The sequence below is a fragment of the Streptomyces sp. NPDC127119 genome, assembly GCF_042677425.1.
Taxonomy (GTDB): Bacteria; Actinomycetota; Actinomycetes; order Streptomycetales; family Streptomycetaceae; genus Streptomyces.
Map to the genome: position 1 here is coordinate 1 of NZ_JBHXTO010000023.1, position 57,671 is coordinate 57,671.

Below are 57,671 nucleotides of genomic sequence, written 5' to 3' on the forward strand. Positions count from 1 at the left end.
CAACACACACCAACAAACCACACAACACCACCCGCCGCGGCCGGTTTATACACTTCAAAAAACGCCCCGCGGCGTATCCGGCTTAGAGTCGCCCGGGGTCATGTTTCACGTGAAACATGACCCCGGGCGATCGCGCTCGCGCGTTCTCAGCTCTGCTCCGCCCACCACTCCTTGAGAGCGGACACCGCGGCGTCGTACTCCATCGGCCCGTTCTCCAGACGCAGTTCCAGCAGGAACTTGTAGGCCTGACCGATGGCCGGGCCCGGTCCGATGTCCAGAACCTTCATGATCTGGTTGCCGTCGAGGTCGGGACGGATCGCGTCCAGCTCCTCCTGGTCCTGGAGCTGGGCGACGCGCTCCTCCAGACCGTCGTAGGCACGGGAGAGGGCGGCGGCCTTGCGCTTGTTCCGTGTCGTGCAGTCCGAGCGGGTCAGCTTGTGGAGCCGGCCGAGGAGCGGTCCCGCGTCGCGGACATAGCGGCGGACAGCCGAGTCGGTCCACTCCCCGGTGCCATAGCCGTGGAAGCGCAGGTGCAGCTCGACCAAGCGCGAGACATCCTTCACCAGCTCGTTGGAGTACTTGAGCGCGGTCATCCGCTTCTTGGTCATCTTCGCCCCCACCACCTCGTGGTGGTGGAAGGAGACCCGCCCGTCCTCCTCGAAGCGGCGCGTCCGCGGCTTGCCGATGTCATGCAGCAGCGCGGCCAGGCGCAGGGTGAGGTCCGGACCGTTCTCCTCCAGCGCCATCGCCTGCTCCAGGACGATCAGCGAGTGGTCGTAGACGTCCTTGTGCCGGTGGTGCTCGTCCCGCTCCAGACGCAACGCGGGCAGCTCGGGCAGCACACGGTCGGCGAGCCCCGTGTCGACGAGCAGCGTCAGTCCCTTGCGCGGGTGCGCGGAGAGGATCAGCTTGTTCAGTTCCTCACGCACGCGCTCGGCCGAGACGATCTTGATGCGGTCGGCCATGGCCTTCATCGCCGCGACGACCTCCGGCGCCACCTCGAAGTCGAGCTGCGCCCCGAAGCGCGCCGCCCGCATCATCCGCAGCGGGTCGTCGGAGAAGGACGACTCGGGAGTCCCCGGAGTCCGCAGGACACGGGCTGCGAGATCGTCGAGTCCGCCGTGCGGATCGATGAACTTCTTCTCGGGAAGCGCCACGGCCATCGCGTTCACCGTGAAGTCACGGCGGACCAGGTCATCCTCGATGGAGTCTCCGTAGGACACCTCGGGCTTGCGCGAGGACCGGTCGTACGCCTCGGAGCGGTAGGTCGTCACCTCGATCTCGAAGCTCTGCACGACATCACCCACGCGTGCGTCCTTCTGCGCCCCCACCGTGCCGAAGGCGATGCCCACCTCCCACAGCGAGTCGGCCCAGGGACGCATGATCTTCAGTACGTCCTCGGGGCGGGCATCGGTCGTGAAGTCCAGGTCGTTGCCGAGCCTGCCGAGCAGGGCGTCCCGGACCGAGCCGCCGACGAGGGCGAGAGAGAACCCGGCCTCCTGGAAACGGCGGGCCAGTTCATCGGCGACGGGGGACACCCGCAGCAGCTCGCTCACCGCGCGGCTCTGCACCTGGCTCAGTGCACTGAGACTGTCTTCGTTGGCGTTCGACACAACAGAAAAGGTTACGTGGCCCCGATGCCCGAGGGCGCCTTCATTAAAAGTGCACAGGTCCCTCCCCTTGTTCAGGGTGGGGACACCACCCTAGATAGGGCCACATAGAGGGACAGCCGGGTCTCTTCTTCCGATCTTGTGGAGCGGACCGCGGCACTTACCCTCGGCGCGCATCGTTACCATGCGTGGACGCACATTCCGACGACCACTGACGACGACGAGGGACGGGCGAGCGCGTGGCCGAGGCGGCAGACTTCCAGGGGACCATTCCCTCACCTGCCCGCCGGTGGCTTCGGCGCACGGGAGCACTGCTCGCCGGGGCGCCTCTGCTGGCCGGCGTCCTACAGCTGCCCATTTCTCCGTCCTCCTATGCCGCTGAACCCAGCGCCGCCGCCGAAGCCACCGGCTCCCGTACGGTCGGCGTCTCGCTGGACGCGCTCAGCCCCGCCGTCCCTTCCGACGGTGACACGCTCACCGTCTCCGGCAGGGTCGTCAACAACGGCAAGCAGGCGGTCACCGCGGCGCACGTCGGACTGCGGGTGGGCCCGACGCTGAACGGCCGCTCGGCCATCGACGACGCCGCCAAGAGCAACCCCTACGCGGGCTCGGAGGTCGGCGGCAAGTACGTGGCCGAGTTCGCGAGGCTCGCCCCGGGCGTCCCGCAGACGTTCAGCATCTCCGTGCCCGTCGACAAGCTGGACCTCGGCTCGGACGGCGTCTACCAGCTCGGTGTCACGCTCACCGGCCGGACCACCGCCGCGGCGTACGACCAGATCCTCGGTATCGAGCGGACCTTCCTCCCGTGGCAGCCGGAGGCCGCGGACACGAAGGCCAGGACCACCTACCTCTGGCCGCTGATCTCGACCTCCCACATGACGGCCGAGACGGGTTCGAACGAACAGCAGACGCCCGTCTTCGCGGACGACGACGCCCTGGCCGCCGAGCTCTCCCCCGGTGGCCGTCTGGAACAGCTCCTCAGCCTCGGCAAGGACCTCGACATCACCTGGGTCATCGACCCGGACCTGCTCGCCTCCGTCGACGCCATGACCCGCAGCTACCGGGTCCAGGTGAACGGCTCCAGCACGACGACCACGGCCGGTACGCATCAGGCGGTGGCCAAGCAGTGGCTCAGCAAGCTGGAGAAGGAGGTCGAGGGCGAGGAGGTCGTCGCCCTCCCCTTCGCGGACCCGGACCTGGCGTCCCTGGCTCACCACGGCACGAAGGTGACCGGATCCCTGAGCCATCTCAAGGACGCCACCACCGCGGCCGCGATCACCGTGGAGTCGGTCCTCCATGTGACCCCCAGCACGGAGTACGCCTGGCCCGTGAACGGAGCGATCGACCCGTCGATCGTCAAGGTCGCGACCTCCGCCGGCGCCGACACGGTGCTCGCCCGCAGCGACAGCCTCCAGGAGACCGGGGCCCTCCCGTACACGCCCTCGGCGGCCCGGCCGATCGGCGGCGGCACCACAGCGGTCGTCGCGGACGCCCGACTGTCGACGGCCTTCCAGGGCGACATGACGGTGGCCGGCAACTCCACGCTCGCCGTGCAGCGGTTCCTCGCGCAGAGCCTGATGCTCACCCGCCAGGCGCCGGACAAGCAGCGCAGCGTCGTGGTCGCCCCGCAGCGCATGCCGACCGCCAGCCAGGCCCAGACGATGGCGCAGGCACTGACCGCGCTCCAGGCCGGGAACTGGTCGGAGTCCGCCGAGCTGTCCGCTGCCACCAAGGCCAAGCCGGACGCGGGTGCCACCACCCGGGTGCCGTCGGCGTCCGACTACCCCCGCTCGCTGACCAAGCAGGAACTGCCCGAAGAGGCCTTCGCGCGGATCGAGGAGACACAGAGGAAGCTCAACAGCTTCCAGGTGATCCTCTCCGACAAGTCCCGGGTGGTCACCCCCTTCGGGCGGGCCATGGACCGGTCGATGTCCACCTCCTGGCGCGGCCGTGCGGACGAGGCGACGGCGTACCGCGAGGGTGTGCTGAACTACCTCATCGGCCTCACCGAGGGCGTCGGGCTGATCGACAAGTCCGAGGCCAAGCTCTCGGGACGCAGCGCCACGATCCCGGTCACCGTGCAGAACAACCTCGTCCAGGGTGTCGACCACCTGGTACTGCGGCTCACCTCCACGCAGCCGAGCCGCCTCAGCATCGACGACGGCGACTTCCAGGAGCAGCCGGTCGCGGTCGCGGGCGGGCACAGCCAGTCGGTGAAGTTCACCACCAACGCCCACGCGAACGGCCGGGCCGGGGTGATCGCCCAGCTGTACACCGAGGACGGCCAGGCGTACGGACCCGCGGTGACCTTCGATGTGAAGGTCACCGAGATCACGGCCACGGTGATGCTGGTCATCGCCGGTGGCGTCCTGCTGCTCGTGCTCGCCGGGTTCCGGATGTACACGCAGCGCAAGCGGGAAGCCGCCCGCCAGGCCGCACTGGAAGCGGACGCCGTCCCCACGGACGGCTCGGCGGAGCACGCCGCCGCCAGTGATGCGGAGAGCACCGACGCGGAGCAGGCCGCCGCGGGGAGCGCTGACGAGACGGAGGGTGGCCGCGACCGGGCGTCCACGACCAAGTCGAGCGCACCCGGCCCGGAGCACCCGAGTGACCCTTCACCGGACACCGCACCGGAAATCACCGACCCGTCCGGCACGGGTGAGAGAGTGGACCGTTGAGCGATGTCGTGGCCGGTGGGCCCGGGGACGATGAGGTGGGGTAACCATGAACGCGCCGTACGACGGTGACCGCGGTCAGGGCGCGGGAGGCTCCGGCCACCCCGACGGCCCGCCGCAGGGCCCGCCGGAACCTGGCGAGGTGCCTCCGCAGCCCGCGGCCGAGGTGTACTTCCAGGACGCCTATGCCCAGGACCCCTACCGGGCCCAGGACCTGTCCGCCCAGGACCCGGTCACCGAGGCTCTCTACGACCGCGCCGCGCATCCTCCGCCGCCGCCCGGCACGTACCCGCCCCAGCCTCCGCTCTACGCCCAGCCGCCCCAGTCCCCGTACGCCCCCGACCCCCGCGTGTGGGCACAGACCCCGGCGCCCGAGCCGGAGGGTCCCACCCAGTACCTGCCCTACGGGGACGATCCCCGGACGACGCAGTTCGTGGGCGTGGACGACCTGGTGACCCAGGCCGGCGAGGAACGCCACGAGCCGGACGCGTTCGCCCATCTCTTCCGGGACCAGCAGCAGGGCGGCGTCCAACCTCCCGCCGGGCCGCCCAGCGTGCCCCCGCCGGCGAGGGAACCGGCTGCGGCCACCATGGCGCCTCCCGCGCCCCCGGCCGCCCCCGCGAAGAAGTCCGGGGGCCGTGCGTCGGGGCTGCTGAAGTCGAGCGCCGTGATGGCGGCCGGGACCATGGTGTCCCGTCTCACCGGCTTCATCCGCTCCGCGCTGATCGTCGCGGCGCTGGGCGTCGGCCTTCTCGGTGACACCTTCCAGGTCGCCTACCAGCTCCCGACGATGATCTACATCCTCACCGTCGGCGGCGGCCTCAACTCCGTCTTCGTACCGCAGCTGGTGCGTGCCATGAAGGACGACGAGGACGGTGGTGAGGCCTACGCCAACCGCCTGCTGACCCTCGTCATCGTGGTTCTCGGCCTGCTCACCGCACTCGCGGTGCTCGCCGCACCCCTGCTGGTCCGCGCGCTGTCGACACGGGTCGCGGGCGATCCGGCGGCCAACGGCGTCGCCGTCACGTTCGCCCGCTACTTCCTGCCCACGATCTTCTTCATGGGTGTCCACGTGGTGATGGGTCAGATCCTCAACGCGCGCGGGAAGTTCGGCGCGATGATGTGGACCCCGGTCCTGAACAACGTCGTCATCATCGTGACGCTCGGCATGTTCATCTGGGTGTACGGCACCGCGAGCAGCTCCGGCATGGAGGCCTCGACCATCCCGCCGGAGGGCGAGCGGCTCCTCGGCATCGGCGTCCTGCTCGGCCTCGTCGTCCAGGCCCTCGCGATGATCCCCTACCTCCGTGAGACCGGTTTCCGGCTGCGGCTGCGCTTCGACTGGAAGGGCCACGGGCTCGGCAAGGCGGCGATGCTCGCCAAGTGGACCGTGCTCTTCGTCCTCGCCAACCAGGCGGGCGCGATCGTCGTGACCCAGCTGTCCACCGCGGCGGGCAAGGACTCGCCGGTCGACGGCACCGGCTTCGCCGCCTACGCCAACGCCCAACTCATCTGGGGTCTCCCGCAGGCCATCATCACGGTCTCCCTGATGGCCGCCCTGTTGCCGCGTCTCGCGCGCTCGGCCCACGAGGGCGACACCGGGGCCGTACGCGACGACATCTCCCAGGGGCTGCGCACGACGGCCGTGGCGATCGTGCCGATCTCCTTCGGCTTCGTCGCGCTCGGCATTCCGATGTGCACGCTGATGTTCGGCGCCTCCGGGACCAGCGAGGCCACCAACATGGGCTTCATGCTGATGGCCTTCGGCATCGGCCTGATCCCCTACTCCGTCCAGTACGTGGTGCTGCGAGCCTTCTACGCGTACGAGGACACCCGCACCCCCTTCTACAACACGGTCATCGTGGCCGTCGTCAACGCCAGTGCCTCCGCGCTCTGTTTCCTTCTGCTTCCCTCGCGGTGGGCGGTCGCGGGCATGGCCGCCTCGTACGGGATCGCCTACGCGATCGGCGTCGGGGTCGCGTGGCGGCGGCTGAGCAAGCGACTGGGCGGCGACCTGGACGGCGGACGCGTCCTGCGCACCTACGCGCGGCTCGCGATCGCCGCGGTACCGGCCGCGCTGCTCAGCGGCGCGGCCTGCTACGGAATCAGCAAGTCACTGGGACAGGAGGCCGGAGGCTCGCTCGTCGCCCTGGTCGTCGGTGGTGTCGTACTGCTGGGAGTCTTCTTCGTCGCGGCGCGACGGATGCGCATCGAGGAACTGAACGGAATGGTGGGCATGGTCCGCGGGCGCCTTGGGCGCTGAGAGCGGGGTATGCGCACAACCATCGTCCGCGACCGCGTGTCGTGCAGAGGGACGGACTGTGGGCACAATTGGCTTTGGCGTCGGACAACGCGCAACGAATGGGGAGGCAGGAGCGACGGTGGCGGAACGGAGCACGGCTGCCGTCGACGTGGCGGACAACAGCGGCGATGAGCCGCTGACCGCGAAGGCGGACCAGTCCACGGCCGACGGGGTGGCCCAGAACCGGGAGCGGGACACGGACAGCTCGGAGAGCACAGAGGCACAGGGGAGCGGGGGGAACGAGAGCCCCGGCAGGACTGCACCGCCCGAGTTGCACAGCGGTCACAAACTCGCCAGACGTTATCGCCTGGAGGAGTGCGTCACCCGTGTGGACGGTTTCAGCAGTTGGCGTGCGGTGGACGAGAAACTCCGCCGTGCCGTCGGTGTGCACCTGCTGCCCGCCGACCATCCACGAGCGCGTTCCGTCCTCGCGGCGGCCCGTTCGTCGGCCCTGCTGGGCGATCCCCGGTTCGTCCAGGTCCTGGACGCGGTCGAGGAGAACGACCTCGTCTATGTGGTGCACGAATGGCTGCCCGACGCCACGGAGCTGACGACGCTCCTGGCCGCCGGAACGCTTGAGGTGCACGAGGCGTACCAGATGGTCAGTCAGGTGTCCCAGGCGATGGCCGCCGCACATCGCGAGGGGCTGGCGCATCTGAAGCTGACCCCGGGCGCCGTGCTGCGCACCTCGTCCGGTCAGTGGCGCATCCGGGGCCTCGCTGTGAACGCCGCGCTGCGCGGCATCACTTCGGACACCCCGCAGCGCACGGACACGGAGGCGATCGGCGCTCTCCTGTACGCCACGCTCACCCAGCGCTGGCCGTACGAGAACGACGCGTACGGGCTCTCCGGACTGCCCAAGGGCGTCGGCCTCATCGCGCCCGACCAGGTGCGCGCAGGCGTGCACCGCGGTCTCTCCGAGCTCGCGATGCGCGCACTCGCCAACGACGGGGCCACCGCGTCCCGTCAGGAACCTCCGTGCACCACGCCGGAGGAACTGGTGAAGGCGATCGGCGAGATGCCCCGCATCCGTCCGCCCGAGCCGACGTTCACCGCGCCGCCCGACTATCAGCGCACGACGTACCAGCAGGGCAACTACGGCCGCCCCGCGCCTCACCCGGGAGCCACCCAGGCGATGTCGGCGCCGCTTCCCCCGCTGCAGACCCGCACCGGCAAAGCCCTCAAGTGGGCTGTGTCCGCGCTTCTGATCGCCGCGCTGGGACTGGGCAGCTGGCAGCTCGCCGACGCGCTCATGGATCACGGGAAGTCCGACGAGACGGGCGACACCCAGATCACGGACGACAACGACAAGAGCGGCGACGAGACGAAGCCGGCCAAGCCGCTCACGATCCAGAGCGCCGCCGAGTACTACCCGGACGGCAAGGCCCAGCACGCGAACGACGTGGGCCTGACGTACGACAAGGACAGCTCCACGTACTGGAGGACGTACTCCTACCGGGGCGGCCCCACGCTGGCGCCCTTCAAGGAGGGCGTCGGGATCGTCTACGACCTCGGGTCCGAGAAGGACGTGTCGGCGGCCTCGATAGGGCTGTACTACGCGGGCGACCACACGACGGCCACGCTGTACGCGGCCAACTCGTTGTCGTCCTCGCAGAGTCTGGGTTCGATGACGAAGATCGCAGCCGGCAAGACCAGCACGACGGACTTGAAGATCTCGGCCAAGAAGGCTGTGAAGACCCGGTACGTTCTGGTCTGGATCACGGCGGTGCCGAACGCGGCCGGCGACCAGTTCAGTGGCGCCGGGTACAAGCAGGCGATCACCGACGTGAAGTTCACCGGCTGAGGAGCAACCGAGGGGGAGGGGGTTCGATGGCGGACGGCGCCTACAGCGAAGTAAGCGATCAGGACCTCCTCACCCGTCATGTCGAGGGTGATCCCGATGCCTTCGGCGAGCTCGTACGGCGTCACCGCGACCGGCTCTGGGCCGTGGCCCTGCGGACGCTGGGCGACCGTGAGGAAGCCGCTGACGCCGTCCAGGACGCTCTCGTCTCCGCCTACCGGGCCGCCCACACCTTCCGCGGCCAGTCGGCCGTCACCACCTGGCTGCACCGGATCACGGTGAACGCCTGCCTGGACCGGGCCCGCAAGACGGCCTCCAGGAAGACCTCCCCCGTGGACGACACGGAACGCCTGGAGCAGCTCCTGGAGCCGCACGAGTCGGCTTCCGCGCCGGCCGAGCGCAATGATCTACACCGTGAGCTGCTCGCTGCTCTGGGCACCCTGCCCGCCGACCAGCGGGCCGCCCTCGTCCTGGTGGACATGCAGGGCTACCCCGTGGCGGAGGCCGCCAGGCTGCTCGACGTGCCGACCGGCACGGTGAAGAGCCGCTGCGCCCGTGGCAGAGCCAGACTTCTCCCCCTGCTCAAACACCTGCGCACGGACAGCGGGAGCGACAGACCGAGCAAGGAGTCGGGCGAGGGAAGGAACCGTACGCAGGGGACATCCGTCCCACCCGCAGCGGGACCACATGACGGACCAAGCGATTCAGCGGCTGTGAAGGGCGGAGGTGGGCGAGCGTGACATCCACGACCGACACGGCCGGGCACCCGGACGTCACGGAGATCTCCGACCTCACCGAAGGTCTGCTCCCCTCGTCCCGTTCAGCCGATGTACGACGTCACCTGGACGACTGCACGCTCTGCGCCGACGTGTACGACTCGCTGGAAGAGATCCGCGGCATGCTCGGCACGCTGCCGGGCCCCCTGCGGATGCCCGACGACGTCGCCGGACGCATCGACGCCGCCCTCGCCGCCGAAGCCCTGCTGAACGACAGAGCGCCCGGCGCCTCCGGTGCAGGCGCTCTGTCGTCCGTGAGTGAGTCCCGTCCGTCGGCCGACGATGAGCACAGGAGCCAGAGCGGCGACGGCAGCGGTCATGTTTCACGTGAAACATCGACCGTGACGGACCGCCCCGCGGGACATTCACGTGCCGCCACCGGACCGGGTCGCACGAACCGCCCCCGTCGCGGTCGCCGCAGCACCGTCGTCCTGGGCGCCATGTTCACGGCGGCCGCTCTGGGCCTCGGAGGCCTGCTGATCCAGGCGATGGGAGGCGACGGCACGGACAACGACCCGCCGTCGGCATCTCCACAGCAGAGCGACTCCGCGAACACGTTCGCCGGGGAGGAGCTGGAGAACCAGGTAGCGGATCTCCTGGCCAAGGCGGAGGAGGAGAAGGGCGGCGGCCCTCGGAGCTCCCGCCCTCAGGGCACCGCGTCCACCGATGGGCCGCAGGTGCTCAACACACCCTCGGTGCCCAGCTGTGTCTTGCAGGGGATCGGCCGCGATGCGATTCCGATCGCGTCAAAGGAAGGTTCCTACGAGGGCACGGACGCGTATCTCGTGGTGCTGCCCGCCGCCACGGATCTGACACAGGTCACGGCGTACGTCGTCGACTCCGCCTGTATGGACAAGCCGTCGGCCTCCGGTGGCAAGGTCCTGCTGGAGCACACCTACCCGCGCAGCTGAGTCTGCTCGGCTCCACCGCGGACGGCCGTCGGCACACTACGGCCCGGCCCTGGCCTCCCCTGACGGTGACTCGTCTTCGTGTGCCCGGACACAGTGGGAATGCGCGCCCCTTAGGATCCGTTGGGTGGGGTGAGAGTTCCGAGAGAAGCTCCCCCGGTCGTACGTAGCAGTCCCCAGAGACGAGGAATCAAGCCGTGACCGACGTCCGTAACGTGATCATCATCGGCTCCGGCCCCGCCGGCTACACGGCGGCGCTGTATACCGCGCGCGCGTCACTGAAGCCGCTGGTCTTCGAGGGCGCCGTCACCGCGGGTGGTGCCCTCATGAACACGACCGAGGTGGAGAACTTCCCCGGCTTCCAGGACGGGATCATGGGCCCCGAGCTCATGGACAACATGCGGGCACAGGCCGAGCGCTTCGGTGCTGAGCTGATCCCGGACGACATCGTCTCGGTCGACCTCAGCGGTGAGATCAAGACTGTCACGGACACCGCAGGCACCGTCCACCGGGCGAGGGCCGTCATCGTCACCACCGGCTCACAGCACCGCAAGCTGGGGCTGCCGAAGGAGGACGCCCTCTCCGGACGCGGCGTCTCCTGGTGCGCGACCTGTGACGGCTTCTTCTTCAAGGACCAGGACATCGCCGTGATCGGCGGCGGCGACACTGCCATGGAGGAGGCCACCTTCCTCTCCCGGTTCGCCAAGTCCGTGACCATCGTCCACCGGCGCGAGACGCTGCGCGCTTCCAAGGCGATGCAGGAGCGCGCCTTCGCCGACCCGAAGATCAAGTTCGTCTGGGACAGCGAAGTGGCCGAGATCCAGGGCGATCAGAAGCTCGCCGGCCTGAAGCTGCGCAACCTGAAGACCGGCGAGACGTCAGAGCTGCCTGTCACCGGCCTGTTCATCGCGATCGGCCATGACCCGCGCACGGAGCTCTTCAAGGGCCAGCTCGACCTGGACGAGGAGGGCTACCTCGAGGTCGAGGCGCCCTCGACCCGCACGAACCTGACGGGTGTCTTCGGCGCCGGCGACGTCGTCGACCACACCTACCGTCAGGCGATCACCGCGGCCGGCACCGGCTGCTCCGCAGCTCTCGACGCCGAGCGATTCCTCGCCGCCCTCGCGGACGGCGAGCCTGCGGAGCCCGAGAAGACCACTGTCTGACCCCCATCCGCCTCACCGCACCAACCAGTTAAGGAGCCCGCCGTGGCCGGCACCCTGAAGCACGTGACAGACGACTCTTTCGAGCAGGACGTACTGAAGAGCGACAAGCCCGTACTGGTGGACTTCTGGGCCGCTTGGTGCGGTCCCTGCCGCCAGATCGCGCCGTCCCTTGAGGCGATCGCCGCCGAGTACGGCGACAAGATCGAAATCGTCAAGCTCAACATCGACGAGAACCCGGGTACGGCCGCCAAGTACGGCGTCATGTCCATCCCGACCCTGAACGTCTACCAGGACGGCGAGGTCGCCAAGACCATCGTCGGTGCGAAGCCGAAGGCCGCGATCGTGCGGGACCTTGAGGACTTCATCGCCTAGTAGTGCAGCAAGCCGTCGCTCGCGGGCGACGATGTTTCACGTGAAACATGAATGGGCCGACCCCGGCGGGTCGGCCCATTTCACATGTCCAGCACGATCCGCTCTACAGCGGGCGCAGGGCTGGTTCCTTCTGTACGGCTCCCAGCAACCGGTCGAGCGCCAACTCCACGTCTTCCTTCCAGGAGAGCGTCGTCCGCAGCTCCAGACGCAACCGCGGGTACGTCGGGTGCGGCCGGACGGTCTTGAAGCCCACGGCCAGCAGATGGTCGGCGGGAAGGACGCAGGCGGGCTCCTTCCACCGGGCGTCCCCGAAAGCCTCAATGGCTTTGAAGCCTCGCCGCAGCAGATCCTTGGCAACCGTCTGGACCATCACGCGTCCGAGCCCCTGCCCCTGGAACTCCGGCAGGATGAAGGCCGTCATCAACTGGATCGCGTCAGGTGAGACCGGGCTCGTGGGAAATGCCGTGGAACGCGGTACGTAGGCGGGCGGCGCGTACATCACGAAGCCCACCGGTGTGTCGTCCACATAGACGACCCGGCCGCAGGATCCCCACTCCAGCAGAACGGCGGAGATCCACGCCTCCTTCTCCAGATCGGGAGTGCCTGCCTTTACCGCGGCCTGGCCGCTGACTGGGTCCAACTCCCAGAAGACGCACGCGCGACAGCGCTCGGGAAGGTCCTGAAGGTTGTCCAGCGTGAGCGGTACGAGCCGGCGCCCCATGAAGGCAGTTCCTCGCTTCCCTCGCCCGCGGCATCGCGGGCGGCTGTCAGAGCGCTCCGTTCCCGAAGCAGGCTGCCGACGAATCCGCCGACCGCGCCGAGCCCCAGCCCCGCGCTCACCAGTCCTGTGCGGCTCACCGTTCGCATGGCCTCCGCCTCCCCACAGAAGGTACTGCCAGGTGAATGCGCCATACCCGAACGCATCGTATCCACGATGCGATTCCATCGATACCGACAGAAAGCAAAGAGCGGGCCGTGTTCCGGTACACACCGGACACGGCCCGCTCCACTGGCCGGCCGGCTCAGCCGACCGGCCGATCAAGACTCAGGACTCCGGGTCCTCGGAGTCGTCGTCCAGGAGACTCTTCTGCAGAACCGGTCCCTCACCAGGAGCGAGCGAGCCCAGGATCCGCTCAAGGTCCTCCATCGAGGCGAACTCGACGGTGATCTTGCCCTTCTTCTGACCGAGGTCGACCTTCACCCGGGTCTCGAAGCGGTCCGAGAGACGGCCCGCGAGATCGCTCAGCGCGGGAGAGACCAGAGCACCGGCTCGCGGCCCCTTGGAACGCGGAGCCGACTGCGGCCGTGAACCCATGAGGGTGACGATCTCTTCGACGGCCCGCACCGAGAGCCCCTCGGCCACGATCCGATGAGCCAGCCGGTCCTGCTCCTCCGAGTCCGCGACGGAGAGCAGAGCCCGGGCGTGTCCGGCGGAAAGAACACCCGCGGCCACCCGACGCTGGACCGAGGGCGAGAGCTTCAGCAGACGCAGGGTGTTGGAGACCTGAGGGCGTGAGCGCCCGATGCGGTCGGCCAACTGATCGTGCGTGCAGTTGAAGTCCTGGAGCAGCTGGTCGTAGGCGGCAGCCTCTTCCAGCGGGTTCAGCTGAGCCCGGTGCAGGTTCTCCAGAAGGGCGTCCAGGAGAAGCTTCTCGTCGTCCGTGGCACGCACGATCGCCGGGATGGCCTCGAGCCCCGCCTCACGGCAGGCCCTCCAGCGGCGCTCGCCCATGATGAGCTCGTAGCGCGTCGGTCCCGCCTGCCGTACGACGACCGGCTGAAGAAGCCCGACCTCCTTGATGGAGGTGACGAGCTCGGCAAGAGCGTCGTCGTCGAACACCTCGCGGGGCTGACGCGGGTTCGGCGTGATGAAGTCGAGGGGCAGTTCGGCGAAGTACGCACCCACAGGTGCCGCCGGAGCCTCCCCGAACACGCTCGCCGACGGCTCTTCCGGCTCACGCGAAACCTGGGCCGGCGGAAGTGCGGCAACCTTGGCCGCCGCCACCCCGCGCTCAGCGGTGAGCACCGGTACGGCTCCCGGCGATGTGGACGCTCCGCCCATCGCCGGCGGTACTGCCTTGTCCCCTGTCGGGGCAGCAGGGATCAGTGCGCCGAGACCACGGCCCAACCCCCTCCGTCGCTCGCTCACTGGATCCCCTCCACCATGCTCTGTTCATTGTGTGCGCCCAGGTGGGCGTGTTGCGCGTCGTAGGCCACGCCGGCTCCGCGCAAGGCGATCTCGCGCGCCGCCTCAAGATAGGAGAGAGCGCCGCTCGATCCCGGGTCGTAGGTCAGCACCGTCTGCCCATAACTGGGGGCTTCGGAAATACGGACCGAGCGCGGAATGCTCGTACGCAGTACCTCTTCGCCGAAGTGGCTGCGCACCTCGTCGGCGACCTGGGAGGCGAGACGCGTCCTCCCGTCGTACATGGTGAGCAGGATCGTCGACACATGCAGGTTGGGGTTGAGGTGTCCCCGAACCAGGTCGACGTTGCGCAGCAGCTGGCCCAGACCCTCCAGTGCGTAGTACTCGCACTGGATCGGGATGAGGACCTCGGCGCCCGCGACAAGCGCGTTGACCGTCAGCAGTCCCAGGGAGGGCGGGCAGTCGATGAGGATGTAGTCGAGCGGCTGCTCGTACGCCAGGATCGCCCGCTCCAGCCGACTCTCACGTGCCACCAGGGACACCAGCTCGATCTCCGCACCGGCGAGATCGATCGTGGCAGGCGCACAGAAGAGGCCTTCGACATCTGGGACCGGCTGAACAACCTCGGAGAGCGGCCTGCTGTCGATCAGCACGTCGTAGATGGATGGAACTTCGGCGTGATGGTCGATCCCCAGCGCGGTGGACGCATTGCCCTGGGGATCCAGGTCGATCACCAGGACCCGGCCGCCGTGCAGCGCGAGAGAGGCAGCAAGGTTGACCGTGGTCGTGGTCTTTCCGACCCCGCCCTTCTGGTTGGCGACCACCATGACGCGGGTCTGCTCGGGCCGTGGCAGGCCCTCGCCGGCTCGACCTAGAGCCTCCACAGCAAGTTGGGCAGCACGACCAATGGGAGTGTCGTCCATCGGGGGCGGTGTTTCACGTGAAACATCGTCCCCGATCGACTCGGTTCGGGGACCGGGGACCGGATCGGTCATCGGTCCCGCGATGTTGGCGTCGGACCGCAAGGATTCACTCTCCTCGACTTCAGGCTCGCAATGAACAGAGCCTCCCATGCCATCGGGGTCGTGAACCAGCGAGGCCCGTGCTTCTGTGGAGAAATCCACCTCTGTGGACAACTCCGTGCCCTCTTCGGGGGACGCGCTTCGGCCAGGAGAGGCTCTTTTCCCGAAGGATCCCAGGGATCCCAGCGGGTTACGGTCGCGGGGTTCGGCCGCGGCACGACCGCGACCGATGATGCCGTGCAGCAATGAGCGACGTTTCACGTGAAACACGATGCACAGGGCGCGGGGTCGCCATCGCGCGACACTCCGGCATGCATAGGTTCGGCAGCTTGTGTGGAGTACGTCTCGTCGTCAAGACGGATCAGTCACCATGCCTCCGCCCCGACGACGTACACCCACCGTCCGGCATCCCCGCCGGACCGGGGTCAGCGGCGCCTGCGGGTCCTCCCCGTCCGCGCCGCCTTCGCCCGTTTGGCCGCGAACCGAACACCGCCTGGGCTCTCCCCGACCTCCACACGCACCACCGTGGCCAGGGGCTCCACAACGCCCTCGCCGACGTGCAGCACCGAGGTGTCGACGGCGCCGAGCTTGCTCAGGGCGGCTCCGGCGCTCTTGACCTCTTCCTCCGCGGTGTCGCCCTTGAGAAGCAGCATCTCTCCGTACGGACGCAGGAGCGGGACTCCCCAGGCCGCGAGACGGTCCAGAGGAGCCACCGCCCGGGCCGTCACCACGTGGACCGGAGGCAGCTTGCCGAGGACCTCCTCGGCCCGCCCACGGACCACGGTGACGTGGTCGAGCCCGAGCAGCTCGACGACCTCGTTGAGGAAGTTCGTGCGCCGCAGCAGCGGCTCAAGCAGTGTGATCTTGAGGTCCGGGCGGACAAGGGCCAGAGGGATGCCGGGCAGACCGGCCCCGGACCCGACGTCGCACACGGTCACGCCCTCCGGAACCACTTCCGAGAGCACGGCGCAGTTCAACAGATGCCGTTCCCACAGACGAGGCACTTCGCGAGGACCGATCAGACCGCGCTGAACTCCCACGTCGGCCAGCAACTCCGCGAAGCGAACCGCGTCCGCGAAGCGATCACCGAATACCGCCCGAGCCTGCTCGGGCGCAGGGGGGAGCTCCGCTGCCTCCGTCACGGGGAACCGTCCTTCCGTACCGCTTGAGCGCATGACGCGCTGACTACAAGGACTATCAGGAACTATCGACAAGCACCGGGCTGACAAAATTCGGCCCCGCCTGCGAACACAGACGGGGCCGGAAGTACGACGTGCTTGATCAGGCGGGGAGCACGACGACGAACCGCTGGGGCTCCTCGCCCTCGGACTCGCTGCGCAGGCCGGCCGCCTTGACGGCGTCGTGCACCACCTTGCGCTCGAAGGGCGTCATCGGATCCATCTTCACCGGCTCACCGGAGCTCCTGACCTCGGCCGCGGTCTTCGCGCCCAGCTCGGAGAGCTCCTCGCGCTTCTTGGCGCGATAGCCCGCGATGTCCAGCATCAGCCGGCTGCGGTCTCCGGTCTCCCGGTGCACGGCCAGGCGTGTGAGCTCCTGGAGCGCCTCCAGCACCTCGCCGTCACGGCCGACCAGCTTCTGCAGGTCACGGCTGTTGGAATCACTGATGATCGAGACAGCCGCACGGTCGGCCTCGACATCCATGTCGATGTCGCCGTCGAGGTCGGCGATGTCCAGCAGACCCTCAAGGTAGTCGGCCGCGATCTCGCCCTCCTGCTCCAGGCGGGTCAGGGTGTCGCCACCCTCAGGGGCAGCGGAGGTGGTGCCTTCCGTCACGGGATGGACTCCTTCTTGCTTACTTCTTGGACGGGGACTTGGGCCGCTGCGGACCCTTGCGCTGTCCGGACTGGGCCTTGCTCCGGGTGCCACCGGATGCGGGCTTACCGCCGGACGCGGGCTTGCCACCCGCGGGCTTGGGGTCGGGCTTGGCGTCCTGCGGTTCGTCGGACTTGCTGAGGGAGGTCTTCGGCTCGGACTCGCCCGCTGCCTTGGCACCGCCCTGGACCGTGCCCGACTGCCGCTGGGACTTGCTCTGCCGCTTGGGCTGCTGGCGCTTGGGAGCCGCGCCTGCCACCGGGGTGCCGTCCTCGGTCTCGACCAGGGTCGAGGCCTCGCTCTTCACCACGTTGCCGTCGGCCTGGGCCGCCAGTCCGGCCTTGGTCAGGCCGTTGATGAACTTGCGCTCGAACTCGTTGCGGTCACGGCCCTTGGCGACGATGGCCTTGACGATGGCCTTCTCTCCACGCCCGCGGGTCTTGCCGTGCTGCGTGACGTGCTTGTTCAGGCGCTCCAGGTAGGAGGCCTGGGCCTTGGAACCCGGCGTCGGGTTGTTGCGGATGACGTACATCTGCTGGCCCATGGTCCACACGTTGGTGGTCAGCCAGTAGACGAGGACACCGACGGGGAAGTTGATACCGAAGACGGCGAACATGACCGGGAAGACGTACATCAGCATCTTCTGCTGCTGCATGAACGGCGTCTTGACCGTGGTGTCGACGTTCTTCGTCATCAGCTGACGCTGCGTGTAGAACTGCGAGAACGACATCAGGACGATCATGATCGCCGTGACGACGCGCACGTCGGTGATCGAGGAGCCCAGTGCTTCGACCTTGGCGCTGCCGTCCGTGAACTTCGCGGCCAGCGGGGCACCGAAGATGTGCGCCTTCTGCGCGCTCTCCAGCAGCCGGTCGTTGATCACGCCGATGGTGTCGTTCGACGCGATGCCGTTGAGCACGTGGTAGAGGGCGAAGAAGAACGGCGACTGCGCCAGGATGGGAAGGCACGAGGAGAGCGGGTTGGTACCCGTCTCCTTGTACAGCTTCATCATCTCTTCGGACTGGCGCTGCTTGTCGTTCTTGTAGCGCTCCTGGATCTTCTTCATCTCGGGCTGCAGCGTCTGCATCGCCCGGGTGGCCTTGATCTGCTTCACGAAGAGCGGGATCAGGCAGATACGGATCAGGATCACCAGGGACACGATGGACAAGCCCCAGGCCCAGCCCGTGTCGGGGCCGAAGATGGCGCCGTACACCGAGTGGAACTGGACGATGACCCAGGAAACGGGTGTCGTGATGAAGCTGAAAATACTGGCAATCGTGTCCACTAATCAGGCTCCTTGAGCATGGGACGGGGTCTCGGCGGCCGGGCTTGAGGGATGGTTGGACATACCGTGCCCCTCGGTGGCCGGTTCGGCGGCGGAGTTCCCGCCCTTGCGTGCACGCCAGGCGTTGCGCAGCATCTCGTGCCACCGAGGACGCTTGCGCGGCGGGACATGGTCCACACCGCCGAGCGACCACGGATTGCAGCGCAGGATGCGCCAGGCGGTGAGTGCCGTTCCCTTGATCGCACCGTGCCGGTCGATGGCTTGGTACCCGTAGTGGGAACACGACGGGTAGTACTTGCACACCGGCCCGAGCAACGGGCTGATGGTCCACTGGTACATCTTGATGAGAGCCAGCAGCGGGTACTTCATCGCGCGCCCCCTCCCAGCAACCGCTCCAGGGCGGCGTCCAGGTCTCGGGCCAGCTGTGCATGGTCGGCGTCGCCCGCACCGGGCAGCGCTCGTACGACTACCAGGCTACCGGGGGTCAGCCGAGCCACTCGCGTACGCATCAGATGGCGAAGCCGACGCTTCACCTTGTTGCGCACGACGGCTCCGCCCACGGCTTTGCTGACAACGAAACCCGCACGCGTCGGGGGAGTGCTCTCCCCAGGCACGTGCGGGTCTGTTGCACCGCTACGAAGGTGGACGACGAGGAGCGGGCGTCCGGCCCGGCGTCCTCGGCGTACCGCGGTCGCGAAGTCCTCGCGCCGCCTCAGCCGATGCTCGGTAGGCAGCACGTCATGACCTGTTTAGGTAATCAGGCGGACAGGCTGCTGCGACCCTTGCCACGGCGGTTCGCGAGAATCGCGCGGCCGGCACGGGTACGCATCCGCAGGCGGAAGCCGTGGGTCTTGGCGCGACGGCGGTTGTTCGGCTGGAAGGTGCGCTTGCTCACTCGGGGGCTCCAGAAAGAATCGGTGGCGGCGGAGTGCCGTCCTGGCTGTCACCGTGCGCCAACGAGTAGCTCGCATTACGCCCGAGTGCACCGCTTCCCGATCACTCTTCGCGATCTGTGCCCATCGGAGGCAGGCGGCAGCAGCCATCGACAACTCGACCTGGTCACGGTACGCGCGGCTACGCCATCCGGTCAAACCGGCGCCGCACGGGAGACACTGTCCACAGGCTGGGGACAACAACTTGAACCGCATGGGTCGCCCTGACTACCGTGGCCGGACTCCGGTTCGTTCCCTTCTCTCCGCTCCAGCTCATTCGTTCCGGCCGCTGCAGCAGCTTCGTCCACCCCGTTCACCGAGTTCCAACCCAACCCGTCCCAGGAATCACACGTTCGTGGGACCCGTGAGAGAGCGTGCCCTGTGGCTGACGTACCTGCCGATCTTGCCGCAGTGTGGCCACGAGTATTGGAGCAACTTCTCGGGGAGGGCCGCGGGCAGGGTGTCGAGACGAAGGACGAGCACTGGATCAAGCGCTGCCAGCCGCTGGCGCTGGTGGCGGACACCGCACTGCTCGCCGTCCCGAACGAATTTGCGAAGAACGTCCTCGAAGGGCGCCTGGCCCCGATCGTCAGCGAGACGCTGACGCGTGAGTGCGGCCGGCCGATCCGGATCGCGATCACCGTCGACGACTCGATGGGGGACTCCCCCGCACCGCCGACGCCGCCCGTCCAGCAGTCGCAGCAGCGTTACGAGGACCAGGACCGCTCGCCCTCGCAGGGCCGCGACGGCTACCGCGGGTACGGCCGGCACCGCGCGGACGACCGCATGGACGATCATCCGCAGGGCCGCCCCGATCAGCAGCAGCCCTCCCACGAGGACCAGCTCCCGACGGCCCGCCCCGCGTACCCCGACTACCAGCGCCCCGACCCGGGCGCCTGGCCGCGGCCCTCGCAGGACGACTACGGCTGGCAGCAGCAGCGGCTCGGCTTCCCCGATCGCGACCCCTACGCGTCCCCGCCGCGGGACTACCGGCAGCAGCCGGGCCGCTCGCCGTACGACCAGCGCTCCGACTACGACCAGCAGCGGCCCGACTACGACCAGCCCCGCTCCGACTACGACCAGCGTCCCGACCGCCGTGACCGGTCCGAGCCGCCCTCCCCGTCCGGCATGGGCCATGTCCACCGCGGCGGCCCCGTCGGCTCGTCGCTGCCCGCCTCCAGCGGCGCACCGGGCCCGCTGGCCGCGCAGCCGGCGCCCGCGACGGGTCCCGGCGAGCCCACCGCGCGTCTGAATCCGAAGTACCTCTTCGACACCTTCGTCATCGGGGCCTCGAACCGTTTCGCGCACGCGGCCGCGGTCGCCGTGGCAGAGGCTCCGGCCAAGGCGTACAACCCGCTCTTCATCTACGGGGAGTCCGGGCTCGGCAAGACGCACCTGCTGCACGCGATCGGGCACTACGCGCGCAGCCTGTACCCGGGCACGCGGGTGCGGTACGTGAGTTCGGAGGAGTTCACCAACGAGTTCATCAACTCCATCCGCGACGGCAAGGGCGACAGCTTCCGCAAGCGGTACCGCGAGATGGACATCCTGCTCGTCGACGACATCCAGTTCCTGGCGGACAAGGAGTCGACGCAGGAGGAGTTCTTCCACACCTTCAACACGCTCCACAACGCGAACAAGCAGATCGTGCTCTCCAGCGACCGGCCGCCCAAGCAGCTGGTGACGCTGGAGGACCGGCTGAGGAACCGCTTCGAGTGGGGTCTGATCACCGATGTCCAGCCGCCCGAGCTGGAGACCCGGATCGCCATCCTCCGTAAGAAGGCGGTGCAGGAGCAGCTCAACGCCCCGCCGGAGGTGCTGGAGTTCATCGCGTCCCGCATCTCGCGCAACATCCGCGAGCTGGAGGGCGCGCTGATCCGGGTGACGGCGTTCGCGTCGCTCAACCGGCAGCCGGTCGACCTCGGTCTCACCGAGATCGTCCTCAAGGACCTGATCCCCGGCGGTGAGGACTCGTCCCCGGAGATCACCGCGCCGGCCATCATGGCGGCCACCGCCGACTACTTCGGCCTCACGGTGGACGACCTGTGCGGCTCCTCGCGCAGCCGCGTCCTGGTGACGGCCCGCCAGATCGCCATGTACCTCTGCCGCGAGCTGACGGACCTCTCCCTGCCGAAGATCGGCGCCCAGTTCGGCGGCCGCGACCACACGACCGTGATGCACGCCGACCGCAAGATCCGCGCGCTGATGGCCGAGCGCCGCTCGATCTACAACCAGGTCACCGAACTCACGAACCGCATCAAGAACGGCTGACACCCGCCGCGGTACGTCACCGAGGGCGCCCCGGGACTCGTTCCCGAGGGCGCCTTCGCCGTTCCTGCGCCAGCCCGGCAGCGAGGGGCACGCCGTCCTCGGATGCGCTCAGACGCTCCCGTACGCGTCCTGTGGACCGTCTCCCGGAGGCTCCGGACCCCTCTTCGGGCCCCCGGAACCCCTCCCGAACCGCCTCCGGACCCCTCCGGAGCCCCGCCCCGACCGTTTCGCCGTTACCCGACAGCCATCAGCTGTTCGATTACGCGCCTGGTTACGGGCGCCCTCCACAGATTCGGGGACTTTCTTGTGTCCACACCCTGGGGACTGCGAAGTTGTCCAGATCGTGTCCACAGGCACGGCAGCTGAAAGAGAATCAGCCCAGCTCAGTCGCCTGTGGATCCGTGGACAAAAGATCTCCACAGCCTGTGGACAAAGAAATGATCCACAGGCTGTGCGGGAAGTTGTCCACCGGCGACCCACAGGCTAGGGGCAGTTGTCCCCAGTGATCGTCAGCTTCTCCACATCGCTGTCCACTGTTCGGCAACACGACGCGCGTTCTCACCGGGTCGAGTGAAAGGCGTCACACGAAGGTGCCGGGTTGGGCTGTGGGGAACGTGGGTAAAGCTGGGGACGGCGCTGGGGAGAAGTACCCCCTGCCTGTGCACGGAGTGTGCAGAACTTTTCGTCGTCCACAGAAGAGGCGTGTTATCCACCGCCTCCACCCACAGGGTCAGTGGACAAAAAACCTGCTCTGAACTGCGAAAACGGGGTTATCCACGGTATCCACAGCCCCTACTACTACTGACAACTAGAGAGAGCCTGAGAACCGTTTCGAAGCCTGGGCTGTGCACAACTCACGCTCGGAGCCTCGACTGCCGCTCGGAACGACTTGACCCCGAGAGGCACCGACTGTCAGTGCGGTGCGTCAGACTGGTCCCCGGCGACCGGCCCATCGGTGGGCTGAGCAACGCCGAGTCAGACCACGAAGACCGAGCAGGGCGAGAGCGCCGGCAACAGACGGAGGCGGCAACGGTGAAGATCCGGGTGGAACGCGACGTACTCGCGGAGGCAGTGGCCTGGGCGGCACGCAGCCTCCCGGCCCGTCCACCGGCGCCTGTGCTCGCCGGCCTCCTTCTGAAGGCCGAGGAGGGCGCACTGAGCCTCTCCAGCTTCGACTACGAGGTCTCGGCACGCGTCTCCGTGGACGCGGAGATCGACGAGGAAGGCACGGTGCTCGTCTCCGGCCGCCTGCTCGCCGACATCTGCCGCGCCCTCCCCAACCGGCCGGTGGAGATTTCCACAGACGGTGTACGGGCGACCGTGGTCTGCGGCTCCTCACGCTTCACCCTCCACACACTGCCTGTGGAGGAGTACCCGGCGCTGCCGCAGATGCCGGTCGCGACCGGCACCGTCCCCGGTGACGTCTTCGCCTCGGCCGCCGCCCAGGTGGCCATCGCGGCGGGCCGCGACGACACGCTGCCCGTGCTCACCGGTGTGCGCATCGAGATCGAGGGCGACACGGTCACCCTGGCCTCCACCGACCGCTACCGCTTCGCGGTCCGTGAGTTCCTGTGGAAGCCGGAGAACCCCGAGGCGTCCGCGGTCGCCCTGGTGCCCGCCAAGACGCTCCTGGACACCGCCAAGGCGCTCACGAGCGGCGACAGCGTGATCCTGGCGCTGTCCGGCTCCGGAGCCGGTGAGGGCCTGATCGGCTTCGAGGGAGCGGGCCGGCGTACGACCACGCGTCTGCTCGAGGGCGACCTCCCGAAGTACCGCTCGCTGTTCCCGACGGAGTTCAACTCGATCGCCGTCATCGAGACCGCCCCCTTCGTGGAGGCCGTCAAGCGTGTGGCCCTGGTCGCCGAGCGCAACACCCCGGTGCGGCTGAGCTTCGAGCAGGGCGTGCTGATCCTGGAGGCCGGCTCCAGCGACGACGCACAGGCTGTGGAGAGGGTCGACGCCCAGCTGGAGGGCGACGACGTCTCGATCGCCTTCAACCCGACGTTCCTGCTCGACGGACTGAGCGCCATCGACTCCCCGGTCGCGCAGCTCTCCTTCACGACGTCCACCAAGCCGGCGCTCCTCAGCGGCAGGCCCGCGCTGGACGCCGAGGCGGACGAGGCCTACAAGTACCTGATCATGCCGGTGCGGCTCAGCGGCTGACGAAGAGCCGCAGGTGAGGGCATACGTCTGAGCGGCTATGCCCACAGGTGTGCAGGAGAGTCCGGGTTTAGGCTCGGGCGCAGGCACGAAAGTGCCCTCCTGCCACATCGCTAGTGAAGGAACAACCTGATGGAGCTCGGTCTCGTCGGCCTCGGCAAGATGGGCGGCAACATGCGCGAGCGCATTCGCCGCGCAGGCCACACCGTCATCGGATACGACCGCAACGCGGATCTCGCCGATGTCCACAGCCTTGAGGAGCTTGTGGGCAAGCTCAAGGGTCCGCGGGTCGTGTGGGTGATGGTCCCGGCCGGAGCCGCGACGCAGTCCACCGTCGACGAACTGGCCGAGCTGCTCGAGCCGGGTGACGTGGTCGTGGACGGCGGCAACTCGCGCTGGACGGACGACGAGAAGCACTCCGAGGAGCTGGCGGCCAAGGGCATCGGCTTCGTCGACGCCGGCGTCTCAGGGGGCGTGTGGGGCCTGCAGAACGGCTATGCGCTGATGGTCGGCGGCGACGCCGAGCACATCGCCAAGGTCCAGCCGGTCTTCGACGCCCTCAAGCCGGAGGGCGACGCGGGGTTCGTGCACGCGGGCAAGGTCGGCGCCGGGCACTTCTCCAAGATGGTCCACAACGGCATCGAGTACGCCATGATGCAGGCCTACGCCGAGGGCTGGGAGCTCCTCCAGGCCGTCGACTCGGTCACCGACGTTCGCGAGGTCTTCCGGTCCTGGCAGGAGGGCACGGTGATCCGTTCCTGGCTGCTGGACCTGGCGGTCAACGCCCTGGACGAGGACGAGCACCTGGAGCGGCTGCGCGGCTTCGCGCAGGACTCCGGCGAGGGCCGCTGGACCGTCGAGGCGGCCATCGACAACGCGGTACCGCTGCCCGCGATCACCGCGTCGCTGTTCGCCCGCTTCGCGTCCCGGCAGGACGACTCGCCGCAGATGAAGATGATCGCGGCACTGCGCAACCAGTTCGGCGGCCACGCCGTCGAGAAGAAGTAGCCCGGAGGCGGTCCGGAGGATTCCGGCAGCGGTTCGGGAGAAGAAGCAGTCCACGGGTCCGCACCGCGGATCCACAGCTCCGGGGGAGGTCGGCGAACGACCATGCACGTCACGCATCTGTCGCTGGCCGACTTCCGCTCGTACGCCCGGGTCGAGGTTCCGCTCGACCCGGGCGTCACCGCGTTCGTGGGGCCCAACGGCCAGGGCAAGACCAACCTCGTCGAGGCGGTCGGCTATCTCGCCACCCTCGGCAGCCACCGGGTCTCGTCCGACGCGCCACTCGTGCGGATGGGCGCCGAGCGGGCGATCATCAGGGCCAACATCCGCCAGGGCGATCGCCAGCAGCTCGTGGAACTCGAACTGAACCCCGGCAAGGCGAACCGCGCCCGCATCAACAGGTCCTCGCAGGTCAGACCCCGTGACGTGCTCGGCATCGTACGGACCGTGCTGTTCGCGCCCGAGGACCTGGCGCTGGTCAAGGGCGACCCCGGTGAGCGCCGGCGGTTCCTCGACGAGCTGATCACCGCGCGCTCCCCGCGGATGGCGGGCGTGCGCTCGGACTACGACCGGGTCCTGAAGCAGCGCAACACCCTCCTGAAGTCGGCCGCGCTCGCCCGCCGACACGGTGGGCGCACGATGGACCTCTCCACCCTCGACGTGTGGGACCAGCACCTCGCGCGCGTGGGCGCCGAGCTGCTCGCCCAACGGCTCGACCTGATCGCCATGCTCCAGCCGCTCACCGACAAGGCGTACGAGCAGCTGGCGCCCGGCGGCGGTCCGGTGGCCCTGGAGTACAGGCCCTCCTCGCCCGGGATCACCGGGCACGCGCGCGAGGAGCTGTACGAACAGCTGACGGCGGCCCTGGTGGAGAGCCGCAAGCAGGAGATCGAACGGGGGATCACCCTCGTGGGCCCCCACAGGGACGAACTACTGCTCAAACTTGGCCAGCTGCCCGCGAAGGGATACGCGTCACACGGCGAGTCCTGGTCGTACGCGCTGTCGCTGCGCCTCGCCTCGTACGACCTGCTGCGGGCCGAGGGCAACGAACCGGTGCTGGTCCTCGACGACGTGTTCGCCGAGCTGGACACCCGCCGCCGTGAACGCCTCGCCGAACTGGTGGCCCCCGGCGAGCAGGTGCTCGTGACGGCCGCGGTCGGCGACGACGTGCCCGGCGTACTGGCGGGGACGCGGTACGCCGTGTCCGAGGGCGCCGTGGAGCGCGTATGAGCGAGAACACACCCGACCCGAAGAACACCCCGAAGAGCACTCCCGAGCCCTCCGGGGTCGACCTCGCGCGCGTGGCCCTGCGCGCGGCGAAGGAGCAGGCACGCGCGCGCGGGGACGCGGTGCGGGACAAGAAGCAGGCGCGTCGTGGCGGTCTGCGCTCCGGCGCGCACGCCGACGGGCGCGATCCCATGGCCCTCGGTTCCGCCATCAACCGGCTCATCACCGAGCGCGGCTGGGAGACCCCGGCCGCCGTCGGCGGGGTCATGGGCCGCTGGCCGCAGATCGTCGGGGACGACCTGGCCAAGCACTGCGTACCGGAGAAGTACGACGAGGACGAGCGGGTACTGGTCGTGCGGTGCGACTCGACGGCCTGGGCCACCAACCTGCGGCTGCTCGCTCCGCAGCTGGTCGCCCGCCTGAACGAGGACCTCGGGCACGGCACGGTGAGGCTGATCAAGGTGCTGGGCCCCGGGGGTCCCGCCCACCGCTACGGCCCCCTGCGCGCCCCCGGCAGCACGGGTCCCGGCGACACCTACGGGTGAGCCAGACCGGGCGGTATGCCGTCCGTAGCGCGGGGTTGACACCCGGAAGCGCTGAGTGCCGCTCTGCGCCTCTTTGAGCCCGGGTCCGCATATGGGGAGTCGGTGGAGACCGGTTCAGGGCGGCACATGCGGACTCAGGTACCGGCAAACCCCCATCACTGTCGGCGCTACCGGTAGACTGGAAGCTAATCCCGCCCCACTTGTGGGACACACCGAGCAACGCTGACAAAGGCTTACCGACGTAACACGCCGCAGCCGCTCCGGACACCCTCCTCCGAGGGGACCCGGAGCTTGGCTTGTGCTGTGCCAGAAAGGGCGCTTCGTGGCCGATTCCGGCAACCCCAACGAGAACATCCCGTCCACCGACGCGGCCGCGAAAAGCGGGTCTCACTCCTCGAACGGCGAGGTCACGGCCTCGTACGACGCCAGCGCCATCACCGTCCTGGAGGGTCTGGACGCGGTCCGCAAGCGACCCGGTATGTATATCGGCTCGACCGGCGAGCGCGGACTGCACCACCTCGTGTACGAGGTGGTGGACAACTCCGTCGACGAGGCGCTGGCCGGCCACGCGGACACGATCGACGTCACGATCCTTCCCGACGGCGGTGTCCGCGTCGTCGACAACGGCCGAGGCATCCCGGTGGGCATCGTGCCCTCCGAGGGCAAGCCCGCCGTCGAGGTCGTCCTGACCGTGCTGCACGCGGGCGGCAAGTTCGGGGGCGGCGGTTACGCGGTCTCCGGTGGTCTGCACGGCGTGGGCGTCTCCGTCGTGAACGCGCTGTCCACCAAGGTGGCCGTCGAGATCAGGACCGACGGACGCCGCTGGACGCAGGACTACAAGCTGGGCGTCCCGACGGCTCCGCTGGCCGAGCACGAGGCCACGGACGAGACCGGCACCTCGGTCACCTTCTGGGCCGACGGGGACATCTTCGAGACCACGGACTACTCCTTCGAGACGCTCTCGCGGCGCTTCCAGGAGATGGCGTTCCTCAACAAGGGTTTGACCATCAAACTCACTGATGAGCGCGACTCGGCGAAGGCCACGGTGGGCGCCGACGAGGCCGGTGCGGACGAGCCCGTGGAGGTCAAGTCCGTCACGTACCACTACGAGGGCGGCATCGTCGACTTCGTGACGTACCTCAACTCCCGCAAGGGCGAGGTCATCCACCCCACGGTGATCGACATCGAGGCCGAGGACAAGGAGCGCATGCTCTCCCTCGAAGTCGCGATGCAGTGGAACGGCGGCTACAGCGAGGGTGTGTACTCCTTCGCCAACACCATCCACACCCATGAGGGCGGTACGCACGAGGAGGGCTTCCGTGCGGCGCTCACCGGTCTCATCAACCGGTACGCGCGCGACAAGAAGCTGCTGCGCGAGAAGGACGACAACCTCACGGGCGACGACATCCGCGAGGGTCTGACGGCGATCATCTCGATCAAGCTGGGCGAGCCGCAGTTCGAGGGCCAGACCAAGACCAAGCTGGGCAACACCGAGGCGAAGACCTTCGTACAGAAGGTCGTGCACGAGCACATCAGCGACTGGCTGGACCGCAACCCGAACGAGGCCGCGGACATCATCCGCAAGTCCATCCAGGCGGCCACCGCGCGCGTGGCGGCCCGCAAGGCCCGCGACCTCACCCGCCGCAAGGGGCTCCTGGAGACGGCGTCGCTGCCGGGCAAGCTGAGCGACTGCCAGTCGAACGACCCCACCAAGTGCGAGATCTTCATCGTCGAGGGTGACTCCGCCGGCGGTTCGGCCAAGTCCGGCCGGAACCCCCAGTACCAGGCGATCCTCCCGATCCGAGGAAAGATCCTCAACGTCGAGAAGGCGCGGATCGACAAGATCCTGCAGAACCAGGAGATCCAGGCGCTGATCTCGGCCTTCGGCACCGGGGTCCACGAGGACTTCGACATCGCGAAGCTCCGCTATCACAAGATCATCCTGATGGCGGACGCCGACGTCGACGGCCAGCACATCAACACCCTGCTGCTGACCTTCCTGTTCCGCTTCATGCGTCCGCTGGTCGAGGCCGGGCACGTCTTCCTGTCCCGTCCGCCGCTCTACAAGATCAAGTGGGGTCGCGACGACTTCGAGTACGCGTACTCGGACCGTGAGCGCGACGCCCTGATCGAGCTCGGCCGACAGGCCGGCAAGCGCGTCAGGGAGGACTCGATCCAGCGCTTCAAGGGTCTCGGTGAGATGAACGCCGAGGAGCTGCGCATCACGACCATGGACCAGGAGCACCGCGTCCTCGGCCAGGTCACCCTCGACGACGCCGCCCAGGCCGACGACCTCTTCTCGGTCCTGATGGGCGAGGACGTCGAAGCACGCCGCGCGTTCATCCAGCGCAACGCCAAGGACGTCCGCTTCCTCGACATCTGAGTCGGTCTCAGCTGACCGCGTCAGAAAGGATCTGCACCAGCAATGACCGACGAGACACCCATTTCCCCCACCGGTCCGGGCATCCCCGCAGGCATCCCTGTGGAAGAGGGCGGCACCCTGCAGCGTGTCGAGCCCGTCGGGCTCGAAACCGAGATGCAGCGCTCGTACCTCGACTACGCGATGTCCGTCATCGTGTCGCGCGCGCTGCCCGACGTACGGGACGGTCTCAAGCCCGTCCACCGCCGCGTCCTGTACGCCATGTACGACGGCGGTTACCGGCCCGAGAAGGGCTTCTACAAGTGCGCCCGCGTCGTCGGCGACGTCATGGGCAACTACCACCCGCACGGCGACTCCTCGATCTACGACGCGCTGGTCCGTCTCGCGCAGCCGTGGTCGATGCGGATGCCGCTGGTGGACTCGAACGGCAACTTCGGTTCCCCGGGCAACGACCCGGCCGCCGCCATGCGGTACACCGAGTGCAAGATGATGCCGCAGTCCATGGAGATGGTCCGCGACATCGACGAGGACACCGTCGACTTCACGGACAACTACGACGGCCGCTCCCAGGAGCCGACCGTCCTCCCCGCCCGCTTCCCGAACCTGCTGATCAACGGCTCGGCGGGCATCGCGGTCGGCATGGCCACCAACATCCCGCCGCACAACCTGCGCGAGGTCGCCTCCGGCGCCCAGTGGTACCTGGAGAACCCCGAGGCCTCGCACGAGGACCTCCTGGACGCGCTGATCGAGCGCATCAAGGGCCCCGACTTCCCGAGCGGCGCCCTGGTGGTCGGCCGCAAGGGCATCGAGGAGGCCTACCGCACGGGCCGTGGTTCCATCACGATGCGCGCGGTCATCGAGGTCGAGGAGATCCAGAACCGCCAGTGCCTGGTGGTCACCGAGCTCCCCTACCAGGTGAACCCCGACAACCTGGCGCAGAAGATCGCCGACCTGGTCAAGGACGGCAAGGTCGGCGGCATCGCGGACGTCCGGGACGAGACCTCGTCGCGTACGGGCCAGCGCCTGGTCATCGTCCTGAAGCGGGACGCGGTCGCCAAGGTCGTCCTGAACAACCTGTACAAGCACACCGACCTGCAGACGAACTTCGGCGCCAACATGCTGGCGCTGGTGGACGGCGTGCCGCGCACCCTCTCGCTCGACGCGTTCATCCGGCACTGGGTGACGCACCAGATCGAGGTCATCGTCCGGCGTACGCGGTTCCGGCTGCGCAAGGCCGAGGAGCGCGCGCACATCCTGCGCGGCCTCCTGAAGGCCCTGGACGCCATCGACGAGGTCATCGCGCTGATCCGGCGCAGCGACACCGTCGAGATCGCGCGCGAGGGCCTGATGGGCCTCCTGGAGATCGACGAGATCCAGGCCAACGCCATCCTTGAGATGCAGCTGCGCCGGCTGGCGGCCCTGGAGCGCCAGAAGATCGTCGCCGAGCACGACGAGCTGCAGGCGAAGATCCGCGAGTACAACGCGATCCTGGCCTCGCCCGAGCGGCAGCGCGCCATCATCAGCGAGGAACTGACCGCGATCGTCGACAAGTTCGGTGACGACCGCCGCTCCAAGCTGGTGCCCTTCGACGGCGACATGTCCATGGAGGACCTGATCGCCGAGGAGGACATCGTCGTCACCATCACGCGCGGTGGCTACATCAAGCGCACCAAGGCCGAGGACTACCGCTCGCAGAAGCGCGGCGGCAAGGGCGTACGCGGGACGAAGCTCAAGGAAGACGACATCGTCGACCACTTCTTCGTGTCGACGACCCACCACTGGCTGCTGTTCTTCACCAACAAGGGCCGGGTCTACCGCGCGAAGGCGTACGAGCTTCCCGACGCCGGGCGTGAGGCGCGCGGCCAGCACGTCGCGAACCTGCTGGCCTTCCAGCCGGACGAGGCGATCGCCGAGATCCTCGCGATCCGCGACTACGAAGCGGTGCCCTATCTGGTCCTCGCGACCAAGGGCGGGCTGGTGAAGAAGACATCCCTGAAGGATTACGATTCGCCGCGTTCCGGAGGCGTCATCGCGATCAATCTCCGTGAGACGGAGGACGGTTCCGACGACGAACTGATCGGAGCCGAGCTGGTTTCGGCAGAGGATGATCTGCTTCTGATCAGCAAGAAGGCCCAATCGATCAGGTTCACCGCGACGGACGACGCGCTGCGGCCCATGGGCCGTGCCACCTCGGGCGTCAAGGGAATGAGCTTCCGCGAGGGCGACCAGCTCCTCTCGATGAATGTTGTTCGACCCGGTACGTTCGTGTTCACTGCCACAGACGGTGGGTACGCGAAGCGGACCGCTGTCGACGAGTACCGCGTCCAGGGTCGCGGTGGCCTGGGTATCAAGGCCGCCAAGATCGTCGAGGACCGTGGCTCGCTCGTCGGCGCGCTGGTGGTCGAGGAGACGGACGAGATCCTCGCCATCACACTGTCCGGCGGTGTGATTCGCACGCGAGTCAACGAGGTCAGGGAGACGGGCCGTGACACCATGGGCGTTCAACTGATCAACCTGGGCAAGCGCGATGCCGTCGTCGGTATCGCACGTAATGCCGAGGCCGGTCGCGAGGCCGAGGAAGTCGACGGGGTGGTCGACGACTCGGACGAGGTCGAGTCGGCCGTCGGTACGGACGAGGGCGAGCCGTCCTCGGACGAGTAGCGCGAGGAGTGAGTCATCGTGAGCGGAGCCACGGGCGCCGGTTCGACCGATACGGAAACGGACGGCGGCCGTGGCTCCGCCACGGAGGCGACTGACTCCCATGACTCTCATGGATCCCAGGGGGGAACTGTGACGGACACCCGAGGCCCACAGACGCCGCAGTACGCGGCCGGTGCGGCCCCAGGCTCGCCGGTGCCTCCGGGCCCGGCTGCACCTTCCGGTACGGCCGTGCCGCCGGGTTCGCCCCTCCCGGGCGAGCGGCAGCCGCAGCAGGCCGCCCAGCCGTACCACCCGCCTCAGGCGTACGCGGCGCACACGGCGCCCGGGGGCGCCGTCCGCCGGCCGCGCACCGGGGCGCGCACCACGCCCCGTACGCGCAAGGCCCGGCTGCGGGTGGCCAAGGCCGACCCCTGGTCGGTCATGAAGGTCAGCTTCCTGCTCTCCATCGCGCTCGGGATCTGCACGATCGTCGCGGCCGCCGTGCTGTGGATGGTCATGGACGCCATGGGCGTCTTCTCCACCGTGGGCGGCACGATCTCCGAGGCCACCGGCTCGAACGAGTCGAACGGCTTCGATCTGCAGTCGTTCCTGTCGCTGCCGCGCGTCCTGATCTTCACGTCGATCATCGCCGTCATCGACGTCGTCCTGGCCACCGCGCTCGCCACCCTCGGCGCGTTCATCTACAACCTCTCCGCGGGCTTCGTCGGCGGTATCGAGCTCACGCTCGCCGAGGACGAGTAAACGTTGTCACCACGGCTTCACCGCGAGAGCGCATCCCGGCCCGGGGTGCGCTCTCGCGCTGTCGGGGGTGCACCTCTGTGCGGCCGGCGGGTGCGTTTTCGGTCTGTCCGGGCAGGCCGGGGCGGGCCCCGGATACCGATTTTGGGACTGGCCCCGTCGTGCGCTAATCTTCAGAGGTCAGCGCGCGGGACATACACCGCAGAGCGCGGCGGGGCTATAGCTCAGTTGGTTAGAGCGCATCCCTGATAAGGATGAGGCCACAGGTTCAAATCCTGTTAGCCCCACCAGTTCAAAGACCTCCAGGCCATCGTGCCTGGGGGTTTTTGGCATTTGTGGCTCGTATCCAGAGCCTGTTCCCGAAGTCCCGAAGTCCCGAAGTCCCGAAGTGCCGAAGTGCCGAAGTGCCGGTGGCCCGGGGCGGTGGTGCGCCGGTGCTCTCGAATGGGGTCTGTGTGCTCGGCCAACGGCAGCGTTGAGGATCTGAGGGAGCTGGGGCCCTGAGAGTCACAGGAATGCCTGAGGGTGCCTGAGAAGCCCTGAGGGCTGTCGGGAGCGCGCCCGGTCGGGAAACGGTGGGGGTTTCCACGTTCGGCGGCTGACCGGCCGTCAGGGGGCGCGCGGTGCCTCCTCGTCGGGATGCCCAGGGGTGATCGCATCTACGGCATGCGTGTAGTGCCAAGTGCTGCTTTATGTGAATGAGAATGCAACCCATCGATCTGCGAGCTACGTGTCCATGCAGATGCCGCTGGTCAAGGCTTGAGCTTGTGACCAGGTACTTTCAGTCGAATGGGGCGTCCGGCGTGAGTGCGCCGGACCTGGGCGGGGACGTCGCCGTCGAGGGCGAGGACCTGCCCGCGCTGCTGGAGCGCCTTCTTGGTGAGTCGCAGGACAGGACCCGGAAGGACCTGGCCGCGTAAGCCGGTATCTCCTATCCGACGCTCAACGCTCGGAAGAACCGGACGCGTGGGACGTCCCGCATCGATGCGGAGCGGTTGCGTGCGATGGCCGAGGCGTTCCGTCGCTGGAGTGTGCGGACTGCGCCGCGGGAGTTGTTCGGCGCCGTGGGCCGGCCGGTGCCCGGACCCCATGGGGACGAACGCGAGGCGCACCTGCTCAAGCTCAGCCACGCGATCTGACCGCCCGTATGCCGGTGTGTCCGTCTGCCCGGAGTGCGTCCCTCTTTTCTGCGGCCTTCGTAGGGCGCCTTCGAATCGAACCGGTCGGCGAAGTCCGCATCGTCGAGGCGCCGGTCGCCGTCGTCGAAAAGTCGGGTGTCGTCGAAGCGTCGGGCGTCGGCCTGCCAGGTCCTCGGCATCGCTGCGGGCGTAGGCCCTTCATCCCGGCTGGACGGCTCCTGGTACGAGGTCATCCCCGAGTCGCTGAGCCGACGGCGGCCAGGACCGGAGCGGGCGCCGGCGCCGGGAGCTGGACCGAGGCCGGGGCCGGTGCCGAGGCCGGTGCCGGGAACGAGGACTGTGAGGGGAGCGTGACGGCGCTGCTGACGGGTGCGGCATCCATGGCGGGTGCCGGTGCTGCTGCCCGTGCGGTCTGTGCCGCGGGTACGTCGACAGTGCCGGTCGTCATGTGGGTCGTGCCGCAGGGGTGGGCGGGTGCCACGACTGCATCCCTCGTGACAGGTTCCCTCGTGGCGCGTCCCCTCGCGGCGGAGTCCGTCGTATCGACGGCAGTAGGTACTGCGGCGCTCATGGCGGCGGTGACGACCGCTGGTGCCTCGGCGCTGTCCCGTGTGACGGCGACTTCCGCGTCCGTCGCATCCGTCGCGTCCGTCGGCGGGCGGTGTCGGCAGGACGGTGAGGAGCCGTGCGCCTCCGCGTGGATGCGCTGTTTCATCGTGGGTGGCAGGGAACTCGCCCGCGGGCGGCTCCAGATGGGCTCCTCCTGCGCCGTCGCTTCCTGCGGGGTGTTGATGTTGCGCGCTGCCTCCGTCGCGGGTACGGCGGCGACGGCGGTCGTCGTGATCAGTCCGAGTGACGTGCACAGCGCGAGGAAGGCGGTGACGACCGCGGTCCACAGGTTCATGACGTTGTTGCGAGTCATGGTTCCTCTCCTTTCGGGTGGGTGGATTTGCATACTTTCCTCATGATGTGTATGTCGGTTGCGAAGTGACGGACCGACGCCCGTGGCGCGGCGATCTTCTGATGAACACCACTCGGATGGGCTCAATGCTCATTAAATGAGCGGAAGCATGAGGAAAGCGGGGCGAAATAACCCACGGTGAGGATGTGATCACCCTCCGATCCGAGTGGTCGGCCCCGGTCGTACTGCGCTGCCCCGACGGGCAGTTGAGGCCCCGACGCAGGTCACCGATCGGTATCGGCCGGTGTGTATAGTCGGGCGCCAGAAGTCCCCAACGCCTAAGAAAGACGAGGTCTCGCGGTGAAGAAGCTTCTCCTGGTCGCACTGGCCGCCATCGGCGGGCTCCTCGTGTACCGCCAGATCCAGGCGGATCGCGCCGAGCAGGACCTGTGGACGGAGGCGACCGACTCCGTGCCCACGGGTTCGTGAGTGTCGACCACAGTCTCAGTACAAACCCCGGCCGCCTTGCTGCGGCCGGGGTTTTGTGTTGCCCGGGCGCGCACGGCTCGGTGAGTGCAGGATGGTCGAGGCTTCGCGGGCGTTCGGGACAGTGTCGGAACAGCGACGGCGCCGACCCGCGGGAGCCCGTCGAGTGAGGGTCCGGGTTACGGCGAGGGGGCGCGTGATGGGGCGGCGCACGAGAGGGTGGCGCGGCCGTACGGTCCTGGCCGGGGCGGCGCTGCTCTCGGTCGTGGTACCGGCGGGGCGGGCGACGACGGCGACAGCGGCCGACGCTCCCCCTCCCTACCGTTTCGCCGCTGACGCCGAGCGGATCGAGGGCGCGGACCAGCCCACCGACGCCGAGCGCCTGACACCCGGCACGTCCTACCGGAGCACCATCCGCGACAACGGAAAGCTCTACTACGGGCTGCGGCTCGACGAGGCCTCCGACGCCTCCAGTGCGTACGTGTCGGCCACCGCCGTACCGAAGCCGGGCACGAAGGTCATGTACTCGGACGGCATCAAGGTGTCCCTCCAGGACCCCGACGGTCACCGATGCTTCTCCGGGGATGCCGGCATCGCCCGCTTCGGACCCACCGAGAGCCCGCGTCCGCTGACCGCCTGGGCGTCGCGAAGGACCGGCCCCGGCGCGTACACCTGCAAGAACGCCGGTACGTACTCGGTGCTCGTCGAGCGTACGAGCGGGCCCGGCTCCTCGTTGGACGACTGGGAGCTGGAACTCCAGTACGTCTCGGAGCCCGCTCTGGAGAAGGCCGCTTCGACGGCCGCCCCGCAGGTGTGGGACTCCGCGTCCCCCCAGGCACTCGAAGGCCCTGCCCTGGCCCGTGAGGGAGGTGCGGGCTTCAGCGGGGCGCGCTCGCTGGAGCAGGGCGTCTGGAAGGACGGGATCCGGGCCGGGCAGACGCTCTTCTACCGCGTTCCCGTCGACTGGGGGCAGCAGCTGGACGCCACCGCCGAACTGGGCCAGGCGAGCGGCGACGGCTATCTGGGGAACGCGCTCGTCATGTCGCTCCACAATCCCGTACGCGCCCTGGTGGACGACGCCGGCACCGGATACGACGGCTCGCGGAAGCAGACCGCGCTGAAACCGCTGCCCCCGGTCGCCTACGAGAACCGGTTCGCCGTCGACGACCGGGTCGGCGGTATGCGGTTCGCCGGCTGGTACTACCTCGTCGTGCATCTCTCGGCGGGGATGTCGGACAAGTTCGGCGACGGGCCGTTCGGGCTGACGCTGCGCGTAAGGGTGAGGGGTACGGCCGAGGAGGCACCGGCCTACAGCGGTGCCGCCGTGCCGCGTGACGTCTTCGAGGTCTCCGCGCAGGACAGGGACGCCGCGGCGAGTGGCAGCGCGGCGACCGGTGGAGACGGCGGTGGCAGTGGCTCTTCGGGCGAGAACTCCGCGATGAAGGCGGTGGCCGTGGGCGGGATCGGCACCGGGTGCGTCCTTGTGTTGGGGCTCGCGATGTGGACGGTGGTCGCCCGGCGGCGGGCTGGGGCAGGGACCGCTGAGGGTGCCGTGCCCGTTGCCGGCGGCGGAGCCGCACGGACGTACGGACGGTCCCGGGGCCGGTAGCTCAACGGGTCTGCCAGCCAGCCGGGGGCTAGGGGGCTAGGAGCTCCGGGAGGTCCGGGCCCGGTTCAGATCCGTGCCAGGGCCCAGAATCCGACCGCGAAGCAGATCAGCGCGAGCAGGAGCACCGGGACCGTCACCGCCATGGGCGGTCCGGGCCGCCGCCGTGACCGTCTGGCGCGGTGCCGCGCAACCGGCTGCGGCTGAGGCGGAACCTGAACGCCTTGAGCGGTGTATGAAGCAGTAGAGGCTGTGTCACCCGGCTGTGACTGCGGCAGCGGTAGAGGCAGCGGCATGGATTGGGGCAGGGGCAGCGGAAGTGCCGACTGGGGGGATTGCGGCTGTGGTGGTGGCGTAGGCGCAGAAGCTGGGGCGGGAGCCGTTGGGTACGGGGCCTGGGGGGAGGGCACGTGGGTGGGTTCGTACGACTGCGACGTGGAGTAGGCGGAATCCGGGAGTTCGCGCGGTGCGGGGGGAGTAAGGGACTGCTTTTCCCGCAGCGGGGGCGGCAGGTGGAAGCTGCCGGTGTCCGAGGGGGTGGGGGGCTGCGGGGGAAAGGGATCGATGGTCGGCTGGGGCGGTATGCCACCGGTCCACCGCCCGGAAGTGGAAGCGAAAGGGGTGGGGGAGGGACCGGTCGGTGGGGGACCGACCGCTGGAGGGCCGGCCGCAGGGGGACCGCCCGCTGGGGAAGCGCCCGCTGGGGAAGCGGCTCCCGTATCGGCTTCCGGAGAGGCTGTGCCCGGGGCTGGACCCGATGCCGTTCCCGACGCTCTGTCCGTCCGCTGGGCCTGTCCTGGTTCCGCCCCCGGTCCTGGCCCCTGTCCTGGCCCCGGTATCTGTTCGGAGACGGTCGCCCGGGACGTCGTGGCAGCGGTGGCAGCCCTGGCAGTCGTGCTCGTGAGGGGGCCTTCGGGGCCGAACCCGGCCGGAAGCGGGCCGAGTTGGTCGAATATCTCTATCAGCTCGTCGTCGGGGCCGGGCTCCGGGAGGAGCTCCCTGGCCGAGACGAGCGCCTTGCGCGCTCCGTTGGCCGTGCGGAACCGCGCGTGCGGGTCCGGTTCGAGCAGAGACGCCACGACCTGCCACAGAGGCTCGGGAATCCCCTTCGGGGCGCCCGGCGTGCCATGGGTCCCGAAGTGCTCGACCAGCGCCTTGGCGTCGGGTTTGGCCCCTTCCAGGAGGAAGAGAGCGACCAGGCCCACGGCGAAGAGGTCGGCGGGGAAGTCCGGGTCGGCGCCGATCAGCTGCTCGGGGGCGAAGTAACCGGGCGTTCCCACCACGTAGTTGGTCTCGGTGAGCCGCGGCTCACCGAGGCGCATCGAGATGCCGAAGTCGGACAGCCGCAGCCGCGGACGGCTCGTGCCGGTCGACTCCAGCAGGATGTTGGCGGGCTTGATGTCCCGGTGCACGATCCCCTCCGCGTGCACCGCGGCGAGTCCCGCCAGCAGCTGGTCGAGCAGGGTGCAGACGAAGGCCGGAGGCAGCGGGCCGTAGTCCCCGATCAGATGGACCAGGGATCCACCGCCGACGAGATCCATGGTGAACAGGACCTTGTCGTCGTCGGCCGCCCAGCTGGCGGGAGCGAGCACATGGGGGTGGTCGATCCGGACCGCCTGCTCGCGCACGAACCGCAGCAGCGAGTGGGCGTCGCTCTGCTGGAGCACCTTGGCGGCCACATACCGGCGCCGCCGGTGGTCCCAGGCGCGCCAGACGGCACCGACTCCCCCGCGTCCGATCGGGTCGACCAGTTCGTACCGGCCGGCGAAGACCTCACCCATGGTCGTGCGTCGCTCCCCCTTCGGCGGTCGGTACTGCGGCGGCCTCTTCCGAGGTGCCCGGCTGCCTGGCTTCCGCTGCCGGAAACCCCGACAGGGCTCCGGTGGCGGGGTGTTCGGCTGCCGGGCGTCGTACTCAGTTCTGGTGGGACTGGTAGTGGGCGACCGCGTCGGAAGTGCGGCCGGCTCCGTACACCCGGAGGAACTCTGCCAGTTCCGGGTGGGTCGGGGCGAGGGTGTCCGCCGCGTCGATGATGTCCCCGGCCGCGGACACCGAGCGGAGCAGTGACTGGATCTCGCGCACCACGCGCTTCACCGTGGGCGCACCGCCCGAAGTGGTCGTCGACTGCGTGGTGTTGCTGAGCACCGAGCCCCCCTGGGACTTCTTGATCTCGTCCATCCGTTCGGTGGCCTCGGCCGCGCTGACACTGCCGTCCGCGACCTGAACTGCGAGATCCTGCAGCAGCTGTACGCGCTGGACCACCGCGGGATTGCCGATCTTGGCGCGCTGACCGCTCATCAACTGAGACAGCATGGGCGCGGACAGACCGAGCACCCCCGCCAGACGGGCCTGGTTGAGACCCAGGTCATCTATGAGCCTACGGAAGAGCGCCCCCAGCGGCTCCCCGTACCAGTTCCGCTGCAGCTCCCGGGCTCTCGCGGTTGCTTCCTGCTGTGCGGCGTCCATGCGCGTCTCCCCATCGCTTCCCCAAGTACCGTGGTTCGCTGTAGCGAACCACGTCGAGCATCTTACGGAGAGTGGTCGTGCACGGGGACCCCCAATCTTTTTGCGGGATACCCCGGGTGACCCGGTAGTCTGGTCTGCGGTGGCGGCGCGGAGGGAGATCCTTCCGGTGCCTGCCTCCCTTTCGGGGCCTTAGCTCAGTTGGTAGAGCGCTGTCTTTGCATGGCAGATGTCAGGGGTTCGACTCCCCTAGGCTCCACGAGAAGAACCCCCTCGGACCGGCTTTACGCAGGTCGGAGGGGGTTTTCTCATGTGGTGGGGTGGGGGAACCGGTGGAGTTCCGGTCGTCTCGGGGGCCGTGAGGTGCCGGCCGTCGCTCCGTCCGTGGTGCTGCTCGTGGTGCCGGGCGCAGCGCCTGGGAAGAATTTTGATCTCACGCGGTTTCGCGGTGATCCCGCTCCGCGTCGGCCTCTTCAACGGGTCCGGGGTGGAAGGGAATTGGCCGCCCGTCGTGACGTGACGTGGCCTCATCAACCTTCAGGATGCACCTTTCCTGGGGCGCTGAAACTCCATTGGGTCAAGTGCGGTGATGTGCGTCACAGGATTTTCGTTGCGATCTTTGCAGTTGTTTGCGCAAAGAATCAGCCAGGGGGAGGGGTGTGCGATCGCCGTTCAGGGGGGCAGGGTGGCGTGAGGGTGGCATGCAGGAGTCGTGAAGGCATGCGTGAGCTGCTGTGAACGAAGGTGTGTAATCAGAACGCTGCGCTCCGTTAGTCAGATCGGCGCGAATGTTGCACAGTCGATCGGTTGCAAACGTCATCGCGGTTCAAGGACGTAAACAGCGCCCCCGCGAGGCTCTCAGGCAGTCGCCGACTCATCGAACGGTCGTCGCGCACCTCGTCGGACGGAGCCTGTTTCACGTGAAACATGGCTGTAGGGCAGCAGACTTGAAGCCTGCTGACCTACAGCTCTTCATCACGTCCGACCTCGGCGTCGCGCACGGCAGGCGTGCCGGACGCGTCAGCCGCGCTCGGTGCGGTCCGCTGCCTCCGCTTCGGCCTGCTTGGCCTGGACCTCGGGGTCGAGGTCTTCCTGGCCGCTGCCGTCGACCGAGGTCAGTCGCCCGGTCTCCGGGACCTCGGTGGCGGCGGGCGGCTCGACCAGCCAGTCGGGGTTGGCCTGCTTGTCCCACCACTTCCAGGCGGCGAAGGCGCCACCGGCCAGGAGGCCCAGAACGGCCAGCCTCTTGGCGAGACGACCGTTCCTCGCGCGCCGCTCGTGCTTGCGGACCAGCTTCTCGACCTCCTTGGCCGAGACCTGGCCGCGCAGAGCTGCCAGCGCCGCCGTGCTCCGGGACGCCGCCTCCTCGCGCACGGGGCCGGTCGCGGCCCTGGCGTGCTCGATCCGCGGGCGGGAGTAGTCCGCCGCCTGCCGAGCGGCCTTGCGCGTACGGGCGGCGGCCTCGTGCGCGGCCTGGTCGACCTTCGGCGGCACATGTGTACGCGCCTGCTCGATACGTGGTGCGAGATGGGCGGCGTACTGGGTGCGTGCCTGTTCGGCGGCTGTGACGGCGGTGGACGACACCTTGGGCGCGAGCTTCACACGGGCTTCATGCGCGTAGTGGGTGGCTCGGTCCTTTGTCGTGTCGGCGTAGGGCGCCACCACTTCCGCGGCGTGCCGCACGCTGTCCTTCGCCGACTCGGCTGCCGCGCGCACGCTGTCCTTGCGGGTCACGGGATCCTCCTCCTCGGTGGCGTACATGGGGGCTCGGGGGCCGTCCCCCGGAAAGTCACAGTTCGCCTTTCCACCCTTATCCGGATCATGCCTCCCGGAGCGCTTCGGGGCATGTGAGGACAGGCATCCGGGTCATGAATGGTGACTCCGGGTGTACTTGGTGCAATAACCGATCAATATGGTGCAACAGGAGTCTGCGACGACAATGCCACGGATCCCCGGTCCGCGCGCCTGTTTGGTGCGAAGCGGCTGAACCGGTGTGTACGGCGGTGACGGAAGACTCGCGGCGCGGTCCGTGCGAGGATCTGAGCGTCACAAAGGACAACGGAAGGCAGATCGTGGCCGAGCAGCTTTACGCCACCCTGAAGACCAATCACGGCGACATCGAAGTGCGGCTCCTGCCGAACCACGCGCCCAAAACGGTCCGGAACTTCGTGGAACTCGCCCAGGGCGAGCGTGAGTGGACCAACCCGGCCACGGGTGCGAAGTCGACGGACAAGCTCTACGACGGCACGGTCTTCCACCGCGTGATCAGCGGCTTCATGATCCAGGGCGGCGACCCGCTGGGCAACGGCACCGGCGGCCCCGGCTACGAGTTCGAGGACGAGTTCCACCCGGACCTCGCCTTCGACAAGCCGTACCTGCTGGCCATGGCGAACGCCGGCCCGGGCACCAACGGCTCGCAGTTCTTCATCACCGTCTCCCCGACGGCCTGGCTGACCCGCAAGCACACCATCTTCGGTGAGGTCACCGAGGGACCCAGCCAGAAGATCGTGGACGCCATCGTTGCGCTGCCGACGAACCCGCGTACCGACCGCCCTGTCAACGACGTCGTCATCGAGTCGGTCGTCGTGGAGACCCGCTGACCCGACAGCCGTAGACGCCCTTGCCGGTGAGCTCCTCCGGCCCGGTGCCGGAGGGCTCCCGCAGGGAACCAAACGCCCCGCCCGTCCGTAAGGATGAGCGGGGCGATGCGTTGCGTACCCAGTGCGTACAGAAGGACGAGGGGAACCGATGGATCAGGTGCCAGGCAGCCCGCAGGAACCGCAGGGCGCGCCGAGCCTGCCCACCTGCTACCGGCATCCGGACCGGGAGACCGGCATCCGCTGCACCCGGTGCGAGCGCCCGATCTGTCCTGAATGCATGATCAACGCTTCGGTCGGCTTCCAGTGCCCCGAATGCGTACGGGAGGGTTCCGGCACCGGGCACGCGCCCGGGGCCTCCCAGCCCCGCACCCTCGCGGGCGGCACGGTCACCTCGGACCCCCGGCTCCTCACCAAGATCCTCGTCGGGCTCAATCTCGCCGTCTATCTGGTCCAGCTCTCCGTGGGTGACCGCTTCACCGACAGTTTCGACCTGATCGGCCGGGCGTTCGTGCCGGTCCTCGGCGATGTCGAGGGTGTCGCCGAGGGTCAGTGGTACCGGATGGTCACGGCGATGTTCCTGCACGGGAGCTATATCCACATCGCCTTCAACATGCTCAGCCTGTGGTGGATCGGCGGCCCCCTGGAGGCGGCGCTCGGCCGCGCCCGCTATCTCGCCCTGTACGTGTCGTCCGGCCTCGCGGGCAGCGCGCTCACCTATCTGATCGCCGAGCCGAACCAGCCCTCGCTCGGTGCCTCCGGAGCGATCTTCGGTCTCTTCGGCGCGACCGCCATTCTGATGCGGCGGCTCAACTACGACATGCGCCCGGTCATCGCTCTGCTGGTGATCAACCTGATCTTCACCTTCGGGTGGCCCAACATCGCCTGGGAGGCCCACGTCGGCGGCCTCGTCGGCGGTGTCCTCGTCGGTTACGCGATGGTGCACGCACCCCGGGAACGACGCGCGCTCATCCAGTACGGCGCATGCGCCGCGGTGCTGCTCGTGGTTGTGGTCATGACACTCATCAGGACTGGTCAGCTCACCTGAGCGTGCACGTTGTCCACAGACCGTGGCGGATCTTGTGCATGCTGTGCGGGAACAAGTGTGCCCCCTGTCGCTGACCTGGGTTTCCCCAGGCAGGACAGGGGGCGAACATGCTTCCGGATCCCGGTAGGTCAGTCACACCGGCGTCAACACGACGGCAGTCCCGAGAGGGTTATCCACAGATCTTCTGACCTTTTCCCCACTGTGGACATCGCTGTGGATAACTCAGTGGAGAACGTGGGCCAGGGCTTGCGGAAGAGGGCTTGTACAGACTCCGTACAAGCCCTCGGAACCCCGGGTGGGAGTTACTTCCACTGAGTGGAGACGCCGAATCCCGCCGCGATGAAGCCGAAGCCGACCACGATGTTCCAGTTGCCGAGCGAGTCGATCGGCAGCGAGCCGTCCGTCACGTAGAACACGACGATCCAGGCGAGGCCGATGAGGAACATGGCCAGCATGACCGGGGCGACCCAGGCACGGCTGTTCAGCTTGATGTTGGTCGCCTGCTTCGCCGGAGGCGGCGTGTAGTCGGCCTTCTTGCGGATACGTGACTTCGGCACGAGGGTCTCTCCTGTCGATGCGCTGCGTGGCCGCGCAGGGAACGTGGGCTGCCGGGGCAGCGTACAAGGGGACTCCTAGGACCTGTCCGGTCGATCACGGCGAAGACGCGGGGTGTGGCACGCACATCTGCGCCCACAAGGCACCGCAGCTTTGCTTCTCCGTGATCGACCGGACAGGTCCTAGTGCTCCCCCGGGCGTCCGTTAGCGTAGTGCTTCCGCGGCGCCGAAGGAGATAAGGGTACGTTGAGCAATTCTGCCGACTCTCCCCAGTCGGGTTCCAGCCCCGACCGTATCCGGCGATTTCGGCCGGTGCGGTTGCTGACCATGGCTGTCTTCGCGCTGGCCGGGCTGATCTTCTTCACCAGCTTCGACACGGCCAACGGCACCAACATCCGTACGGACGCCTCGCTGCTGAAGCTCTCCGACCTCATCCAGGAGCGCAGCCACAAGAACGGGCAGCTCGACGAGAGCAACGGTTCGCTGCGCGACGACGTCGAGACCCTCGCCGAGCGGGACAACGGCAGCACCGCGGCGGAGGCGGCCAAGCTCGCCGCCCTGGAGAAGCACGCGGGCACCCAGAAACTCAAGGGCAAGGCCCTCACCGTCACGCTCAACGACGCGCCCCCGAACGCGACGGCCAAACTCCCCGGCTACCCCGAGCCGCAGCCCGACTACCTGGTCATCCACCAGCAGGACCTGCAGGCCGTGGTCAACGCCCTGTGGCAGGGCGGAGCCAAGGGCATCAAGGTCATGGACCAGCGGCTGATCTCCACGAGTGCCGTCCGCTGCGTCGGCAACACCCTGATCCTCCAGGGCCGCGTCTACTCGCCCCCGTACAAGATCCAGGCGGTCGGTGACCCGGAGAAGCTCCAGAAGTCCCTCTCGGCGTCCCCGGCGATCCAGAACTACATGGTGTACGTCAATGTCTACGGGCTCGGCTGGAAGGTCGAGGAGGACGGGACGCGCACCATGCCCGGCTACTCGGGCACGGTCGATCTCCACTACGCGAAGCCCGTGGAGTAGCGGGGCGGCGGGATGACGGCGTAGCGGATCCGATTCCCAAGAGTTCCCAAGAGCCCGTGCGGCGAGGGCCGTCGGGGTAGAAGGCTGTGGAGTACGGGAACAGCTGCCGCTGGGGGACCTTGTGTCGGTGCGAGTCGTCGTCAGGACGTTCAGCGAGCTGTGCATCACGGTCGGCACCGTGATCGTGCTCTTCGTGGTCTACGTGCTGTTCTGGACGGGTGTGAAGGCCGACACCGCGATGGACGACCAGATCGACCAGCTGCAGAGACAGTGGGCGAGGAACTCGGCGACGGCCGAGCCCGGCAGATCGTCCACTACGGAGAGCCCGGACAAGGCTCCGCCGAAGCCCGCCGCGTACAAGGACGGCCGGCCGTTCGCGGTCATGTACATCCCCAGGCTTGGTTTCACGTGGAACAAGCCCGTGCTCGAAGGCACGAGGACGAAGACCCTCAAGAAGGGCCTGGGCCACTACGCGAGCACCGCGCAGCTCGGTCAGCGGGGCAACTTCGCCGTGGCCGGCCATCGCAGGACGTACGGGGACCCGTTCAAGGACTTCCCCCGATTGCGCCCGGGGGACCCGGTGGTGCTGACCGACGGCACCTCCTGGTTCACGTACCGCATCGACACCAAGCCCTACCGGACGCTGCCGAGTGACACAGCAGTCATCGACCCCGTGCCGAAGAGGTCCGGGTACACGCGAGAGGGCCGTTATCTGACGCTGACCACGTGCGACCCCGAATGGGGCCACAGCCACCGATTGATCGTCTGGGCACACCTTGACGAAACCCAGCCCGTGGAGGCTGGGAAACCGGAGGCTCTGCGCCGTTAGTCTGAGTGGGTACGGCGTGAGTCTGGTGCCGTGGTGCGAAGGAAGGGACGGCATGTACGGCTTTATCTGGCGGCTTCTGCCGGGGAACACGTGGATCAAGGCACTGCTCTCGATCGTGCTGGCCCTCGCGGTGGTCTACGTGCTCTTCCAGTACGTCTTCCCGTGGGCCGAACCGCTGCTCCCCTTCAACGATGTGACGGTGGACAACCAGTGACCGCGCGGATCCTCGTCGTCGACAACTACGACAGCTTCGTCTACAACCTGGTCCAGTACCTCTACCAGCTCGGCGCCGAGTGCGAGGTGCTGCGCAACGACGAGGTGGCGATGGCGCACGCGCAGGACGGGTTCGACGGCGTGCTGCTGTCGCCCGGACCGGGCACTCCCGAGGAGGCCGGGGTCTGCGTCGACATGGTGCGGCACTGCGCCGCGACCGGGGTCCCCGTCTTCGGGGTCTGCCTCGGGATGCAGTCGATGCAGGTGGCGTACGGCGGGGTGGTGGACCGCGCGCCCGAGCTGCTGCACGGCAAGACCTCGCTCGTCGAGCACGAGGGCCGGGGCGTGTTCGCCGGACTGCCGTCGCCCTTCACCGCCACGCGCTACCACTCGCTGGCCGCCGAGCCGGGGACCGTGCCGGCCGACCTGGAGGTCACGGCCCGTACCCACGACGGGATCATCATGGGTCTCAGACATCGCGAACTCCCGGTCGAGGGAGTGCAGTTCCACCCCGAGTCCGTGCTGACCGAACACGGTCACCGCATGCTGGCCAACTGGCTCACCGAGTGCGGCGACCAGGGAGCCGTGGCCAGGTCGGTGGGGCTCGCCCCGGTGGTGGGCAGGGTCACGGCGTGACCGCGCTGCGCCCCGAGCGCGACAGTGCCGCCCCGTACGGCGAGGACGCCGGGTACGGGGGCGCTGCGGCGTTCGAGGCGCCGGGTGCCGGCGGCGCGATGCGGGCCGCCGTGGACGGGCTGGCGGACCCGCTCAGCGATCCCCTGCCGGGCCGACGGCAGCCGACGGCGCCGGAGCAGGGGTGGTACGACCCGCAGACGCCGCAGACGTACGCACCGGACTGGAGCGTCGGGCAGAACGCGCAGAGCGCGCAGAACGCCTCGACGTACGCGGAGCCGACGGGCCGTGGGCAGGCGGAGCCCGCGCACGGCTACTCGGCACCGGCCGCGCCGCAACAGGCGTACGCACCCCAGGCACACGCACACACCCAGCAGCCTTACGCGCAGCCGCAGCCGCAGCCGCAGCCTCAGCAGTCGTACGGACAGGCGCAGACGGCGTACCCCGCCGGGTACCAGGACGCGCGGCCCCAGTACGGCGAGGCGTACGCGCCCGCCGCCCCGGTCCCGCCCGTCGTCTCCCAGCCGCTCCCGGACGCCCAGCCGTACACACCGTCGTACGAGGCCTCGCCGTCCGCCGAGGAGACCGTCGCGCTGCGCGTCGCCGACATCGGGTCCATAGCGAGTCGTCGGACGCGCTCAGCGCCCCCTGAGGGCCCCGCAGCGACTCCGGGTCCCGTGGGTACCCCGGGAGGCCGTGCGGCCCGGCGCAAGGCTTCCAGGCGCCATGGACGGCACGGCGGGACCGAGACCGACGGGGTGCACGAGGCGCAGGCGGGGGCCGACGGGGCCGACGCGCCCGTTTCGCGCGCGGCGGCCAGGCGCGCGGCGAAGGCGCGCAAGCCCGGGGCGGCCGTGGTGGCGAGCCGCGCGATCGGCGAGGTGTTCATCACCGCCGGTGTGCTGATGCTGCTGTTCGTGACCTACCAGCTGTACTGGACGAACATACGGGCCCACGCGCAGGCCGACAGCGAGGCGAGCAGCCTCCAGGACGACTGGGCGAGCGGCAAGGGAGCTCCGGGCACGTTCGAGCCGGGGCAGGGGTTCGCCCTGCTGCACATCCCGAAGCTCGACGTCGTCGTACCGATCGCCGAGGGCATCGACAAGAAGCGGGTCCTGGACCGCGGCATGGTGGGCCACTACGCCGAGGACGGCGTGAAGACCGCGATGCCGGACGCCAAGAAGGGCAACTTCGGGCTCGCGGGCCACCGCAACACCCACGGCGAACCGTTCCGCTACATCAACCGTCTCAAGCCGGGCGACGCGATCGTCGTGGAGACGCAGAACAAGTACTTCGTCTACAAGATGGCCTCGATCCTGCCGGTGACGTCGCCGAGCAACACGTCCGTCCTGGACGCGATTCCCAAGGGATCGACCTTCAAGTCGGCGGGCCGGTACATCACTCTCACCACCTGCACGCCGGAATTCACCAGTAAGTACCGGATGATCGTCTGGGGCACGATGGTCGAGGAACGAGCGCGCGACAAGGGCAAACCGGACGAACTCGTCGGCTGACCGCGCGGGCACCTTCCTGAACACCTTTCTGAACATCTGAACAGCTTTCTGAGACACCAGACGGGGAAAACGCAGTGGCAGCGACGACCGACCACGAAGAGCACACGGACGCGCCGGCGTCCCCGCCCGCGCCGCCGCGGCGCGGCGGCGGCCCGATCGCGACGGCCGTCAGCGTCCTGGGCGAACTCCTCATCACGGCAGGCCTGGTCCTCGGCCTGTTCGTCGTCTACTCCCTGTGGTGGACGAACGTGATCGCGGACCGCGAGGCCCACAAGCAGGGCGACAAGGTGCGCGACCACTGGGCCGAGGACCGCGGCCCGGTCGGCCTGGACACCAAGGACGGCATCGGCTTCCTGCACGTCCCGGCGATGAAGAACGGCGAGGTGCTGGTCAAGAAGGGCACTTCCACGAAGCTGCTCAACAACGGCATCGCTGGCTACTACACGAACCCCGTCAAGTCCGCGCTCCCGCAGGACAAGAAGGGCAACTTCTCGCTGGCCGCCCACCGTGACGGGCACGGCGCGAAGTTCCACAACATCGACAAGCTCAAGAAGGGCGACGCGATCGTCTTCGAGACCAAGGACGACTGGTACGTCTACAAGGTCTACGCGACCCTTCCGGAGACGTCGAAGTACAACGTCAACGTCCTCGGGTCCGTCCCCAAGGAGTCGGGGAAGGCGAAGGCGGGCCGCTACATCACGCTGACGACCTGCACGCCGGTCTACACGTCCCGCTACCGGTACGTGGTCTGGGGCGAGCTGGACCGCGTGGAGAAGGTCGACGACGAACGGACGCCCCCGGCGGAACTGCGCTGACGGCTCCCGTAGGAGTTCCGTACGACGAAGGGCCCGTACGACGAAGGGCCCGTACGACGAAGAGGCCCCGGCCCCCATCTCAGGGGGCCGGGGCCTCTTCGTATGCCGTGCAGCAACCGCCGTGCGACAACCGCCGCGCAGCGGCAGCCGGGTGACGGCCGGGCGTCAGCCCGAGCCGCCTCCCAGGAAGCCGCCGCCGTTGCCGCCGCCGTTGTTCCCGCCGGCGTCGACCGTGACGAGGTTGACCCTGTCACCGGCCTTCACCTCGTTGCCCTGTCCCGGATCGCTGGCGAGGACGATCGCGTTGTCGTCCTGCGAGCCCTGGATGTTGCCGACCTGGAGCTGACTCTGCCCGATGACCTGCTTGGCCTGCGCGAGGGTCATCTGGGTCACCTTCGGCATGGCGAACTTCTGCGGCTCTTCTTCCTGCTTCTTCTTGCCGATCTGGATGGTGACCGTCGACCCGGGGTCGGCCGGCGAGCCCGCCTGCGGCGAGGTCGTGATGACCTTGCCGACCAGGTTGTCGTCGTCGGTCTCCACCTCGGTGCAGGTACCCGTCAGATCGTTCTGGTCCATCTGGGCCTTGGCCTGGTCACAGCTCTGGCCGCCGACGTCGGGAACGGTGGACTGTTCCTTCTCCTTGGCGACGGTGAGCGTGATCGTGGAGCCCTTCTCGACCTCTTCGCCCGAGGACGGGTCCTGATCGAGGACGGTGCCGGGGTCCTCACTGGACTCCTTGGTCTCCGTCTTGACCTCGAACTCGTACTTGTCGCCCGTGAGCTTCTTGGTCGCGGCGTCCACCGAGTCGTCGATGACGTTGGGAACCGCCACCTTCGGCGCCCCCGTGGACACCGTCAGCGTGATCGTGTCGCCCTTCTTGACCTCGGTCTTCGCGGCCGGGCTCTGGTCGCAGACGGAGTTCTTGGGCGTGTTCTCACACGGCTTCTCGTTGATCGCTAGTTTGAGATCGACGTTGGACGCCGTCTGTTTGGCGTCGGCCACGGTCCGGTTCACGAAGTTGGGGGTGTCGACCAGACTGTCCCCGCCGCCGTTCCCGCTGAACGCCCACTTGCCGATGAGGATCGCGCCGATCAGCACGAGCACACCGGCGACGACCAGGAGGATCGTCGAGGTGTTGCTCTTCTTCTGCTGGCGGCGCCGGCCGGCCCGGTCGTCGTAGCCGAAGGCCCCGTCGTCCGGGTTCTGCGGAGGCAGCATCGTGGTGTGCTGGCCGTCCGAGGAGCGCAGGGCGGTGGTCGGCTGGTCGTCCGGGTAGCCGCCGTAGCCGACCGAGCCCATGGCGGCGGTGGCCGCGACCGGCTGGCCGTCGAGGCAGGCCTCGATGTCCATGCGCATCTCGTCGGCGGACTGGTACCGGTAGTCCGGGTCCTTGGTCAGCGCCTTCAGGACGATCGCGTCCATCTCGGGCGTGATCTCGGGGTCGAAGACGCTCGGTGCCTGCGGCTCCTCGCGCACGTGCTGGTACGCGACGGCCACCGGGGAGTCCCCGATGAACGGCGGGCGCACCGTCAGGAGCTCGTACAGCAGACAGCCCGCGGAGTACAGGTCGGAGCGGGCGTCGACCGGCTCGCCCTTCGCCTGCTCCGGCGAGAGGTACTGCGCGGTCCCTATGACCGCCGCGGTCTGCGTCATCGTCATGCCGGAGTCGCCCATCGCGCGGGCGATGCCGAAGTCCATGACCTTGACCTGGCCGTTGCGCGTCAGCATGACGTTCGCGGGCTTGATGTCGCGGTGGACGATGCCGGCGCGGTGCGAGTACTCAAGGGCCTGGAGGATGCCGATGGTCATCTCCAGGGTGCGCTCGGGCAGCAGCTTGCGCCCGGAGTGCAGCAGTTCGCGCAGCGTGGACCCGTCGACGTACTCCATCACGATGTACGGGATGGAGATGCCCTCGATGTAGTCCTCACCCGTGTCGTACACGGCGACGATCGCGGGATGGTTGAGCGAGGCGGCCGACTGGGCCTCCCGGCGGAACCGGGCCTGGAACGACGGGTCGCGCGCGAGGTCCGCTCGCAGCGTCTTCACCGCTACCGTGCGGCCGAGCCGGGTGTCATGGGCGAGGTGTACCTCCGCCATGCCACCACGGCCGAGCACGTGGCCCAGCTCGTACCGGCCGCCGAGGCGACGCGGCTCTTCCATAGCTACCTACCAGCCTTTTCCGACGGTCCCGACCACACCACGTGTGGTCCGGCGGTGTGCTGTCCGGGCATACCGTACCCGGACCGCCTTGACTGACCTGGCCACAACCGTCACCCGATACAGGACCGGTATCGCAACGTGCACCGATGTGAAGGGGACGTGAGCGGGGTCACTTCTTGCTGTCGATGACTGCCTTCATCACGTCCCTCGCGATCGGAGCGGCGAGACCACCGCCGGAGATGTCGTCACGGTTGGCGCTCTCGTCCTCGACCACCACGGCGACGGCGACCGGAGAGCTGCCGTCGTCGAGCTTCGCGTACGAGATGAACCAGGCGTACGGGTTCTCGCTGTTGTCGACGCCGCGCTGGGCGGTACCGGTCTTGCCGCCGACGGTGACGCCTGCCTCGTTGATGTCGCCCTTGGTGCCGGTGCCCTCCTTGACGACCGTCTCCATGATCGACTGAAGGATCTGGGCGTTCTTCTCGGAGAGCGGCTCGCTCATCTTCTCCGGGTCGGTCTGCTCGATGACGTCGAGGCTCGGCGCCTGGAGCTTGTCGACCATGTAGGGCTTCATGAGCGTGCCGTCGTTGGCCACGGCCGAGGCGACCATCGCCATCTGCAGCGGAGTCGTCGCGGTCTCGAACTGACCGATCGAGCTGAGCGCGGTCTGCGGCCGGTCCATCTTCTCGGGGAAGTTGGAGGCGCTGGAGCGGATCGGTACGAACTGCTCCTCGTTGAAGCCGAACTTCTTGGCCGTCTCCAACATGTCCTCCTTGCCGACGTCGACGCCGAGCTTGCCGAAGACGGTGTTGCAGGACACGCGCAGCGCCTCGCGCAGCGTCGCGTTCTTGCAGGGGATGTTCCCCTCGTTCTTCAGCTCGGTGGTGGTGTCCGGCAGGGTGTACGGAAGAGGGGAGTCGGTTTTCTCATCGGCGCTGTCGACGACGCCGTGCTCCAGCGCCGCCGCGGCCGTGACGACCTTGAAGGTCGACCCGGGCGGGTAGATCTCGCGCAGCGCCCGGTTCTGCATCGGGTCGTCCTTGTTGTTCTTCTTCTGGAGCTTGGTCCAGGCGCTGCCGTCGACCTTGGTGGAGTTCCCGGCGAACGTCGAGGGGTCGTACGAGGGCGTGGAGGCCAGCGCCAGGATCGCGCCGGTCTCCGGGTCGATCGCGGCGACGGCGCCCTTGCCCTGCTTCAGCAGACCCTTGTACGCGGCCTTCTGCGCGGCGGCGTTCAGCGTCGTGATGACGTTGCCGCCCTCCTGCTTCTTGCCGGTGATCATGTCGAGCGTGCGGCGGAAGAAGAGCCGGTCGTCGTTGCCGGTGAGGATGCCGTCCTCGATGCTCTCCAGCTGCGTGGCGCCGAAGGCCTGCGAGGCGTAGCCCGTGATGGGGGCCCACATCGCGCCGTCCTTGTAGGTGCGCTTGTACTCGAAGTCGTTGAAGTCGTCGCCGTTCGTCTTGGCGGACCCGGTGATCGGGTTGCCGTCGACGATGATGTTGCCGCGCGGTGTGGCGTAGCGCGCGATGGCGACGCGGCGGTTCTTCGTGTCGTCCTTCAGCGAGTCGGCCTGGACGTACTGGATCCAGTTGTCGCGGATGAGCAGGGCGAGGACGAGGAGCCCGCAGAAGATCGCGATCCGGCGCAGGGGCTTGTTCACGGTCGGACCACCTGGGTCATCTCGGCGTCGGGGTTGGGTGCGGGGGCCGGCGCGGGCCGGCGGGCGGTGTCGCTGATGCGGATCAGGATGCCGATGAGTGCCCAGTTGGCGATGACGGACGAACCTCCGTACGCCAGGAACGGCATCGTCATACCGGTGAGCGGGATCAGGCCCATGACGCCGCCGGCGACCACGAACACCTGGAGGGCGAAGGCGCCCGAGAGGCCGATGGCGAGCAGCTTGCCGAAGGGGTCGCGGGCGGCGAGGGCGGTGCGTACGCCGCGTTCCACGATCAGGCCGTACATCAGCAGGATCGCCATCACGCCGGCCAGGCCCAGCTCCTCGCCGAAGGTGGCGAGGATGAAGTCGGAGTTGGCGGCGAAGCCGATGAGGTCGGAGTTGCCCTGGCCGAGCCCGGTGCCGAGGGTGCCGCCGGACCCGAAGGCCCACAGCGCCTGCATGGACTGCTCGGTGTGGCCGAAGACGCCCTGCTGGCTGAGCTCGTACTCGCGCATCGGGTCGAGCCAGGCCTGGACGCGCTGCTGGACGTGCGACTCGAAGGAGGCCACGCCGACGGCTCCGGCCGCGGACATCAGCATGCCGAAGACGATCCAGCTGGTCCGCTCGGTGGCGACGTACAGCATGATCACGAACATGCCGAAGAAGAGCAGCGAGGTACCGAGGTCGGTCTCGAAGACCAGGATCAGGATGGAGATGATCCAGACGACGATGATCGGGCCGAGGTCGCGTCCGCGCGGCAGGTAGATGCCCATGAAGCGGCGGCTGGCCAGGGCGAGCGCGTCGCGCTTCACCATGAGATAGCCGGCGAAGAAGATCGCGAGGACGATCTTCGCGAACTCACCGGGCTGGATGGTGAATCCGGCGATCGAGATCCAGATCCTGGCGCCGAAGACGTTCAGGCCGAGGCCCGGGACCAGCGGCAGGAGCAGCAGGATCAGCGCGCCGACCATGGAGATGTACGTGTAGCGCTGCAGGACGCGGTGGTCCTTGAGGAACACCAGTACGACCACGAAGAGGGCCACGCCCAGCGCGGAGTACAGCAGCTGGCGGGGGGCGGCCTCGACGAACGTACTGCTCGCCTGCAGCCGCTTGGACTGGTCCAGGCGCCAGATGACGACCAGACCGATGCCGTTCAGCAGCGTCGCCAGCGGCAGCAGCAGCGGGTCCGCGTACGGCGCGAACTTTCGTACGACGACATGGCCGACGGCCGCGAGCAGGCCGAGGCCGAGCCCGTAGCTCAGCAGGCCCGGCGGCACCGAGTCATTGATGGCCAGCCCGACGTTGGCGTAGGCGAACACCGGGATGACCACGGCGAACACGAGCAGCGCGAGCTCGGTGTTGCGCCGGCTCGGTGTGCCGATCGAGCCGATCGTGGACGTGTGGTGCGTCGACGTGTTGGAAGTACTGCTCATCGTGTGACAGGGCCCCTCACGGCTGCTTACTGCTTACCGCACAGCGAGACCAGCTTCTGCTCTTCGTCGGAGAGGCTGGGGCCGGGTGTCGGAGTGGGTGCGGTCGTGGACTTGGACGGGTCGGGTGACGGCGACTTGTCTCCCGTGGGGGTCGGCGTCGGTGTGGCCTTGGACGCGGCGGAGGTCCGGGTGGTTCCCGTGACCCCGCCGGCCTCTCCCTCGCCGGTCTTCGCGTTCTGCTTGCTCTCGGCCTCGCGGCGGTCGGCGTCCTTCTTGCACGCGGACGCCTGCGTCTGCAGCTCGTCGATCTTCGAGCGGGCGTCGTTCAGACCGCCCTCGGTGATCGTCGCCTCGACCTGCTTCTGCTGGTAGGGCGGCAGGTACTTGAGTTCGATCTCGGGGTGGTCCTTCTCCACCTTCGAGAGCGAGACCCAGGCGAGGTCCTGGCTGATGCCGCGGTACAGGGCGACGTGCTCGTCCTTGGCGCCCACGTAGTACTGCGTCTGGGTCCAGCGGTAGCCGCCGTACAGCCCGCCGCCGATGACGCCGAGCGCGAGCACGATGTAGAAGGATCTCTTCAGCCACTTCCGGCCGGAGCGCGGCTTGACGAAGTCCTCGTCGGAGTAGTCGCCGAACCCTCCGGTGGGTACGTAACCGGTGGCGTCGCCGCTGCCGGGCGGGCCGAACTCCCCGCCGCCGCCCTGTCCGGGGACCTGACGGCCGAGGTTGGAGGCACGGCCGGCGGGCGTCTGCATGGCGCCGTTGTCGTGCAGCTGGTGCTGGTTCTCGGCGACCGCGCCCACGACGACCGGGGTGTCGGAGAGCTGCCCCGCGAGGGTGTCCCCGCCGTCGATGTCGAGGACGTCGGCCACGATCACGGTGATGTTGTCGGGGCCGCCGCCGCGCAGCGCGAGCTCGATCAGCTGCTGAACGGTCTCCTGGGGGCCCTGGTAGCTGGCGAGGGTGTCCTCCATCGTCTGATGGGAGACGACGCCCGAGAGCCCGTCGGAGCAGATCAGGTACCGGTCGCCGGCGCGGACCTCACGGATGGAGAGATCGGGCTCGACGTGGTCGCCGCTGCCCAGCGCGCGCATGAGGAGCGACCTCTGCGGGTGGGTGGTGGCCTCTTCCTCCGTGATGCGCCCCTCGTCGACGAGGCGCTGCACCCACGTGTGGTCCTGCGTGATCTGCGTGAGCACACCGTCCCGCAGCAGGTACGCACGCGAGTCGCCCACGTGCACGAGGCCGAGGCGCTGACCGGTCCACAGGAGGGCGGTGAGGGTCGTCCCCATGCCTTCGAGCTGAGGGTCCTCCTCGACCATCATCCTGAGCTGGTCGTTGGCGCGCTGCACGGCCGTGCCGAGCGAGGTGAGGATGTCGGAGCCGGGCACGTCGTCGTCGAGCGCGACGATCGTGGAGATCACCTCGGACGAGGCGACCTCACCGGCGGCCTGGCCGCCCATCCCGTCCGCGATCGCGAGCAGCCGCGGTCCGGCGTAACCGGAGTCCTCGTTGCCCTCTCGGATCATGCCTTTGTGCGATCCGGCGGCGAAGCGCAGTGACAGACTCATGCGCACCTCGCCCGTCGGCTCCGGGTACATCCGCACGGTGCCCACCCTCCGGTCGGGAGCGCGCCGGGGTCCGTCGTGGGGACCGCCGCTGCTCGCTCGCTCCGCTCGCTCATTGTCGTACTACTTCCGCAGCTCGATGACGGTCTTGCCGATGCGGATCGGCGCGCCCAGCGGAACCGGCGTGGGGGTCGTCAGTCGGGTCCGGTCGAGATACGTGCCGTTGGTGGACCCGAGATCCTCGACGATCCACTGGCCGTCACGGTCCGGGTAGATCCTGGCATGCCTGCTGGATGCGTAGTCGTCGTCCAGCACGATGGTGCTGTCGTGTGCGCGGCCCAGCGTGATGGTCTGTCCCTGAAGGGCAACGGTCGTGCCCGTGAGGATGCCCTCCGAGACGACCAGTTTGGTGGGTGCGCCACGGCGCTGACGGCCGCCGCCACTGGACGCCGCCTGCTGTCGCTGCGGTGGCGGTGCGCTCTGGCGCGCAGCGGCCTGCTGCGGCCTCTGGGCTTCCCGTCGCGACCCGCGCTGTGTGACACGCGTTCCGAACAGGTCGCTGCGGATGACCTGCACGGCCACGATCACGAACAGCCACAGTACGGCCAGGAAACCCAGCCGCATGACCGTGAGGGTCAGCTCTGACATTGCCCCCGCTTCACCCTTCGGCTTGCCGGTAAATGATGGTGGTGCTGCCCACGACGATCCGCGAGCCGTCGCGGAGCGTAGCGCGGGTGGTGTGCTGTCCGTCCACCACGATGCCGTTGGTGGACCCAAGATCCTGGACGGTCGAGGGCGTTCCGGTCCGGATCTCACAGTGCCGGCGCGAGACGCCGGGGTCGTCGATCCGCACGTCGGCTTCGGTGCTGCGGCCCAGCACGAGCGTCGGGCGGGAGATCTGATGGCGGGTGCCGTTGACCTCGATCCAGTGCCGCGTACGTCCACCCGGCTGCGGGGCCGCGGCGGGCCGCTGGCCCGCGGGTGCGGCGCCAGGACGTCCGCCGGGCGGCGGTGCGGCAGGCATGGGCGGAGCGGACGCGGGCGGATAGCCGTAGCCACCGGGCTGGCCGCCTGCCTGGCCTCGGGCCGCCGCCGGGGGCGGGCCCGCGGGGGCGCGCTCGGGAGCGCCCTGCTGGTTGGCGGAGGAGGCGAGCGTACGACTGCGGACCCGGTACAGGCCCGTGTCGAGGTCGTCCGCCTTCTCCAGATGGACCTTGATGGTGCCCATGAACGTGTAGCGCTGCTGCTTGGCGTAGTCGCGCACCATGCCGGCCAGCTCGTCGCCGAGCTGGCCCGAGTAGGGGCTGAGACGCTCGAAGTCCGGCGTGCTCAGCTCCACGATGAAGTCGTTGGGGACCACGGTGCGGTCCCGGTTCCAGATGGTGGCGTTGTTGTCGCACTCGCGCTGGAGCGCTCCAGCGATCTCCACCGGCTGGACCTCGGACTTGAACACCTTGGCGAAGGTGCCGTTGACCAGACCTTCGAGGCGTTGCTCGAACTTCTTCAGGACTCCCATGGGGCACCTCCTCCTGTGTCGTCGCCCTGGTACTGCTTACTGATCGTATCCACGCGCCGGGAAATCGGCTGGTTCCCCCTGTCGGCCCGGTCGACGGATGTCGACGCCCACTGAAGTCCCCTCCCGCTGTTCCCGCCGAAGTCCCTCTTCGAACTCCCCCGAGGCACTCCGTATGGGGAGGATCGTAGAGGCGGCTTCACCACAGTGTCCCGCACGCGGCAGTGGACCCCGGCCCCCTGACGGGGAGATGGCCGGGACCGGTACGAGGTTGATACGTGAACCGGTTCCGCTTGGTACGTGGCAGCCGGGGCCGGTGGGATCCGGGGCGCCACGGGAGTCGGTCCTGCTGGTGACAGCGGGGTGACGCGGAGGCCGGCCGCCGGGCCGCGGACCTCCTGCCGGGCTCCCGCCGCCCTCGGAAACGGATGTGAATCCACCCCCTCCAGCGTGCTAATCTTCTCGATGTCGGAAGGCGCTCACCCACCTGGTGAGAGACGGATGACACACCCAATGCGCGGGTGGCGGAATAGGCAGACGCGCTGGATTCAGGTTCCAGTGCCCGAAAGGGCGTGGGGGTTCAACTCCCCCCTCGCGCACCAGCAGAGACGGGTCTCCGTCAGAACGAAAGTTCTGGCGGGGGCCCGTTTCTCGTTCCCCCGCCGTCCCGCTGCCGCATCGTCCCGCAGCCGGACTCCACTCCGACCGGTGACATGGCACGGCCCTGGCGGTGAGGTATCTCACGGCTGGGGCTTTCTGTGTTCTGTGGGGTCTCTGGGGGCCTCTGGGGTGGTCGATGCGTTGGCAGGGGGCCGGGGCCGGGGCTTGGGCGCCTGGGGGGCGTCCGGGATGACCGGAGGGCGGTTCGATGGGCTGGTGGTCGGAGAAACGACTCAGCTTGTCAGCGGAATACCACTTGATCACTCAAGTCGGTGAAGCGTCCCCTCATCCAGAAACATGATCGACGGGACGGAGTTCATTCCGGTCGGAAGAGATTCACCGCCGGAAGGGATTGTTCATGGACCCGCTTTATCGATCCAGGCTCTACCTGGCCGCTGCTGCCGCTGGCGCCTGGGTTCTCGTGCTGACGAGTTCCTCGGCGGCGTGGGCCGGCGCCGTCGGGTCTACACCGGTACGGACCTTTGAGTACAGCGTCGGGGGCATGACGATGAAGGTCCCGACCGGCTGCCTGTTCACGCACATCATCCGTGGCGGCGGGAAGAAGATCACCTACCAGAACGCCGGCGTGGACTGCGCCTTCGTCGCCGCGCTCGGCAGCGGATTCTGCAACTGGCGGATCGACTTCACGTACAGCAACACCGACAACAAGATCTACCGGACGTCCCGCGGGCGGACGCATCCCGAGTGCAAGATCGATCCGATGCGGAACAACTCTCCTCAGACGCTCCCTCGTTATGGAAAGGCGTGTGCGCACCTCTACGTGACCGGGGTGCGGCGAGTGAGTCAGTGCCATCACATTACGAAGTGAGCTGTTCATGATCAATCAACAGCAGAAGCGCGGGCGAGAGTGGGAGCGGGGGCGGTCGGAGAAGTCGCGACGGCGTTCGGTCGAAGTCATCGCGTTCGTGGCGGGTTTTGTGGCGACCTTCGCCTTCTTCGCCTTCTTTCCCGGGCTGCCGCACGTCATCGACTGGGGGGCGATCGTCGTCTCCCTCCTGGTGGGGGCGCTCGCCCGA

General features: G+C 68.3%; 48 protein-coding genes and 3 tRNA genes (1 of these 51 running past the window's edge). 30 read left to right on the top strand and 21 right to left on the bottom strand.

All coding sequences use genetic code 11. The annotated features are described in order from the left end of the window. Positions 1–146 precede the first annotated feature (146 nt). Positions 147–1,613: a CCA tRNA nucleotidyltransferase gene (locus tag ACFVH5_RS13455; protein ID WP_385833720.1), complete on the bottom strand. Its 1,467-nt coding sequence runs from the start codon at positions 1,611–1,613 to the stop codon at positions 147–149. Positions 1,614–1,849: 236 nt separating this feature from the next. Between ACFVH5_RS13455 and ACFVH5_RS13460 the strand changes: the two genes are divergently transcribed. From ACFVH5_RS13460 to trxA, 7 genes are all read left to right on the top strand, one after another. After that, the gene (locus ACFVH5_RS13460; RefSeq protein WP_385833722.1) at positions 1,850–4,288 is read left to right on the top strand and encodes a DUF6049 family protein; all 2,439 of its coding nucleotides are present in this window, start codon (positions 1,850–1,852) and stop codon (positions 4,286–4,288) included. Positions 4,289–4,334: 46 nt separating this feature from the next. Continuing rightward, a complete protein-coding gene (murJ, locus tag ACFVH5_RS13465) occupies positions 4,335–6,548 on the top strand; it encodes a murein biosynthesis integral membrane protein MurJ (protein ID WP_385833723.1) in 2,214 nt (737 codons plus the stop codon). A 118-nt stretch (positions 6,549–6,666) separates the two neighbouring features. Then, a complete protein-coding gene (locus ACFVH5_RS13470) occupies positions 6,667–8,391 on the top strand; it encodes a protein kinase family protein (protein WP_385833724.1) in 1,725 nt (574 codons plus the stop codon). Positions 8,392–8,417: 26 nt separating this feature from the next. After that, on the top strand, positions 8,418–9,128 hold the full coding sequence (gene sigM / locus ACFVH5_RS13475) for an RNA polymerase sigma factor SigM (protein ID WP_385833725.1): 711 nt from the start codon (positions 8,418–8,420) through the stop codon (positions 9,126–9,128). Beyond that, positions 9,125–10,075, top strand: a complete 951-nt coding sequence (locus ACFVH5_RS13480) for a hypothetical protein (protein WP_385833727.1) — start codon at positions 9,125–9,127, stop codon at positions 10,073–10,075. Before sigM ends, ACFVH5_RS13480 begins: the two co-directional genes overlap by 4 nt. A 194-nt stretch (positions 10,076–10,269) precedes the next feature. Beyond that, entirely contained in the window at positions 10,270–11,238 is a 969-nt protein-coding gene (gene trxB / locus ACFVH5_RS13485) for a thioredoxin-disulfide reductase (RefSeq protein ID WP_385833728.1), read from the top strand. Between the two features lie 42 nt (positions 11,239–11,280). After that, a complete protein-coding gene (gene trxA, locus ACFVH5_RS13490; RefSeq protein WP_384807845.1) occupies positions 11,281–11,610 on the top strand; it encodes a thioredoxin in 330 nt (109 codons plus the stop codon). A 103-nt stretch (positions 11,611–11,713) separates the two neighbouring features. Here the strand turns inward: trxA and ACFVH5_RS13495 are convergent, their stop codons facing one another. The 9 genes from ACFVH5_RS13495 to rpmH all read right to left on the bottom strand — a co-directional run bounded on the left by ACFVH5_RS13495 (position 11,714) and on the right by rpmH (position 18,791). Beyond that, positions 11,714–12,331: a GNAT family N-acetyltransferase gene (locus tag ACFVH5_RS13495; RefSeq protein WP_384807847.1), complete on the bottom strand. Its 618-nt coding sequence runs from the start codon at positions 12,329–12,331 to the stop codon at positions 11,714–11,716. 324 nt (positions 12,332–12,655) lie between these two features. After that, positions 12,656–13,759, bottom strand: coding sequence for a ParB/RepB/Spo0J family partition protein (locus ACFVH5_RS13500; RefSeq protein ID WP_385833729.1), 1,104 nt, complete (start codon positions 13,757–13,759; stop codon positions 12,656–12,658). After that, positions 13,756–14,829: an AAA family ATPase gene (locus tag ACFVH5_RS13505; protein ID WP_385833793.1), complete on the bottom strand. Its 1,074-nt coding sequence runs from the start codon at positions 14,827–14,829 to the stop codon at positions 13,756–13,758. Before ACFVH5_RS13505 ends, ACFVH5_RS13500 begins: the two co-directional genes overlap by 4 nt. A 374-nt stretch (positions 14,830–15,203) precedes the next feature. Continuing rightward, complete coding sequence (gene rsmG / locus ACFVH5_RS13510) at positions 15,204–15,920, bottom strand: 16S rRNA (guanine(527)-N(7))-methyltransferase RsmG (RefSeq protein ID WP_210881455.1); 717 nt, start codon at positions 15,918–15,920, stop codon at positions 15,204–15,206. 139 nt (positions 15,921–16,059) lie between these two features. After that, positions 16,060–16,572: a R3H domain-containing nucleic acid-binding protein gene (locus ACFVH5_RS13515; RefSeq protein WP_107020405.1), complete on the bottom strand. Its 513-nt coding sequence runs from the start codon at positions 16,570–16,572 to the stop codon at positions 16,060–16,062. A gap of 19 nt (positions 16,573–16,591) precedes the next feature. Further along, the gene (yidC, locus tag ACFVH5_RS13520) at positions 16,592–17,896 is read right to left on the bottom strand and encodes a membrane protein insertase YidC (protein WP_385833730.1); all 1,305 of its coding nucleotides are present in this window, start codon (positions 17,894–17,896) and stop codon (positions 16,592–16,594) included. Positions 17,897–17,899: 3 nt separating this feature from the next. Next, positions 17,900–18,265, bottom strand: a complete 366-nt coding sequence (yidD, locus tag ACFVH5_RS13525) for a membrane protein insertion efficiency factor YidD (RefSeq protein WP_384807852.1) — start codon at positions 18,263–18,265, stop codon at positions 17,900–17,902. Continuing rightward, entirely contained in the window at positions 18,262–18,633 is a 372-nt protein-coding gene (rnpA, locus tag ACFVH5_RS13530; protein WP_210881459.1) for a ribonuclease P protein component, read from the bottom strand. The genes yidD and rnpA overlap by 4 nt, the downstream gene beginning before the upstream one ends. A 20-nt stretch (positions 18,634–18,653) precedes the next feature. Then, positions 18,654–18,791 carry a 50S ribosomal protein L34 gene (gene rpmH, locus ACFVH5_RS13535; protein ID WP_003967884.1) on the bottom strand — a complete coding sequence of 46 codons (138 nt, stop codon included), beginning with the start codon at positions 18,789–18,791 and terminating at the stop codon, positions 18,654–18,656. Positions 18,792–19,209: 418 nt separating this feature from the next. Between rpmH and dnaA the strand changes: the two genes are divergently transcribed. From dnaA to ACFVH5_RS13580, 9 genes are all read left to right on the top strand, one after another. Further along, the gene (dnaA, locus tag ACFVH5_RS13540) at positions 19,210–21,099 is read left to right on the top strand and encodes a chromosomal replication initiator protein DnaA (RefSeq protein ID WP_385833732.1); all 1,890 of its coding nucleotides are present in this window, start codon (positions 19,210–19,212) and stop codon (positions 21,097–21,099) included. A 1,032-nt stretch (positions 21,100–22,131) separates the two neighbouring features. Next, on the top strand, positions 22,132–23,262 hold the full coding sequence (gene dnaN, locus ACFVH5_RS13545) for a DNA polymerase III subunit beta (protein WP_384807856.1): 1,131 nt from the start codon (positions 22,132–22,134) through the stop codon (positions 23,260–23,262). Positions 23,263–23,391: 129 nt separating this feature from the next. After that, complete coding sequence (gnd, locus tag ACFVH5_RS13550; RefSeq protein WP_210881462.1) at positions 23,392–24,267, top strand: phosphogluconate dehydrogenase (NAD(+)-dependent, decarboxylating); 876 nt, start codon at positions 23,392–23,394, stop codon at positions 24,265–24,267. Positions 24,268–24,369: 102 nt separating this feature from the next. Further along, positions 24,370–25,494 (top strand): DNA replication/repair protein RecF, encoded by a 1,125-nt coding sequence (recF, locus tag ACFVH5_RS13555; RefSeq protein WP_385833734.1) that lies wholly within the window; start codon positions 24,370–24,372, stop codon positions 25,492–25,494. Beyond that, positions 25,491–26,036, top strand: a complete 546-nt coding sequence (locus ACFVH5_RS13560; RefSeq protein WP_385833736.1) for a DUF721 domain-containing protein — start codon at positions 25,491–25,493, stop codon at positions 26,034–26,036. Before recF ends, ACFVH5_RS13560 begins: the two co-directional genes overlap by 4 nt. Positions 26,037–26,358: 322 nt before the next feature. Further along, positions 26,359–28,419, top strand: coding sequence for a DNA topoisomerase (ATP-hydrolyzing) subunit B (gene gyrB / locus ACFVH5_RS13565; protein ID WP_199854776.1), 2,061 nt, complete (start codon positions 26,359–26,361; stop codon positions 28,417–28,419). 42 nt (positions 28,420–28,461) lie between these two features. Then, entirely contained in the window at positions 28,462–31,077 is a 2,616-nt protein-coding gene (gyrA, locus tag ACFVH5_RS13570; RefSeq protein ID WP_384803830.1) for a DNA gyrase subunit A, read from the top strand. 18 nt (positions 31,078–31,095) lie between these two features. Beyond that, the gene (locus ACFVH5_RS13575) at positions 31,096–31,818 is read left to right on the top strand and encodes a DUF3566 domain-containing protein (RefSeq protein WP_385833738.1); all 723 of its coding nucleotides are present in this window, start codon (positions 31,096–31,098) and stop codon (positions 31,816–31,818) included. Positions 31,819–32,028: 210 nt separating this feature from the next. Then, positions 32,029–32,105: transfer RNA gene (locus ACFVH5_RS13580), tRNA-Ile, on the top strand. A gap of 1,078 nt (positions 32,106–33,183) precedes the next feature. On the opposite strand, the gene ACFVH5_RS13585 is transcribed toward ACFVH5_RS13580, so the two are convergent. Continuing rightward, positions 33,184–33,876, bottom strand: a complete 693-nt coding sequence (locus tag ACFVH5_RS13585) for a DUF6344 domain-containing protein (RefSeq protein WP_385833740.1) — start codon at positions 33,874–33,876, stop codon at positions 33,184–33,186. A gap of 339 nt (positions 33,877–34,215) precedes the next feature. On the opposite strand from ACFVH5_RS13585, the gene ACFVH5_RS13590 reads away from it, so the two are divergent. After that, on the top strand, positions 34,216–34,344 hold the full coding sequence (locus ACFVH5_RS13590; RefSeq protein WP_003999697.1) for a DLW-39 family protein: 129 nt from the start codon (positions 34,216–34,218) through the stop codon (positions 34,342–34,344). Positions 34,345–34,540: 196 nt separating this feature from the next. Continuing rightward, positions 34,541–35,950, top strand: coding sequence for a hypothetical protein (locus ACFVH5_RS13595; protein WP_385833741.1), 1,410 nt, complete (start codon positions 34,541–34,543; stop codon positions 35,948–35,950). A gap of 65 nt (positions 35,951–36,015) precedes the next feature. On the opposite strand, the gene ACFVH5_RS13600 is transcribed toward ACFVH5_RS13595, so the two are convergent. Both ACFVH5_RS13600 and ACFVH5_RS13605 read right to left on the bottom strand, forming a co-directional pair. After that, the gene (locus tag ACFVH5_RS13600; RefSeq protein WP_385833743.1) at positions 36,016–37,728 is read right to left on the bottom strand and encodes a serine/threonine-protein kinase; all 1,713 of its coding nucleotides are present in this window, start codon (positions 37,726–37,728) and stop codon (positions 36,016–36,018) included. A gap of 133 nt (positions 37,729–37,861) precedes the next feature. Then, positions 37,862–38,413: a helix-turn-helix domain-containing protein gene (locus tag ACFVH5_RS13605; protein WP_385833744.1), complete on the bottom strand. Its 552-nt coding sequence runs from the start codon at positions 38,411–38,413 to the stop codon at positions 37,862–37,864. A 183-nt stretch (positions 38,414–38,596) separates the two neighbouring features. Here ACFVH5_RS13605 and ACFVH5_RS13610 point away from each other — a divergent pair. Then, positions 38,597–38,669: transfer RNA gene (locus ACFVH5_RS13610), tRNA-Ala, on the top strand. Positions 38,670–39,430: 761 nt separating this feature from the next. On the opposite strand, the gene ACFVH5_RS13615 is transcribed toward ACFVH5_RS13610, so the two are convergent. Further along, the gene (locus ACFVH5_RS13615; protein ID WP_385833745.1) at positions 39,431–40,144 is read right to left on the bottom strand and encodes a DUF5324 family protein; all 714 of its coding nucleotides are present in this window, start codon (positions 40,142–40,144) and stop codon (positions 39,431–39,433) included. 338 nt (positions 40,145–40,482) lie between these two features. Here ACFVH5_RS13615 and ACFVH5_RS13620 point away from each other — a divergent pair, with 338 nt between their 5' ends. Further along, positions 40,483–41,010, top strand: coding sequence for a peptidylprolyl isomerase (locus ACFVH5_RS13620; protein WP_384803812.1), 528 nt, complete (start codon positions 40,483–40,485; stop codon positions 41,008–41,010). Between the two features lie 148 nt (positions 41,011–41,158). Continuing rightward, on the top strand, positions 41,159–42,055 hold the full coding sequence (locus ACFVH5_RS13625) for a rhomboid family intramembrane serine protease (protein ID WP_384803809.1): 897 nt from the start codon (positions 41,159–41,161) through the stop codon (positions 42,053–42,055). A 302-nt stretch (positions 42,056–42,357) separates the two neighbouring features. On the opposite strand, the gene crgA is transcribed toward ACFVH5_RS13625, so the two are convergent. After that, complete coding sequence (gene crgA / locus ACFVH5_RS13630) at positions 42,358–42,612, bottom strand: cell division protein CrgA (RefSeq protein WP_055517312.1); 255 nt, start codon at positions 42,610–42,612, stop codon at positions 42,358–42,360. A gap of 244 nt (positions 42,613–42,856) precedes the next feature. On the opposite strand from crgA, the gene ACFVH5_RS13635 reads away from it, so the two are divergent. The 6 genes from ACFVH5_RS13635 to ACFVH5_RS13660 all read left to right on the top strand — a co-directional run bounded on the left by ACFVH5_RS13635 (position 42,857) and on the right by ACFVH5_RS13660 (position 47,640). After that, positions 42,857–43,636: a DUF881 domain-containing protein gene (locus ACFVH5_RS13635; RefSeq protein WP_385833747.1), complete on the top strand. Its 780-nt coding sequence runs from the start codon at positions 42,857–42,859 to the stop codon at positions 43,634–43,636. 127 nt (positions 43,637–43,763) lie between these two features. Further along, positions 43,764–44,465, top strand: coding sequence for a class E sortase (locus tag ACFVH5_RS13640; RefSeq protein WP_385833749.1), 702 nt, complete (start codon positions 43,764–43,766; stop codon positions 44,463–44,465). Positions 44,466–44,517: 52 nt separating this feature from the next. Then, entirely contained in the window at positions 44,518–44,679 is a 162-nt protein-coding gene (locus tag ACFVH5_RS13645; RefSeq protein WP_107017874.1) for a hypothetical protein, read from the top strand. Beyond that, positions 44,676–45,314, top strand: coding sequence for an aminodeoxychorismate/anthranilate synthase component II (locus ACFVH5_RS13650; protein ID WP_385833750.1), 639 nt, complete (start codon positions 44,676–44,678; stop codon positions 45,312–45,314). Before ACFVH5_RS13645 ends, ACFVH5_RS13650 begins: the two co-directional genes overlap by 4 nt. Beyond that, entirely contained in the window at positions 45,311–46,825 is a 1,515-nt protein-coding gene (locus ACFVH5_RS13655) for a class E sortase (protein WP_385833752.1), read from the top strand. Before ACFVH5_RS13650 ends, ACFVH5_RS13655 begins: the two co-directional genes overlap by 4 nt. A 74-nt stretch (positions 46,826–46,899) precedes the next feature. Next, entirely contained in the window at positions 46,900–47,640 is a 741-nt protein-coding gene (locus ACFVH5_RS13660) for a class E sortase (protein WP_385833753.1), read from the top strand. 165 nt (positions 47,641–47,805) lie between these two features. Here the strand turns inward: ACFVH5_RS13660 and pknB are convergent, their stop codons facing one another. The 6 genes from pknB to ACFVH5_RS13690 form a co-directional block, all read right to left on the bottom strand. After that, complete coding sequence (pknB, locus tag ACFVH5_RS13665; RefSeq protein WP_385833754.1) at positions 47,806–49,800, bottom strand: Stk1 family PASTA domain-containing Ser/Thr kinase; 1,995 nt, start codon at positions 49,798–49,800, stop codon at positions 47,806–47,808. Positions 49,801–49,969: 169 nt separating this feature from the next. After that, positions 49,970–51,460 carry a peptidoglycan D,D-transpeptidase FtsI family protein gene (locus ACFVH5_RS13670; RefSeq protein WP_385833755.1) on the bottom strand — a complete coding sequence of 497 codons (1,491 nt, stop codon included), beginning with the start codon at positions 51,458–51,460 and terminating at the stop codon, positions 49,970–49,972. Beyond that, positions 51,457–52,893: an FtsW/RodA/SpoVE family cell cycle protein gene (locus tag ACFVH5_RS13675; RefSeq protein WP_384803790.1), complete on the bottom strand. Its 1,437-nt coding sequence runs from the start codon at positions 52,891–52,893 to the stop codon at positions 51,457–51,459. The genes ACFVH5_RS13670 and ACFVH5_RS13675 overlap by 4 nt, the downstream gene beginning before the upstream one ends. Before the next feature lie 26 nt (positions 52,894–52,919). Continuing rightward, positions 52,920–54,494 (bottom strand): Stp1/IreP family PP2C-type Ser/Thr phosphatase, encoded by a 1,575-nt coding sequence (locus ACFVH5_RS13680; RefSeq protein ID WP_385833795.1) that lies wholly within the window; start codon positions 54,492–54,494, stop codon positions 52,920–52,922. Positions 54,495–54,584: 90 nt separating this feature from the next. Next, positions 54,585–55,109, bottom strand: a complete 525-nt coding sequence (locus tag ACFVH5_RS13685; RefSeq protein ID WP_385833756.1) for an FHA domain-containing protein — start codon at positions 55,107–55,109, stop codon at positions 54,585–54,587. 10 nt (positions 55,110–55,119) lie between these two features. Next, positions 55,120–55,977 carry an FhaA domain-containing protein gene (locus tag ACFVH5_RS13690; protein ID WP_385833757.1) on the bottom strand — a complete coding sequence of 286 codons (858 nt, stop codon included), beginning with the start codon at positions 55,975–55,977 and terminating at the stop codon, positions 55,120–55,122. 512 nt (positions 55,978–56,489) lie between these two features. Between ACFVH5_RS13690 and ACFVH5_RS13695 the strand changes: the two genes are divergently transcribed. From ACFVH5_RS13695 to ACFVH5_RS13705, 3 genes are all read left to right on the top strand, one after another. Beyond that, positions 56,490–56,576, top strand: a tRNA-Leu gene (locus ACFVH5_RS13695). 560 nt (positions 56,577–57,136) lie between these two features. After that, entirely contained in the window at positions 57,137–57,463 is a 327-nt protein-coding gene (locus ACFVH5_RS13700; protein WP_385833758.1) for a hypothetical protein, read from the top strand. A gap of 7 nt (positions 57,464–57,470) precedes the next feature. Continuing rightward, positions 57,471–57,671 carry the 5' portion of a hypothetical protein gene (locus tag ACFVH5_RS13705; protein WP_385833759.1) on the top strand. 54 nt of this gene lie beyond the right edge of the window, so only the first 201 of its 255 coding nucleotides appear in the window; it begins with the start codon at positions 57,471–57,473; its stop codon lies off the right edge, out of view.

What these genes read in the sequence shown, in the direction of transcription:
- ACFVH5_RS13595 (WP_385833741.1), top strand. Translation starts at nt 34,541, where the DNA reads ATGGGGCGGCGCACGAGAGGGTGGCGCGGCCGTACGGTCCTGGCCGGG.
- gyrA (WP_384803830.1), top strand. Translation starts at nt 28,462, where the DNA reads ATGACCGACGAGACACCCATTTCCCCCACCGGTCCGGGCATCCCCGCA.
- pknB (WP_385833754.1), bottom strand. Translation starts at nt 49,800, where the DNA reads ATGGAAGAGCCGCGTCGCCTCGGCGGCCGGTACGAGCTGGGCCACGTG.
- yidD (WP_384807852.1), bottom strand. Translation starts at nt 18,265, where the DNA reads ATGAAGTACCCGCTGCTGGCTCTCATCAAGATGTACCAGTGGACCATC.
- ACFVH5_RS13560 (WP_385833736.1), top strand. Translation starts at nt 25,491, where the DNA reads ATGAGCGAGAACACACCCGACCCGAAGAACACCCCGAAGAGCACTCCC.
- ACFVH5_RS13680 (WP_385833795.1), bottom strand. Translation starts at nt 54,494, where the DNA reads ATGTACCCGGAGCCGACGGGCGAGGTGCGCATGAGTCTGTCACTGCGC.
- murJ (WP_385833723.1), top strand. Translation starts at nt 4,335, where the DNA reads ATGAACGCGCCGTACGACGGTGACCGCGGTCAGGGCGCGGGAGGCTCC.
- ACFVH5_RS13700 (WP_385833758.1), top strand. Translation starts at nt 57,137, where the DNA reads ATGACGATGAAGGTCCCGACCGGCTGCCTGTTCACGCACATCATCCGT.
- ACFVH5_RS13645 (WP_107017874.1), top strand. Translation starts at nt 44,518, where the DNA reads ATGTACGGCTTTATCTGGCGGCTTCTGCCGGGGAACACGTGGATCAAG.
- ACFVH5_RS13600 (WP_385833743.1), bottom strand. Translation starts at nt 37,728, where the DNA reads ATGGGTGAGGTCTTCGCCGGCCGGTACGAACTGGTCGACCCGATCGGA.
- ACFVH5_RS13605 (WP_385833744.1), bottom strand. Translation starts at nt 38,413, where the DNA reads ATGGACGCCGCACAGCAGGAAGCAACCGCGAGAGCCCGGGAGCTGCAG.
- ACFVH5_RS13505 (WP_385833793.1), bottom strand. Translation starts at nt 14,829, where the DNA reads ATGGGAGGCTCTGTTCATTGCGAGCCTGAAGTCGAGGAGAGTGAATCC.
- ACFVH5_RS13585 (WP_385833740.1), bottom strand. Translation starts at nt 33,876, where the DNA reads ATGACTCGCAACAACGTCATGAACCTGTGGACCGCGGTCGTCACCGCC.
- gnd (WP_210881462.1), top strand. Translation starts at nt 23,392, where the DNA reads ATGGAGCTCGGTCTCGTCGGCCTCGGCAAGATGGGCGGCAACATGCGC.
- ACFVH5_RS13495 (WP_384807847.1), bottom strand. Translation starts at nt 12,331, where the DNA reads ATGGGGCGCCGGCTCGTACCGCTCACGCTGGACAACCTTCAGGACCTT.
- ACFVH5_RS13685 (WP_385833756.1), bottom strand. Translation starts at nt 55,109, where the DNA reads ATGTCAGAGCTGACCCTCACGGTCATGCGGCTGGGTTTCCTGGCCGTA.
- recF (WP_385833734.1), top strand. Translation starts at nt 24,370, where the DNA reads ATGCACGTCACGCATCTGTCGCTGGCCGACTTCCGCTCGTACGCCCGG.
- ACFVH5_RS13690 (WP_385833757.1), bottom strand. Translation starts at nt 55,977, where the DNA reads ATGGGAGTCCTGAAGAAGTTCGAGCAACGCCTCGAAGGTCTGGTCAAC.
- ACFVH5_RS13625 (WP_384803809.1), top strand. Translation starts at nt 41,159, where the DNA reads ATGGATCAGGTGCCAGGCAGCCCGCAGGAACCGCAGGGCGCGCCGAGC.
- sigM (WP_385833725.1), top strand. Translation starts at nt 8,418, where the DNA reads ATGGCGGACGGCGCCTACAGCGAAGTAAGCGATCAGGACCTCCTCACC.
- ACFVH5_RS13675 (WP_384803790.1), bottom strand. Translation starts at nt 52,893, where the DNA reads ATGAGCAGTACTTCCAACACGTCGACGCACCACACGTCCACGATCGGC.